40 protein-coding genes and 6 pseudogenes are annotated in these 57,671 nt (G+C 60.7%); 29 read left to right on the top strand and 17 right to left on the bottom strand.

Annotated features, from left to right (window positions below; genetic code table 11):
* Nucleotides 1–222 precede the first annotated feature (222 nt).
* The gene (locus tag ACIP9X_RS17135) at nt 223–2,391 is read left to right on the top strand and encodes a glycogen debranching N-terminal domain-containing protein (protein ID WP_400480957.1); all 2,169 of its coding nucleotides are present in this window, start codon (nt 223–225) and stop codon (nt 2,389–2,391) included.
* A gap of 179 nt (nt 2,392–2,570) precedes the next feature.
* On the opposite strand, the gene ACIP9X_RS17130 is transcribed toward ACIP9X_RS17135, so the two are convergent.
* From ACIP9X_RS17130 to ACIP9X_RS17110, 5 genes are all read right to left on the bottom strand, one after another.
* Entirely contained in the window at nt 2,571–3,782 is a 1,212-nt protein-coding gene (locus ACIP9X_RS17130; RefSeq protein WP_400480956.1) for an NAD(P)/FAD-dependent oxidoreductase, read from the bottom strand.
* Nucleotides 3,783–3,998: 216 nt separating this feature from the next.
* Nucleotides 3,999–4,892, bottom strand: coding sequence for a citryl-CoA lyase (locus ACIP9X_RS17125; protein WP_400480955.1), 894 nt, complete (start codon nt 4,890–4,892; stop codon nt 3,999–4,001).
* Nucleotides 4,893–5,273: 381 nt separating this feature from the next.
* On the bottom strand, nt 5,274–5,981 hold the full coding sequence (locus ACIP9X_RS17120) for an NUDIX hydrolase (protein ID WP_400480954.1): 708 nt from the start codon (nt 5,979–5,981) through the stop codon (nt 5,274–5,276).
* A 97-nt stretch (nt 5,982–6,078) separates the two neighbouring features.
* Entirely contained in the window at nt 6,079–6,570 is a 492-nt protein-coding gene (locus ACIP9X_RS17115; RefSeq protein ID WP_400480953.1) for a MaoC/PaaZ C-terminal domain-containing protein, read from the bottom strand.
* A gap of 324 nt (nt 6,571–6,894) precedes the next feature.
* On the bottom strand, nt 6,895–9,819 hold the full coding sequence (locus ACIP9X_RS17110; protein ID WP_400480952.1) for an FAD-binding and (Fe-S)-binding domain-containing protein: 2,925 nt from the start codon (nt 9,817–9,819) through the stop codon (nt 6,895–6,897).
* A 395-nt stretch (nt 9,820–10,214) separates the two neighbouring features.
* Here ACIP9X_RS17110 and ACIP9X_RS17105 point away from each other — a divergent pair, with 395 nt between their 5' ends.
* The 7 genes from ACIP9X_RS17105 to ACIP9X_RS17075 all read left to right on the top strand — a co-directional run bounded on the left by ACIP9X_RS17105 (nt 10,215) and on the right by ACIP9X_RS17075 (nt 17,174).
* On the top strand, nt 10,215–10,994 hold the full coding sequence (locus ACIP9X_RS17105) for an SDR family NAD(P)-dependent oxidoreductase (protein WP_400480951.1): 780 nt from the start codon (nt 10,215–10,217) through the stop codon (nt 10,992–10,994).
* Between the two features lie 107 nt (nt 10,995–11,101).
* Nucleotides 11,102–12,154 carry an NAD(P)H-dependent flavin oxidoreductase gene (locus tag ACIP9X_RS17100; RefSeq protein ID WP_400480950.1) on the top strand — a complete coding sequence of 351 codons (1,053 nt, stop codon included), beginning with the start codon at nt 11,102–11,104 and terminating at the stop codon, nt 12,152–12,154.
* 104 nt (nt 12,155–12,258) lie between these two features.
* Nucleotides 12,259–13,797: a class I adenylate-forming enzyme family protein gene (locus tag ACIP9X_RS17095; RefSeq protein WP_400480949.1), complete on the top strand. Its 1,539-nt coding sequence runs from the start codon at nt 12,259–12,261 to the stop codon at nt 13,795–13,797.
* Between the two features lie 37 nt (nt 13,798–13,834).
* Nucleotides 13,835–15,061 carry an NAD(P)/FAD-dependent oxidoreductase gene (locus ACIP9X_RS17090; RefSeq protein ID WP_400480948.1) on the top strand — a complete coding sequence of 409 codons (1,227 nt, stop codon included), beginning with the start codon at nt 13,835–13,837 and terminating at the stop codon, nt 15,059–15,061.
* Nucleotides 15,062–15,124: 63 nt separating this feature from the next.
* Nucleotides 15,125–15,610 (top strand): MaoC/PaaZ C-terminal domain-containing protein, encoded by a 486-nt coding sequence (locus ACIP9X_RS17085; RefSeq protein ID WP_400480947.1) that lies wholly within the window; start codon nt 15,125–15,127, stop codon nt 15,608–15,610.
* Nucleotides 15,611–15,672: 62 nt separating this feature from the next.
* A complete protein-coding gene (locus ACIP9X_RS17080; protein ID WP_400480946.1) occupies nt 15,673–16,581 on the top strand; it encodes a polysaccharide deacetylase in 909 nt (302 codons plus the stop codon).
* Nucleotides 16,578–17,174: an adenylate kinase gene (locus ACIP9X_RS17075; RefSeq protein ID WP_400480945.1), complete on the top strand. Its 597-nt coding sequence runs from the start codon at nt 16,578–16,580 to the stop codon at nt 17,172–17,174. The genes ACIP9X_RS17080 and ACIP9X_RS17075 overlap by 4 nt, the downstream gene beginning before the upstream one ends.
* 79 nt (nt 17,175–17,253) lie before the next feature.
* On the opposite strand, the gene ACIP9X_RS17070 is transcribed toward ACIP9X_RS17075, so the two are convergent.
* Nucleotides 17,254–18,927: a PucR family transcriptional regulator gene (locus tag ACIP9X_RS17070; protein WP_400480944.1), complete on the bottom strand. Its 1,674-nt coding sequence runs from the start codon at nt 18,925–18,927 to the stop codon at nt 17,254–17,256.
* A 362-nt stretch (nt 18,928–19,289) separates the two neighbouring features.
* On the opposite strand from ACIP9X_RS17070, the gene ACIP9X_RS17065 reads away from it, so the two are divergent.
* From ACIP9X_RS17065 to ACIP9X_RS17040, 6 genes and pseudogenes are all read left to right on the top strand, one after another.
* Nucleotides 19,290–20,534, top strand: a complete 1,245-nt coding sequence (locus ACIP9X_RS17065) for an NAD(P)/FAD-dependent oxidoreductase (RefSeq protein WP_400480943.1) — start codon at nt 19,290–19,292, stop codon at nt 20,532–20,534.
* Nucleotides 20,535–20,952: 418 nt separating this feature from the next.
* Nucleotides 20,953–21,858: a nitrilase-related carbon-nitrogen hydrolase gene (locus ACIP9X_RS17060; RefSeq protein WP_400480942.1), complete on the top strand. Its 906-nt coding sequence runs from the start codon at nt 20,953–20,955 to the stop codon at nt 21,856–21,858.
* Nucleotides 21,858–22,259, top strand: a complete 402-nt coding sequence (locus tag ACIP9X_RS17055) for an acyl-CoA thioesterase (protein WP_400480941.1) — start codon at nt 21,858–21,860, stop codon at nt 22,257–22,259. Before ACIP9X_RS17060 ends, ACIP9X_RS17055 begins: the two co-directional genes overlap by 1 nt.
* A gap of 101 nt (nt 22,260–22,360) precedes the next feature.
* Entirely contained in the window at nt 22,361–22,723 is a 363-nt protein-coding gene (locus tag ACIP9X_RS17050; RefSeq protein WP_400480940.1) for a hypothetical protein, read from the top strand.
* 150 nt (nt 22,724–22,873) lie between these two features.
* A pseudogene (istA, locus tag ACIP9X_RS17045) lies at nt 22,874–24,054 on the top strand (IS21 family transposase).
* Nucleotides 24,035–24,535, top strand: coding sequence for an ATP-binding protein (locus tag ACIP9X_RS17040; protein ID WP_400480939.1), 501 nt, complete (start codon nt 24,035–24,037; stop codon nt 24,533–24,535). Before istA ends, ACIP9X_RS17040 begins: the two are co-directional and overlap by 20 nt.
* A gap of 36 nt (nt 24,536–24,571) precedes the next feature.
* On the opposite strand, the pseudogene ACIP9X_RS17035 reads toward ACIP9X_RS17040, so the two are convergent.
* Together ACIP9X_RS17035 and ACIP9X_RS17030 are read right to left on the bottom strand one after the other, a co-directional pair.
* Nucleotides 24,572–26,767 (bottom strand): annotated as a pseudogene (locus ACIP9X_RS17035) (molybdopterin guanine dinucleotide-containing S/N-oxide reductase); the annotation flags it as partial.
* Between the two features lie 302 nt (nt 26,768–27,069).
* A pseudogene (locus ACIP9X_RS17030) lies at nt 27,070–27,411 on the bottom strand (integrase core domain-containing protein).
* A 5-nt stretch (nt 27,412–27,416) separates the two neighbouring features.
* On the opposite strand from ACIP9X_RS17030, the pseudogene ACIP9X_RS17025 reads away from it, so the two are divergent.
* The 10 genes and pseudogenes from ACIP9X_RS17025 to ACIP9X_RS16980 form a co-directional block, all read left to right on the top strand.
* A pseudogene (locus ACIP9X_RS17025) lies at nt 27,417–27,551 on the top strand (L-serine ammonia-lyase, iron-sulfur-dependent, subunit alpha); the annotation flags it as partial.
* 878 nt (nt 27,552–28,429) lie between these two features.
* Nucleotides 28,430–29,410, top strand: coding sequence for a LacI family DNA-binding transcriptional regulator (locus ACIP9X_RS17020; RefSeq protein WP_400480938.1), 981 nt, complete (start codon nt 28,430–28,432; stop codon nt 29,408–29,410).
* Between the two features lie 11 nt (nt 29,411–29,421).
* Entirely contained in the window at nt 29,422–30,402 is a 981-nt protein-coding gene (locus tag ACIP9X_RS17015) for a 2-hydroxyacid dehydrogenase (RefSeq protein WP_400480937.1), read from the top strand.
* The gene (gene manD, locus ACIP9X_RS17010; protein WP_400480936.1) at nt 30,399–31,616 is read left to right on the top strand and encodes a D-mannonate dehydratase ManD; all 1,218 of its coding nucleotides are present in this window, start codon (nt 30,399–30,401) and stop codon (nt 31,614–31,616) included. The genes ACIP9X_RS17015 and manD overlap by 4 nt, the downstream gene beginning before the upstream one ends.
* A gap of 4 nt (nt 31,617–31,620) precedes the next feature.
* Entirely contained in the window at nt 31,621–33,141 is a 1,521-nt protein-coding gene (locus tag ACIP9X_RS17005) for a mannitol dehydrogenase family protein (protein ID WP_400480935.1), read from the top strand.
* Nucleotides 33,138–34,190: an NAD(P)-dependent alcohol dehydrogenase gene (locus ACIP9X_RS17000; protein ID WP_400480934.1), complete on the top strand. Its 1,053-nt coding sequence runs from the start codon at nt 33,138–33,140 to the stop codon at nt 34,188–34,190. The genes ACIP9X_RS17005 and ACIP9X_RS17000 overlap by 4 nt, the downstream gene beginning before the upstream one ends.
* Nucleotides 34,191–34,264: 74 nt before the next feature.
* A complete protein-coding gene (locus tag ACIP9X_RS16995) occupies nt 34,265–35,656 on the top strand; it encodes an MFS transporter (RefSeq protein WP_400480933.1) in 1,392 nt (463 codons plus the stop codon).
* An 81-nt stretch (nt 35,657–35,737) separates the two neighbouring features.
* Nucleotides 35,738–36,424 carry a bifunctional 4-hydroxy-2-oxoglutarate aldolase/2-dehydro-3-deoxy-phosphogluconate aldolase gene (locus tag ACIP9X_RS16990; RefSeq protein ID WP_400480932.1) on the top strand — a complete coding sequence of 229 codons (687 nt, stop codon included), beginning with the start codon at nt 35,738–35,740 and terminating at the stop codon, nt 36,422–36,424.
* On the top strand, nt 36,421–37,371 hold the full coding sequence (locus ACIP9X_RS16985; RefSeq protein WP_400480931.1) for a sugar kinase: 951 nt from the start codon (nt 36,421–36,423) through the stop codon (nt 37,369–37,371). Before ACIP9X_RS16990 ends, ACIP9X_RS16985 begins: the two co-directional genes overlap by 4 nt.
* 84 nt (nt 37,372–37,455) lie before the next feature.
* Nucleotides 37,456–38,514, top strand: a complete 1,059-nt coding sequence (locus ACIP9X_RS16980; protein ID WP_400480930.1) for a DUF4862 family protein — start codon at nt 37,456–37,458, stop codon at nt 38,512–38,514.
* 589 nt (nt 38,515–39,103) lie between these two features.
* On the opposite strand, the gene ACIP9X_RS16975 is transcribed toward ACIP9X_RS16980, so the two are convergent.
* From ACIP9X_RS16975 to ACIP9X_RS16945, 7 genes are all read right to left on the bottom strand, one after another.
* Nucleotides 39,104–40,186, bottom strand: coding sequence for an isocitrate/isopropylmalate dehydrogenase family protein (locus ACIP9X_RS16975; protein WP_400480929.1), 1,083 nt, complete (start codon nt 40,184–40,186; stop codon nt 39,104–39,106).
* Between the two features lie 15 nt (nt 40,187–40,201).
* Entirely contained in the window at nt 40,202–41,521 is a 1,320-nt protein-coding gene (locus ACIP9X_RS16970) for an NADP-dependent isocitrate dehydrogenase (protein ID WP_400480928.1), read from the bottom strand.
* A gap of 33 nt (nt 41,522–41,554) precedes the next feature.
* Entirely contained in the window at nt 41,555–41,878 is a 324-nt protein-coding gene (locus ACIP9X_RS16965; RefSeq protein ID WP_400480927.1) for a hypothetical protein, read from the bottom strand.
* Nucleotides 41,878–44,514: an aconitate hydratase AcnA gene (gene acnA, locus ACIP9X_RS16960; protein ID WP_400480926.1), complete on the bottom strand. Its 2,637-nt coding sequence runs from the start codon at nt 44,512–44,514 to the stop codon at nt 41,878–41,880. The genes ACIP9X_RS16965 and acnA overlap by 1 nt, the downstream gene beginning before the upstream one ends.
* Before the next feature lie 128 nt (nt 44,515–44,642).
* Nucleotides 44,643–45,773 (bottom strand): ABC transporter ATP-binding protein, encoded by a 1,131-nt coding sequence (locus tag ACIP9X_RS16955; protein ID WP_400480925.1) that lies wholly within the window; start codon nt 45,771–45,773, stop codon nt 44,643–44,645.
* Complete coding sequence (locus tag ACIP9X_RS16950; protein WP_400480924.1) at nt 45,766–47,538, bottom strand: ABC transporter permease; 1,773 nt, start codon at nt 47,536–47,538, stop codon at nt 45,766–45,768. Before ACIP9X_RS16950 ends, ACIP9X_RS16955 begins: the two co-directional genes overlap by 8 nt.
* 54 nt (nt 47,539–47,592) lie before the next feature.
* Entirely contained in the window at nt 47,593–48,765 is a 1,173-nt protein-coding gene (locus ACIP9X_RS16945) for an ABC transporter substrate-binding protein (RefSeq protein ID WP_400480923.1), read from the bottom strand.
* A gap of 240 nt (nt 48,766–49,005) precedes the next feature.
* On the opposite strand from ACIP9X_RS16945, the gene ACIP9X_RS16940 reads away from it, so the two are divergent.
* Nucleotides 49,006–49,683, top strand: a complete 678-nt coding sequence (locus ACIP9X_RS16940; RefSeq protein WP_400480922.1) for a GntR family transcriptional regulator — start codon at nt 49,006–49,008, stop codon at nt 49,681–49,683.
* 1,673 nt (nt 49,684–51,356) lie between these two features.
* Here the strand turns inward: ACIP9X_RS16940 and ACIP9X_RS16935 are convergent.
* Entirely contained in the window at nt 51,357–52,070 is a 714-nt protein-coding gene (locus tag ACIP9X_RS16935) for a hypothetical protein (protein WP_400480921.1), read from the bottom strand.
* Between the two features lie 51 nt (nt 52,071–52,121).
* Nucleotides 52,122–54,101 (bottom strand): hypothetical protein, encoded by a 1,980-nt coding sequence (locus tag ACIP9X_RS16930; protein ID WP_400480920.1) that lies wholly within the window; start codon nt 54,099–54,101, stop codon nt 52,122–52,124.
* Between the two features lie 1,043 nt (nt 54,102–55,144).
* Between ACIP9X_RS16930 and ACIP9X_RS16925 the strand changes: the two genes are divergently transcribed.
* The 4 genes and pseudogenes from ACIP9X_RS16925 to ACIP9X_RS16910 all read left to right on the top strand — a co-directional run.
* On the top strand, nt 55,145–56,662 hold the full coding sequence (locus ACIP9X_RS16925) for a TolB family protein (protein WP_400480919.1): 1,518 nt from the start codon (nt 55,145–55,147) through the stop codon (nt 56,660–56,662).
* Nucleotides 56,557–56,814, top strand: a pseudogene (locus tag ACIP9X_RS16920) (HYR domain-containing protein); the annotation flags it as partial. The gene ACIP9X_RS16925 and the pseudogene ACIP9X_RS16920, both read left to right, overlap by 106 nt.
* A 57-nt stretch (nt 56,815–56,871) precedes the next feature.
* Nucleotides 56,872–57,138, top strand: coding sequence for an FIMAH domain-containing protein (locus ACIP9X_RS16915; RefSeq protein WP_400480918.1), 267 nt, complete (start codon nt 56,872–56,874; stop codon nt 57,136–57,138).
* A 94-nt stretch (nt 57,139–57,232) separates the two neighbouring features.
* A pseudogene (locus ACIP9X_RS16910) lies at nt 57,233–57,671 on the top strand (helix-hairpin-helix domain-containing protein); the annotation flags it as partial.

The following is a 57,671-nucleotide window of genomic DNA, read 5'->3' as shown; positions in this document are numbered from 1 at the left end:
TCCTTCCCCGTCAAGCATGGATGACGGCTCCGTTGGTATGTCCAAGACCACAAGGCAGTAGGTGGCTCTCCGGATTCCGCACGACCGGAAGGCATTCCACCCAATGATGCCCTCTGGCCTCCCGAAACAAGCAGGAGTAGCGTCGATTTAATCGTCAGCGGTCGGCCGCAGAGCGTTCTCGTGCCTCCGTCTGGTCGGCGTTGGTTTCTAAAGGGGGCATGGATGGCTGGGTGGAATGTCGACACCGCGGCCGGTGCACTGGGTGCCGGGACGGTCACACTGGTGGAGGGATCGTCCTTCTGTATCTCAGCGCCGAACGGAGACATGCACGCCGAGCTTCCGCACGGCGTCTTCGTTCACGACACCCGCGTCCTGTCCGGGTGGACCCTGAGGATTAACGGCCAGCTGCTGGAGTCACTGGCTGCTGAGACCAGGGAGCCGTACCGCGCACTGTTTGTCGGCCGGGTTCCGCGATCGGACGGGCATGCGGACACGCCGCTGATCGTGCAGCGGCTACGCGAAGTGGGGGTCGGCATCCAGGAGCAGGTTACTGTCCGCAATCACTCCCTGAAGCCCGCCCGCTGCGTAATCGCATTGAGCATTGAATCGGATTTCGCGGACCTCTTCGAGGTGAAAGAAGCACGCATCAAGCGGCGCTGGGACCAAACACACCAAGCCACGCGTGCCACGCTTAGCATCCGGGCATCCTGGCAAGACGTCCGGAAGGGGGTCGTGATTCAGGCCCCCGGAGCCGTCGTCTCGCCCGAAGCCCTGACGTACGAGGTGTTGGTTCCGCCGCACGGGCAGTGGACTACGATCCTCACCGTCGTACCGGACACGGAGAACGCCGGCGCCGAAGGGGCCAGTGTCGGGGCGTTCGCCCATGCTGAGGGGGACGGAATGTCCCCGAGGGACCGGCGCAGGCATGAATGGGTGGCGAAGATTCCGGTGCTGCAGATGGGAAACCGTTCCATCGAACGGACCCTGCGGCGCAGTTATGACGATCTGGGCGCCCTCCGGATCGAGGACCCGAACCATCCAGAACGCGTGGTGGTGGCCGCAGGGGCCCCGTGGTTCATGACCCTCTTCGGCCGCGACTCGCTATGGGCCTCAGAAATGGCATTGCCCGTGGACCCGTCCCTGGCCCTGGGGACGCTGCAGACGCTGGCAGACCGGCAAGGAACCGTAGTGGACCCAATAAGCGAGGAGGAGCCGGGCAAGATCCTGCACGAGGTCAGGCTCGATGTATCCAGCGGCTTGTCTCTCGGAGGCAAGTCCAACTACTACGGCAGCGTGGACGCCACTCCCCTGTTCGTCATGATCCTGGGATCGGTCAGCCGCTGGGGATTCGCCAAAGATACCATCGACGCCCTGTTGCCCCATGCGGACAGAGCTTTGGACTGGATCCGGGACTACGGGGACAAAGACGGCGACGGGTTCGTCGAATATCAACGCCTCAACCCAGAGGGCTTGATCAACCAGGGCTGGAAGGACTCGTGGGACGGCATCAACTTCGCCGACGGCACCTTGGCCGAACCGCCGATCGCGCTCTGTGAGGTGCAGGCTTACGTCTACGCAGCTTACTCAGCCCGCGCATGGATGGCCTACGACGCCGGCGATGCCACTCTCGGTGACGAGCTCGCCGGGCAGGCGAAGCAACTGAAAAAACAGTTCAATGAGCAGTTCTGGATTCCGGAACGCGGGTTCTACGCCGTCGCCCTCGACGGGCGGAAGCGGCAGGTTGACTCATGCGCGTCCAATATGGGCCACTGCTTGTGGCTCGGCATCGTGGATGAGGACAAGGCCCCACAGGTGGTCGAACGCCTGATGTCCCCGGAAATGTTCAGCGGCTGGGGGGTAAGGACTTTGGCCAGCGATATGGGCGCCTACAACCCCGTGAGCTACCACAACGGCTCCGTCTGGCCCCACGACAACGCGCTCATTGTAGCCGGCCTACTTCGCTACGGTTTCATAGCGGAAGCACAGCGGATCTCCACCGCGCTGCTCGAGGCGGCCGAGTACTCGGACGGCCGCCTGCCGGAGCTGTTCTGCGGTTTCAGCCGGGACGAGCTCGCTGCACCCGTGCCTTACCCCACAGCTTGCTCACCACAGGCCTGGGCCGCGACTACTCCAATCCTGTTGGTGACCAGCCTGATGCGGTATGACACTCACGTTTCCCGCGGAGGGTTCTGGCTGGATCCCGTGCTTCCGAAGTCATACGGCGACCTGCACATCACCAACGCGCCCCTGGCCGACGGCCGAATCACCATCGACATTGCCAATTCCGTCCCGTCCGTCCAGGGACTGCCCGACGGCGTGGTGTTCCACCGGGGGCACCGGCCATGGATGACAGAACTCGTAGACCAAGCAAACTTGCGGCGAAAGGCATAGGAAGGCCAACCGAACAGCCGGTTCATCTCGCCGCATGTGTTTCCTGATCGCTTGCCACTGTCGTTGACCTGCGGTGTACGGAATCAACACCTGGTGCCCATTGTGTCTCCGGATGCAGGGAAATACACCGACCGGAGTGGCGGCATATAGGGTGCCGCCACTCCGGCCGGGCGTTCAGGTTACCAGTGGACGGTTGCCCCAGGAATTACGGGATCAAGCTCGCGGTTCCAGCGAACCTCCGTCAGGTCTATTTCAGGTTCAGTTTCCGTGAGGAGTTGGCTGATAAGTTTTCCGGTCATTGGCCCTGAGGAATTGCCAAACACATGCCCGGCAGCCATGATGAGGCCGGGGGTGATTTCATCAATCACCGGGACCAGATCTGATGTAAACGGCAGGACGCCTGCCCATACTCGGTCTATACCCACCTTCCTTAGACCTGGGAAATCTCCGATAATGTCATCGGCGATTGCTTTCAGCCCGTCAAGTGTCGGGAATAGATCTACTTCCGAAGGGTAGTCCATGGGACAACCAATCAGGATTTCCCCATTCGCCCGTTGTGCGGCGAGGGTGAGCATTTCATAGCCAGACTCTTCTTCGATCTTGCTGCGGAAAAGCTCATCGTCCCAGCTCGGTAGGTTGCGGAAGAGCCCGTATGCTTTTGCTGCGGTGGGACCGTAGACGACCGGCTTGATCTGCATGGGCAGGGGTTTGGTAGCCATAACCTGGAGGCGTTCGCGCCCGATCGGGACTTCCAGGTTGCTCGCCCGCATCAGCTTTTCGGTCCATGCTCCGGATGCAACAACTACCTTGTCTGCGAAAAAGTTTCCTTCATTCGTTTCCACGCCGATGACGCGTCCTCCGGAGAAGATGAGTTTGGAAACGGTTACGCCTTCGCGGAGGTCTGCCCCTTCGGCCCGTGCTCCCGCGGCCAGGGCCGCCACCACTGTGGCTGTATTGATCTGGGCGTCCTCGGCGCAATAGCTGGCGCCGACAACGTCTTCACGGATCGGTCCGACCAGGTCCCGAACTTCTTTGTTCTCCAGCAGCGACATATCGAGGCCGTCGGCCTGTCGTGCAGCAACGAACTCCTTGAAAATGGGCGCCTGGCGTTCGTCGTGGAAGTAGATCAGACCGCCTTCAGCCCGGAATTCGAAGGGGATGGGCAGGTCGTGACGGAGTTCATCGTAGAGTGCACGGCCCTTTTTCGAGATGTCGAGTGCCCAACCAGGGTTGCGGCAATGGAGCCAAACGAATCCTGCGTTGCGGCTCGAGGCGCCAAAACCGATTGTTTTCTGTTCGAGCAAGGTGACGTTCAAGCCTCGGCGGGCAGAAAAGTATGCGCTGGATGTGCCGATGAGGCCACCGCCGATGATAAGAACTGAGCTGGTCAAGATTAAATCCTTTCGGAGCAAGGGAGTGGAGGTAGGAGGGGAGTCAGTTGCTTCGACATAGTCAGGCCCCAAGGCTCTGGTATCGGGCAGACCGCGCCATCAGATCCCTTGGCGGTCCCGCTTGGTTCAAGGCCAGGAACGTCTCTACTGGCCTGATGATGAAGCGCTTGGACTGAGAAACGGAAAAGCCAGCCAGGCCAGCTCACATACGGGCTGCTACTCTCTTATCCACCCAGCCTTACTCCAATCGCTGTTGAAGTCCTTCGCTGTTAGGTCATATTCGGCCGTGCCCTCAGGTACGGTGCGGATGGCCTGCCGTTGGCCCAATTCTTCAGAGACATGGGCGATAACGCCTGGAAGCGTAGACAGGATCGCGAGACCAGTAGTTTCTTCCGGCGAAAACCCCATCTCGACAAGCACCAGTGCCATCATTCCAATGTCGTTAAGTACAATCGACTCCTTGCCTGGAAGGCCGGTGAATGCGCGGAAAATCTCCTCGAAGAACTCGGCCCTGGGTCCCCAGATGCCTGCGTCAACGGCGCGCTGGCGCAGCTTCTGCGCCCGAGGGTCAACGTACCGGAAAACGGGATGGCCCAGACCTGGAATCCGCTGCTTCCTTGCCCGTAGTTCCTCGACAATCTCAACAGCCAGAACGTCGGAGGTCTTGTTGCTGGTCTGAAGGCGCGAATACATATCAATGCAGAACTGCGCCGTGTCTGCCGGGTCCATGGTGTTCTTCCCAACGCCAAGGATTCCGGTGGCCAGTGCAGCTGCCATGTTGGGATTGGCGGAGGCGACGTAGCGGGCCGCAACAGTTCCTGACTTTTGCAGTGAGTAGTCCATGATGGCCGATAAAACCGCGTCAAGCAGATCCGCTTCAGCTGGTGTGGGAAGTCGGCCCTGCAGCAACAAGAACGTCGAGGCCGCGAACGGGACATTGCCGATCATCTCTTCAAGATCATACCCACGGATGTAGACCTTTGAATCCGTTACCCGGCTCACCGAAGTGGACCAATATTTGGGGCCATCCGCCACCTGCTGTGAACGGTCGGCGGAAGGAGTGCGGGGTGCATTGGCGTCTGAGATAGCCGCTAAGTTTGACTGGTGCATATCGGAAGAATAGGACGCCCCCGTACCCAGCGAAATTGGGGGAAATCCACCTTACGCCGACGTTTTCGTATTACCCACAAACCCTGGAGACAACTCGTCCCATCCTATGCAGTCGGACGAGCTGACATCCGTCGTGCGAAGCGTGACGAGGTGAGGGCTGACGTCCATGTGACGGCCTCGTGATGGGCCGTTCGCTACCGCAAAGTGAGTGAGTCATGCCCCATGGCTGTCGGCCCACTCCCCATAATGAGAAGGCAAAGGACTCTGTCAAGCTGTTTCAATCTTTGCAGCCGTCAAAGCCGAGCCCCGCAAAGCCTTCCTCATCCGCCACGCCCCGGACGGTTGTGCGACGACGGCCGCGCGGCAGATATCTGCTCTGAATTACACCTTAGGATCCGGCAATGATCGAAAAGCCCTGCGCAAGCGGTAGAACTCTTCAATATTCTCAGGAAGAAGCTGCACAGCTTCAATGGTTCGACGCTTTTGGTGCGTGTGCTCTGCTCCACCAGCCTCAAGGAGCTCATCCAGGATCGTGAGCGTTGGGGGCAGGAGCCTATGCAAGCCGGCGGCTTCCTCTTCCAGGAGTTGGCGGACGTGCACCCAATGAGATTGGGAGGCCTCCGTCGTTACATGCCGGGGTTCAACGCCTGGCGCTAGCGCGCACACAAAGAAGTATGTATCAAAACGTTTCGGTAAGCCCTCTGGCGTTATCCAGTTTGCCCAAGGCGTCAGTGAATGGGGTTCCAAGGAGATGTCGCATTCTTCTGCCACCTCGCGCACCGCTGCAGCAATGAGGCGGCTGGCGCTATGGCAGGCCTCGGACCCTTCAGCGGACACGTGGGTATGTTTCCAAGCCGCAGCATGTTTTTCCAACAAGTCGAGGCTAAATTGCCCATGTAAGGAGTCGACGTCGTCGACCCGCCCTCCGGGAAAAGCGACCACACCAGCGGCAAAATCCATTGTCGAAGCCCGATGCTGAACAAACACCTCAAGCCCGTTTAGCGAGTCCCGGATCAGAACGACGCTGACAGCTAGCCGCGGCGCGGGACTATTGATCGCACCCTCCTTTGGCACGCCTACCTGCGCCATTGATGTCTCCTTATGTAGCGTGGGTGGCGCGGTGCAGCGGTTCAGTTCGGACCGGTAGTCCTGGCCCTGCCACTCCGAGCCGGTTTTGGCTGGTTCTTCAGGGGGTATGCACCGCGGACCGGTACAAAAGAACCACCCAGTGGCCCGCCTGACAGACTTCGCCGTGTTGGTTGAGTATCTCAACTTTGGTTTTCACGATTCCACGGTCGGTCTTGGTTGCGGACGGCCTGAGCTCCGTTACCTCTTCCCGTACTGAAATTGTGTCCCCTATCCTCACGGGCGCCATGAGTTTCCAGTCCTGAATGCCAAGGAATGCTATGGCGGAATGTTCTTTCCAGCCGATCCCCATTTCCAGCCCGAAGGCGATCGCTAGTGCGCCGGGGCCGTGGAAGATACGCCCGCCGAATTGGGTACGCCGTGCATATTCCTGATTGGAATGCAGTGGGTGCATGTCACCCGACCAGGTCCCGAACGTCACCACATCGGTCTCGGTTATGGTGCGCCCTTGCGATAGCCACGAAACACCGACGTCGAGGTCCTCAAGGAATCGGTTTGCCGACGTCAGGCGACTGTCCGTTGGGGGGGTCATCTTTTGCTCCTTTTTGGATTGAGGACCTGTCTGGCGGGATGTGCCAGCCAGCTTTGACTCGAGCAGCACCGAAGTGAGGGCAACCTGTGCGGGCAATGCAGCTCCGGAGACACATACGTCATGACATGGAACTGTACGATCGATTTTGACGTGCCGACATTGGAGAATTACCGAAATTTCAGCCCTAACGGGGATAGATTCCAAGCGGCGCTGGAGTAACTCCTACATCTGGCTATTCCACGATTGGAGCCGGGTCCTCCAACGCAGGGAGCAGCTGGAGGACCCGGAGTCTTAGAGCACCACGGATGGGTGCGCTGCGAGGTATCAGTGGGTAGTTTTGGTTTTGGTCAGGCCTGTCTGGTGCTTCTCGGTAGCGTTGCGAGGATCGATTATTTCAGCAAGGTGCTTCGACGCCTGATCGGAATGACTATCCAAAATCTGTCGAACTTGCATATGGCAACTGAATCCATCAGTGAGGACCGGCGTGCCTTCCGGCGCTTCACGAAGTGCAGGGGCAAGCGACTGCTCCGCAACCGCCATGCTGACGTCAAAATGTTGGTGTTCAAACCCGAAATTTCCAGCAACCCCGCAGCATCCGTTGGCCTGCACAATGGTGGCTACTCCCAAGGCGGTGAGCGCTGACGTTTGCGACGCGGATCCGAAGGTAGCGTATTCGTGGCAGTGGGTTTGGACAGTTACTGCAGCGGGGACAGACCGTGGACGCCAACCGGCAGCGGTCTGTTCCAGGACGGCGCCGGCGAAATTTTGGATCCGGTTGGACACGCGGCGGGCGGCTTCTGTTGGCACGAGTTCCGGGAGGTCTTTGCGCAGTGCCGCGGCGCAGCTTGGCTCGATGACAATGATGGGTCGGTCCGTGCCGTCATCCAGGGCTGTGGCAGTTCGGTTGAGGAGCTTGCGCGCGGTGTCCAGTTGCCCGGTTGAGATCCACGTCAATCCGCAGCACTGGTCGGTGCTGCACTCAACGGTTTTTTGGGCGTCCTCGAGAACACGCTTTGCGGCACCCGCGACGGCTGGCCGGAACCCGCGCGTGAAACTGTCAACGAACAGCACTGTGTCCGCATTACCTGACGTACTGGCCCCGATTTCCGTCTCAAGCTGCCTACGGGAGGCAAAAGCAGGCATCTTACGCTTTGTTGTGATTCCTGCAGTGCGGGCGATCCCGCCAGCAAGAGGGCTACGAAGGATCAGGTTGACCAAAGGTGCAATTCGGCTGGTGATCTTGAGCCATGTCGGCAACCAGCCAAGGCTGTAGTGCGATAGGGGCCGCAAACGGCCTTGGTAAAAGTGGTGAAAGAACTCCGACTTGTATGAGGCCATGTCGACACCTGCGGGACAATCCGTTGAACATGCCTTGCACGACAAGCACAGGTCCAGGGAATCGCGGACGTCTTGCGATTTCCACCCCTCCTCCGCGCTTGTGGATCCCATGATCATTTCCTGCAGGACACGGGCACGGGCCCGGGTCGAATCCTTTTCGTCCCGCGTAGCTCGATAGCTTGGACACATAACTCCGGCTCCTGCCGTAGTGCGGCAGCGTCCTACACCGATGCAGGACTGGACCGCATCCGGAAAGCCTTCCTGACCTTTAGTTGTCGGCTCCAAGGCAAAGGAGGTCCGGAAACCGCGGGCAGGGACACCGGCAAGAGCGAGCTCTGACATCATCGGCGCGGGTTTGGTGATGATGCCGGGGTTGAGGATTTCCTGAGGGTCCCAGATGGCCTTGTAGTTAGAAAAAGCGCTCAGGGCCCCAGGACTATACATCACGGATAGGAGCTCAGAGCGTGCCCTGCCATCCCCATGTTCACCGGAAAGGGAACCACCATGCCGGCTGACTAATGCAGCAGCCTCTCGAAGGAACCGTTCCATGACCTCCCGGCCGGATGCGCTTCGGGGGTCAAAAGTTACGCGGACATGAGTGCAGCCCGCGCCGAAGTGGCCATACATAACGCCCTGCAGCTCATAATTCTCCAGCAGGGCCGTGAAATCGGAAAGATAGGCCGCGAGATTTTCCGGGGCAACTGCTGCATCCTCCCACCCTGCCCAAGATTGCTCTCCATTAGCGAGCCGGGACGACAAACCCGCCCCATCTTCCCTTACGCGCCAAAGGTTTGCCCGCTCTCTTGGATCCGGTACGGCCAACCCTTCGAGGAGATTTCCGCGCTTGCCGAGATTTTGCAGAAGATTGTCGGCTTGCCGCCGAACGTCTTCTGGATTCTCACCGTCTAGATCGACATAAAGGTAGGCCTTGCCCTTGGGCAGCGCTCCTACCGCCGCGTCTCCGCGGCGATGGCGAACAGTTTGAACAATAGCCTCATCGATACCTTCTACAGCCGCAGGATTGAAGCTGAGAATTTCCGGAACATCGGATGCTGCAGCAACGACGTCGGGATAGCCTAGACAAACCAGAAGCGCGGCGGGCGGTACCTTCGCCAACTTGACAGTAGCGGAGACAATGACGGCACAGGTACCCTCGCTACCGGCTAGAGCCTTAGCGGTGTTGAAGCCGTGTTCAGGCAGGAGGTTCGCCAACTGATATCCGGAAACTTGCCGGGCAAGGCGGCCAAACTCAGTCCGGAAAAGCGCCAGATTGGCGTCGGCAAGGTGTTTGAGACCGTTCTGAATGCGTGCTGCCTCCGCGGTTGATTCTGCATCCAAGGGATCGACCGCCTTGACGCCGCCCGGTCCTGCTGTGACCAGATGCCCCGATGCCGTGACCAGGTCCACTGAGACGATATGATCAACCGTTCTGCCATCCCTGACCGAATGGTTGCCGCAGGCATCGTTACCGATGGCCCCTGCCACTGTAACGCGACCCATACTTGAGGGGTCAGGGGCAAAGGTGTACTTCCCACTCGAAGCAGCCTGGACTTCTTTTTGCAGGGTAGTCAGGATGATGCCTGGCTCAACCGTGACGGTCTTCGAATCCAGGTCCAGGTTCAGCAAGCGGTTCATGTGTCGGGAAAAGTCCAGAACCAGACCGTTCCCGATTGCATTGCCGGCCATGCTGGTTCCACCGCCACGGCTTGTGACCGGACATCCATGACGCTGACAAATCCCGATAATTGACCTGACTTCGCGACTGTTACGGGGAAAGGCGACGGCCAAGGGCCGGACGCGGTAGTTGGAGGCATCGAACGAGTATTCGGTCAGTCGCCGGCTACTGCTGTCTACCTCCACACCAGCGGCTTCAAGATCACGAACAAGCGCTTCGCTGGGGGCTGGGCTCATGGTGCTGGAACTTTCCGTAAGTTGTGGTGGCGGGATCCTTGGCCCTTAAGTCAGTGGCCGCAGTTTGCCCGGATGGCCGCCGCATTTCTCGATGGAACGGCGTGCTGTGATCTTAGAGCGGACCCTCAGGAAGCAGTCCCCATAATTTCTTCAAAGGAAAGTACGCGGCTTTGGTCAATCTCCGACCAGAGCACCTGCGCCGGTGACAGCTCGCCTTCCTGATTAGTCTGGGTCAGAAGTCGCATGACCCGTACTCTTGGCAGGCGGCCTTGCTGGATACCCCTTTGATCCTGATAGATGGCAGGGTCAACTCCTGTAGCTTCCACGAGGCAAACGATAAAACACCGTGAAGTTGCCAGTTTCGCGCCCATGATTCCAGCCGTAACTTGTAGGGCATGGGAATCAAAAGCGTAATTATCACAGGATCCGGGTCGGGCATCGGCCGAGCTATTGCTCTGGCATTTGTCGAAGCAGGCTATGAAGTCTATGCCAGTGATATCTCAGAGGAACGTCTCGCAGAGACCCGCCGTGAGCTCGGCTCTCCGGAGTCGCTGCACACGCGGGTCGTGGATGTCAGTGACTACCACTCAGTGTCCGCTCTGGTGGACGAGGTCGTGGATAAGACGGGCAAGCTTGACGTCTTGGTCAACAGCGCCGGGGTCTTCGACGGATACGCCGACGTGCTTGAGACGACTCCCGAGTTGTGGGCCAAGATCATCGGAGTCAATCTGACAGGCACCTTCTACGGTTGCCGTGCGGCGGCACAAGTAATGACGAAGCAGAACTCCGGCCGAATCATTACCATCGGTTCCGTCGCAGGCCAAAGGGGCGCAGCGGACGGAATCTCCTATGTCACTTCCAAAGCCGGGATTGAGGGGCTTACCCGACGGCTCGCCATCGACGTTGCGCCTCACGGGGTAACTGCAAACGTCGTCGCTCCTGGCGTCATCAAGACAAACCTTCGAGCGACGTCCGAGGAAATCCTGGGCGATCTCGTCTCAACCCAGCAGCGAGGCATTGGCGTCTCGCCCGAGATCATGGACTTCCTTATTCCTGCAAAACGTTCGGGCGAACCTTCAGAAGTCGCGAGTGTGGTCCTGTTCCTCGCTTCCGATGCTGCGGGCTATGTCAACGGACAGACCATTCAGGTCGATGGCGGCTGGAACGCCACGTAATCTGCCCGACCCTCAGTAGTCAGCCCACTACCAAAGGCCCCGGACGTGGGGCCACCATGAACTGGAGCGAGGCTTTCGCTGGGCTCCGAGAAGTGAAAGGTGTCTTAGTGATCAGGACAGCATTGACCGAAGCCCTCGGTCTTCAATACCCCATTTGTTCGGCAGGTATGGCTCGTGTTGCCCAAGCTGAACTCGTTACGGCGGTCAGCAATGCAGGCGGCTTGGGTTGTCTAGGCGGAGTGAGCTTCATGCCGGATAACCTTCGCGCCGAAATCAAGAAGATCGAAGCTGGCACCGACAAACCCTATGCCGTTAACCTCCTGCTCCCCGACTCGCTCACTACTGAGGATGAAGCACAGTGGGCACCGGTACGCGAGTTGTGGCAGTCACTTTCGGGGGCCGATCAGGAAAAGCTGGCGGGTGTGGAAGCACTCCTGACGCCTGGTGCAGTAGCAGACCAGGTCCAGATCGTTTTAGACGCAGCACCTGCTGCCGTTGTCCTGACCTTCGCTACGCCCGATTGGTTCATCAAAGAATGCAAGGATCGCGGAATCACTGTTTTCTCGCTTGTCGGCTCCGTGGGCAAGGCTAAGGAAGCCAGCGCGGCAGGCGTTGACTTCATTGTCGCGCAAGGAACTGAAGCCGGAGGTCATACAGGATACGCGTCAACTATGACCCTCGTCCCTGCTGTCATAGACGTCGTAGATCAACCGGTTCTGGCTGCCGGAGGCATCGCTGACGGTCGCGGGCTGGCAGCTTCCCTGGCCTTGGGGGCAGCAGGTGTATGGGTTGGAACGCGATTCATTGCCAGCCCCGAAGCCTACGGTCACAACAACTTCAAAAACCGTGTGGTCGAGGGATCGTTCAAAGACAGCACCATCACCTACTCATACAGCGGCAAGCGCATGCGTGCATTCCAAAACAAGTGGACCTCGGAATGGGAATCTGCTGAAAAGAAGCCCGCCGGCTTCCCCGGCCAGTACGCCGTGGCGGGTACCCGCGTCGAGACCGGCTACCAGGACGGCGACATGGAATTTGGAATGATGCCGGTCGGCCAGACGATGCAGCTGGTGCATGAGATTCTTCCGGCCGGCCAGATCGTCGAGAATATGGCAACAGATGCAGAGAACATCCTGAAAGGGCTTGGGGCTGGAAAATAGCGGGCCTGCGGCCCGAAGGCCCATAGCGCCCGCTGAGTCTGCGCCTAGGCTGACTCAGCGGGCCTAACCAGCGTGTTCCAACTCTCAATTCAAAGTGAGCGGATATGAAAAACTCGTCAACCGAGCAGAAAAGTTGCGTCTCAGCCCTCGAAGAAGTCGCGGGTCGCTTCCCCAACCACGCGGCAATCATCGATGGCGACGCAACCATCAGCTATGGGGACCTTCAAGCGTCAATCGAACACCGCGCGGAAATTCTGACTAAAGCCGGCCTAAAGCCTGGTCATCGCGTGGCCCTCATAGCAGAAAGCTCGGCCGACTATCTTGCAACCGCTTTGGCAGTATGGCGCAGCGGCGGCGTCTTGGTAACTGTCTACCCTTCATCGGGGCCAGGGGATTTGGAATACGCCATTGATATAAGCGACCCTGCCCTGATCGTTACCTCCCCAAGCGTTGATCGTACGCTGATCACTCCTGCATCAAGGAACGCGCCCATTGTCGACATAACAAAATTCCAGGTCACCGAGGTTCGGCATGACGCTTCACCCAACCCAGAGGGTCTTCGCGAGCCACTCTCCATGATTTGTTTCTCGTCCGGCACTACGAGCCGCCCGAAAGCGATCATGCTCTCAGCGGCAGCCATTTACAACTGCGCGGATACATATGGCGAAGTCTGGCACCTCTCTCCCGAAGATACAGCAATCATTTGTCTGCCTATGGCTTGGCTCTATGGGCTAGCCAGCACATCCTTGGCTGTTTTGCTACGCGGCGGGACAGTGGTGATTGTCCGCAGGGCACGTCCGGAAATGATAGCTCCTGCCATCGAGAAGCACTCCGCCACTTTCCTGGCGGGAGTCACTGCGACCTTCGGAAAGCTGGCGCAGTACGCTGAACAGCACGGCAAGGGACATCCTGCATTTCCGTCCCTTCGGCTTTGCATCTCAGGCGGAGAACCAAGAAATGAGGCCGCGTTCAGCCGCTGGCAGGAGCAAACCGGCCTGCCTGTCCTCGACGCTTACTGCGCTTCCGAATGCCTGCCCCTGGTGACGTATGACCCTGTCGCCAATCCGACACCCAAACCAGGGTCCGCTGGCAAGCTGGTGCCTCGCTCGAAACTGAAGGTTCTTGACGCCAACGGAAGCGAAGTCCCGACGGGACAAATCGGTGAAGCGTACTCCAGTGGGCCCGGGCTAATGCTTGGATACTGGCGAGACGACGAACAAACGCGAAGCGTCATCACCGATGACGGCTGGTACCGGACCAAAGACCTGGTCCGGGTGGATGAGGATGGCTTCGTTTATGTGGTGGGCCGACTGTCGGACGTCATCATCCGTGGTGGGACGAACATATCTCCGGCTGAAGTTGAGCGCGTGCTGCAGCAACACCAATCCGTCGGTGAGGTTGCAGTCGTAGGCATCCCCGACGACATCTATGGCCAGCGTGTCGTGGCGGCAGTCGTTCCCCAACCAGGTGCTTCACTGGACGCCGACGATCTGAAGGCATTCACTGCCGCAAGGCTCTCGTCCTACAAGGTACCCAGCCAATTCATCACCGTCGATGCACTCCCAGTGAATTTGACAACCGGAAAAGTCAGCAGGCGGGACGTGGTATCGCTTCTGACCACAGAAGCGAAGCAGACCAGTTAATAGTGGCGAACTTCAGAGACGAGTTAGGACAGACGAAATGAACCTCGACAAAGCCGGAGTGGTGGTCGTAGGCGGCGGAATCGTAGGTGTAACAACCGCGTATTTCCTGGCGACAAAGGGGCACGACGTGGTGCTCCTCGAACAGCGTGAACTTGGGCACGGGGCCTCCGGGCGGAACTTGGGATTCCTCCACATGCAGAATCGCCACGGCGATTATGCAGTAAAACTGACGCGCGCCGGCAGGGCCCTCTACGACGACTTCGCTGAAATTCTCGGGCCAGCCTTCGAGTATAGAAGCAATGGCGCGATGACGTTTTTCTACACGGACGACCAGCGCCGCGTCTACAAGGAATTTGTCGAAGCGCGCATTGCCGACGGATTCAAAGCAGAACTTCTCGATGACCAAGCCGCTCACGAAGCCGCCCCTATCTTGCCTCCCGATGTTATCGGCGCCACCTTCAGCCCGGAGGACGGCCAGATCCGCACGCCGAAGTTCGTCCGCGCCCTGGCTCAGGAATGCCGGCGACTGGGCGTTCGCATACGTGAAAACACGCCTGTCCTGGGCCTGCTGCGCAACGGCTCAAAGGTAGTAGGTGTAAGAACAATCGGCGGCGACGTCTCGGCGGATAAGGTTGTTTGGGCAACCGGCGTCTGGTCAACGATGCTGGAAACAGAAGGCGTCACGGTACCCATCAAGCCGCACAGGCTTGGGGCTGTACTGCTCGCGCCTGTGGAGGAAAAACTCGACAAGATCCTGAATGGGCCGCTGGCGGCCAAGCAATATGCCCACATCCGCAACCTCCCCAGTTACAAGGATGAGTACTTCACATCGCCTTCCGAGGATCACTCACACGGCCTCGAGCATATGGAGTGTGTCGCCAAAACCGAGAACGGAAATCTTTTCATCGGCTGCCCCATGGACTACCCGGACCAGCTCGATGACCGGATGCCGGCGGCAGGCCTGAAGCTGGCCATCGATTCATTGCTCAGAACCTTTCCCAACTACAGGAGTCTGGGTATTGAAAGCGCATGGGCTGGACTTGTTCCGGCAACAGCAGATTCCCTACCCATCGTTGACGAGGTGGAAGAGCTTCCTGGGCTAATCCTTGCTACAGGCCACGTCTATGGCAACCTGGCCGGGCCGATTACAGGGCGCCTGGTCGCCGAGCTGATATCAGGCGAGAAGCTCAGTCTCTCCCTGGATGAACTGTCCCTCTACCGGCCATCCCTCGCTACGCCGGTTGACGGAGTCATCAGGTATTAACGCTGCCCGGCGTCCGGACCTCAAAGCATCCTAAGAAAGCTACAAAGAAGTGGAGCACACACCTTGACTACAAATCTCCTCGGCACGACCAACGCCTCGGCCGTGCGGTACCTTGACGAGCTGGAACTCGGGCAGGGTTGGACTTCGGCAGGCCGCACCGTTACCGAATTCGACGTCGTAACCTTTGCCACGTGGTCCGGCGACATGCATCCCCTACACACAAATGAGGAATACGCCAAGACAACCGAATTCGGAACCAGGCTCTTCCACGGCCCCGGAGCGCTCTCCCTGGCCTTCGGGCTCGAAATGGCTTTGGGGTGGAAGAACGGCTCCGCCATCGCATTTCTGGGCATCGACAACTGGAACCTGCGCGCTCCCATTCGAATCGGTGACACCATCACTGTCCGTGAAGAGGTGATTGGCATCAAGCCATCGACCAGCAAACCGGACCGCGGTGTTGTGACTACCCGGGTCCAGATTCTGAACCAGAACGGGATTGTTTGCCAGGAAGGCGACTGGATCGTTCTCCTGTCCCGACGGCCAGTCTAGGCCTGCACGTCCCACACGGGACGGTTCACCATGTCTAAATTCGCCAAAGAAAGTTGACTGCAGTGCCACTTCATCTGCCCGAGGGCAAACGCCTGGCCGTTTCCCTTAGCCCTGACTTTGATGCCCAAAGCGTCTGGCTGGGCACCTTCCGCTCCACATCCCAGTCCCTGATGTCACGGGGTGAATTCGGTGCCTTAGTCGGCGCCCCACGGCTCCTTGAAGTGTTTCGCCGCTACGGAATAACGACAACCTGGTGCGTCCCGACACATACGATCCAAACCTTCCGCAGTTCCGTGGACGCGATCGTAGAGTCCGGCCACGAAATTGGCGCCCACGGCGTGTATCACGAGTATGTTCCTGCACTTGAACGGGACGAAGAACGGCGGCTTCTGGAACTGCAGATACGGCAGCACGAACAGCTCCTTGGTCGACGTCCCAGGGGCTACCGCTCCCCCGCACTTGACGTTACTGACAACACACTTGATCTGCTGGAAGAGTTCGGGTTCGACTGGGATTCGTCACTGATGGGCAGGGATTTTGAACCTTACCGACCTCGCATGGTCGTGGAAGTAAGCCAGGAAGAGGGAAACACGTTTGGCCCTGAGAGCAGGGTCCTGGAGTTTCCCGTGTCTTGGTTCCTTGATGACTTCCCTGAACTTGAATCCTTTAAGGGCAGCCCCCTTATGCAAAGCAACGAGACTGTGCTGGCACGCTGGATTGACAGCTTCAACTTCGCTTATGAAAGATGCCCAGGCGGCGCGATGACTTGGACCCTGCACCCGCAGACCATCGGACGGGCGCATAACCTCCTCATGCTTGAAAGGTTCCTCGACCACGTCACCTCCTTCGAGGGTGTGTGGTTTCCGACTCTCTCCGAGCTGTTCGACTGCTGGCACGATGAAGGCTCTCCCGCCCCTACCGGCATCAGCACCACGTCCAAGCCCGCCAAACTTGAAAGGACAGCACCATGACCCGGCTGCTTCTCATAGGACCTCCCGGAGCAGGCAAAGGGACACAGGCCCGCTGGATTGCAGAAAAACTGGGCATCGTCGCGGTCTCGACGGGTGACATCTTCCGTCAGAACGTCCAAAGCCAGTCCCCGCTGGGCCTGGCCGCAGCGTCCTACATAAATGCAGGCGAATTCGTACCCGATTCCATAACTAATGCAATGGTTCGCGACCGTTTAGCGCAGCAGGATGTACGCCATGGATTCCTGCTGGACGGATACCCTCGCACTCCCGGCCAGGTGAATTTTCTCGACGAGACTCTTGCGGAGAGAGGGCTGGAACTGGACGTAGTACTGCAACTCACCGCTGACACGGAGGAATTGGTTGAACGCCTGCTCAAGCGGGCAAACCGTGAAAATCGCGCTGACGACACAGCAGAGATCATACGTCACAGAATGGCGCTCTACTTCGAGCAGACAACCGCCGTAACCGATCTTTACCTGGAGCGCGGCATCCTCACCAAGGTCGAGGGGGCCGGCGCTATATCCGACGTATCAGACAGAATCTCGGTGGCTTTGGACGTGGCACTGGGACTGCTGGCGGAGACGCCCTGCTAGTCGGTCTGGAACGCAAACTAGGGCTGGGCTCTTAGGAGACCAGCCCTGGTTTTTTCTGCCGCCGCCGAGCAGCAGGACCTCAGCGTGCAGGGGCCCGGACCACACCCGCTCTTTCGACCGTGGGCCTGGCATAAGGCAATACCTCCGCTGCCTCGACGTCAGCCGGCTTTCGGCCTCGAACCACCTGGCCCGAAGACTTAGGCCTGGGCTGTTGAACCCGCCCGAGCTCAAGGGCTGTCAGCGCCAGAAAAACAGAGGAGACGGCCCCAGGTTCCCTCAGGTTGATACCCAAAATTTCCTCAGCTTTTGCCAGCCGGTAGCGAAGCGAATTGTGATGTATCTCAAGGTAATCCGCGGCGGCATTGATGTTCTGAGCATGCGCGAAGTATGTCTGCAGGCCCTCGACAAGCAACTCCCGCCCTTCCAGTGGCTTGAGGAACTCCTGGGCCCACATGATCATCTTGTCAAAGCCGACATCTGCGAACAGCCTCGTCGCATAATCAAAGTCTTCGTAGGCCATCATTTTAGGACCGCGGGAGCTCCGATGAAGCGTCCGTACGCCGAGCTGGGCGTCTTGGTAAGAGTCCAGGATGTCGCCCAGCCCGTGGATACTGCGTCCAACGCCAATGTGGGCACCGGGAAGTTTCGAGCCTTCGGCAACGACGATTCGTCGGAAGGTCTGGACACTGCATTGGGCGGTTATCGTTACGGACTTATCCTTAGCGGTCATGAGGTACGCGATGGACTGCGACTCCAAGGCCTTGCCTAGCAACTCGGACAGATCGTCCATATCCGGCAATGACCGCGAGGCCACCGAAGAACGTATCGGACGGAAAACAATGGTTCGCAGCTCTTCGGTGAAGGAAAGGCCGAAGGCTAGAATTCGACCGGCCAGTTCTGGGTTGTGCGGCTCCCGACGCAAGGCCAGCGCTTCCTCGAGCACCGCGGTCCGGATCGCCCGCTCTTGCTGTCGGGCAGCCACCGCCATCCGCTGACTCGCCTCAACCAGTGTGGCCGCTACGTGGGCCGCAGACGTTGAATAGGCATCAGGAAAATTTGGGCGCCGTGCAGTAACGACCAGCCAGCCGAAGTGTGATTCGGCCTCAACAGGCGCCGAAATCCTGGCCGCGACCCCGCGCCACCCGTCAGCGTCTACCTTCTGGGAATCAGCCTCGGTTCGGGCAATCTCATCGAACAGAATTGACATGGGTATGGGCCCTGTGGCATACACCGAGTGACCTGACTTGTCGATTAGAACAGCGGCGGCGTTGCAGATAGTAGCCAGCCGGTTCAGGAGTGCAGGGATGGGATCGGCTTCCGTCATGGCCTGGCTGAGCGACCGCTGCAACGAAGCCAACTTCCTGGAAACGGCCTCTTCCGGCACCTGCATTGAACGGTAGATGGACATGACGACATCGGCCACATTCAGGTTCGCATCGACCGCGACGACGATGTCGTTCCGGCCCAGGGCTTGGATGTCGTCTTTCGGCGCAGAGGCTGTTGAGGCTATAAAGATCACGCGCTCCGGGCCGCCAAGCTGCCCCAAAAACTCCTTAAGGTCATCAAAGCTTTCCACGCGAGGGCAGACAACCACAATGTCAGGGTCCAGGGGCAGGTCTTCAGGCTTCAGCAAAACAACCGCACCACTGACCTGCGTGGACAGGCGGGACTCATCCCCTGCGACGAGTCTCGCCGCGGGACCCAAGTCCGCCAGCACGGTTCCCAGCGGCACGGAGGTCGAATCAAGAATCATAAGGGAACTCTCTCGGAAAGAGACCGGGACGGACGGATGCACTCCGCCTGTCGGTTTCGCCCAGATTAGCCCACGATCGCCTCCGTTCTATTGTGACAATTCTAACTCTTTGGATGATTTATTGGACGGATAACAATTACGGTGGCAATGCCAGCCTCCTAACGTCTGTCGTAGGAGCCTCGAAACTTCGGCACCAGTCTGAGAACCTGAAATGACAGCTCAACTGACTGGCACGCTGGACGTACATGCAGCAAATGAGAAAGCTTGCATTGTGCAGTTCGCATCCGTGCTTTCGGACCCTGCGATCTGGAAGACTAACGAGAGAGGCCTAGGGCAGGCCCCCAGCAGGAAGGAAACGTGCGATGAGCGCTGACACCCTGGCGACCGGCGACATTGTGGTCGTAGGAGCAGGAATAGTAGGCCTCTGCACAGCTTGGGAGCTGCGCAAGAGGGGGTTCGACGTCGTCGTTGTTGAACAGCGGTTCCCTGCGTACGGCGCATCCGGTCGCAACCCCGGTTCCATCTGGCTGCAGACTCGGCGTGCCGGGACTGAACTTGCATTGGCTAAGGCAGGCAGGGACAAGTACCAGGAGTTCTTGCAGGAGTTTGGTGACGTCTTCGACCTTCGTAATCAGGGCGGACTTTTCTTCTTTGAAAACGAGGAGCAGGGCCGGGTGCTGGAGGATTACGTGTCCAACCGACGGGCGGCCGGCTTGGACATCACCATGGTCAACCGGGAGGAGGCGCTAAAGCATTCCTCTATTCTTCCCGACAGTGCTATCGGTGCTGTCTTCTGCGCGGACGACGCCCAAATCGACGGTGTGCAGTTCGTCAACGCGTTGGCCGCCGCTTGCATCCGGGCGGGCATTCGCACCTTTGAGAATACGTCCGTACTTTCTACATTGCGGCACGGGGAAACTGTCACTGGAGTACGTACTGTTCGAGGCGAAATCCATGCCTCGGGTGTCGTTTGGGCAACAGGGGCATGGTCCACAAACCTCCGGGCCGAGGGCATTGACGTGCCGATCGGCACCGCCCGGGTAGGTCAGATGTTGACTCAACCCGTTGACACCCACGTCAATGCCATAATGCATGGCCCGCGAGGCGTATATGGGTGCGGCGCGCTCACTGATCTTCCGACGTACGACCCAACGATTTTCGCTGCACCGAACGGCGCCTCGCCGGGCGTCCCGGACGCTGGAACAGGTTCTTTATCAGTCGGCTATGACGACTCAATCGCTCAAAACCGCGGCGGCTCAATATTTATTGGCAACAGTCTGGATGGGCGGGGCTCGCTCAACCCTCACATCAGCATCAACGCTACAAATGCCATGGTTTCGACGACGCTGGACAGATACAACAGCCTTGCCGATTACGGCGTCACCGGCCTCTGGGCCGGCCTGGGAAGCGAAACGTCTGACCACCTGCCGATTGTAGATCGTGCTGACGGCGCCTACATCAACGTTGGTCATGCGTGGGGCGTCGCCAGCGGACCCGTCTGCGGCCAGGTAATGGCTGAGATCATCGCCGCCGAAACGAGTAGCTTTGCCGGGGACCTGGGAATGAATAGACCTACGCTCACAATTGGCGACGAGCAGTCCTCCTAGACCCCACCTTTCAGTGCCGACATTAGATGCTTCAGCTACCGGCACGTCCCAAAAGCCCTGCTAACCGGTAGTTGGCTGGCCGTACCTGCGTGCGTTGAACTGGGCCCGTTTTGGTGCTCGCCTGCGGATCGTTTGCGTCCTCCCAGGATGATGGATCAGCAGGCATACCCACGCTTTGGCATTCGAACCAAACTCCTGCCCGTTCTTTGATAATCCTCCTAATGTTCAGGCCTTAAGCTCTCCGTTAATGTCAGAGGCATAACTTAGCCCGGGCAGCATCGCAACGGGTCTGAACCATGTCACCTCAACCTTGATGCTTTTCTACGACTTGACCGCCATTTCATCGGCTTCAACCAGCGGGACGTAAGTAGAAGAACCTCCGTCCAGAGGCGGCCGAATTCTCAGACAGGAGATTCCTATGACCAAGGCGTCACTAAAGGTAGCCACTACTCAGTTCGAGCTTCGACCCGAGAAGTCCCTCCAGGAGTATCTGGGCCATATGGAGGGACTCGTGAAACGTGCGGCGGAACAAAAGGCAGAGCTTGTGCTTTTCCCTGAACTGGCAAGCACAGGACTTCTGGGGGCAATTGATGACCATGAAGTCACAACCGCCACCATCACATCAGACTATTGGAAGTTCCTCCCGGAGTTTACGGAGGCCATCGTCCACGACCTCCGCAGGATGGCCAAAGAGCATAACATAGTCATCGCGGGCGGTAGCCACAATCGCGTCGCGGATGATGGATCACTAAGAAATACCGCCTTTATCGCCCACCCGGACGGACGGGTTGAATCTCAGGACAAAATTCACCTCACACCCCAAGAGCATTCACTTGGCGCCAAAGGCGGCGACGAACTACTCGTGACAAAGATCGGCCCATTCACGGTGGGACTTCTGATCTGCGCCGATATCCAGTTCCCAGAACTGTCACGCTACCTCGTCCATAAAGGAGTAGACCTGATACTCTGCCCGTCTTTGACTTGGAATCGTCGAGGGATACACCGGGTACGAACCGGGTGCCAGGCTCGGGCTATCGAGAACCAGCTGTATGTCGTTATGTCGCCGTTGATCAGCACCAGCGGTTTACCGACTGATTCACCGATGTATGCAGTGGGCAAGGCACTCGTGTCCGTGCCCGTGGATAAGACTGTGGGAATCAACGATGGAATTTTGGCGACGACGGAATCGAGCGAAGAAGAACTGCTTATCGCAGACCTGGATCATGACTTGCTGGTTGCCTCACGGGCGACACCAGAAGCCCCCGGCTTGGCCCTTCGGAGACTTGATCTCTACGCAAAGCTTCAGGCGGAAATGGGTGCCTGATGCCTCTTCACCATCACCGGGTCAGGAACCACGAGGTTGACTCGCAGGGATTCCTTTTCAACAGCCGTTACCTTGAAGTCGCCGATGTGGCGATGACCGAATTCTTTCGCAGCATTGGCTGGCCCTACTCCAAACTGGTGGCAGAAGGTACTGATCCGTCAGTAATCAGCGCAATAGTGTCTTTCAAGGCCCCCGCGTACTTTGATGACGATCTCGATGTTGACGTGAAGTGCACCAAGGTAGGGAACTCAAGCTTCCGTTTGGATGTCGTGATCAGTCGTGACGAGACCGAGCTGGCGAACGTTGAGCTCGTCTACGTCAACGTCGACGCAACAAAAGCCCGTTCACGTCCTCTTCCGGAGGCCGTAGCACTAGCACTTCGCGCTGCCTTAGACGAATGATCCACCTCCGACCTGACTAAGAGCACCGCCATCTCTCCACCCGCAGGAGACGCCTTTGCCCTGCGGTCGAAAAACCAACATACAACCTGAGGACAAACCCCGTGGCCGTAACTTTAAATCTCAAGCCAGCCTTTGATTCCAATAACGTCAACGACTTTGGTCCTGCCAAGATCGAACACAGAACTGCAGCTTCTGGCCTCGCCCAACTCGGTACCTACTTTATGACCTTCCAGGAGGCTGGTTTCAGCGAGCCATGGACCGTTCAGTACGAGGAGACGATATACGTCATTGAAGGCCAGGCGCGTCTCGTCATTATTGACGGTGAAACTGAGGACATCCTGATCGGAGATCCTGACGAGCTGCTCGTTCTTCCAAAGGGAACGACTGTCCAGTATGGAGCGCTTCCCGGCACGCGACTCCTTTTGTCCATCGCGCCGGTCAATTGGCGTGAGGCTGGCGCTTAAGTAGGGGCGCAATAGCGCACTCCTAACCGCTATATCGTAGGCATCCCGTTTCGTGAGAGAACGACACGTGTCAGTGACGGTCGAAAACTGAGCCATTGTGACGGTTGAAAACTCACCCACCCATTCCAAACGATTGGGTGGGTGATCACAGTGGAGGATTGGGCGCTTATTCGGCGGTTGCATCTTGCCGAGGGTGAATCGATGAGGTCGATAGCGGCGCGGCTGGGTATTTCCCGGAACACTGTCGCGAAAGCGGTCAGCGCTGATTATCCGCCAGCATACGTGCGTGCGCCGCAGGACTCCGGGATCAAGGCGGTGGAGCCGGCGATCAGGGCGCTCCTGAGGGGAACCCGGATGCCGGCGACGTGCTCGCGCAGCGGGTGGGCTGGTCCGGGTCCGCGGCATGGTTCCGGGAGAACGTCGCCAGGATCCGGCCGGAGCATGCCCCTGCGGATCCCGCGGACCGGATCAGTTCGAACCCGGTGACCAGGCGCAGTGCGACCTGTGGTTCCCGGAGGTGTGGATGCCCGTCGGGACCGGAAAACCCATGCTGGTGATGGTGTCCTCGCATTCACGATTCATCATGGCAAGGATGATCCCCTCCCGGATGACCGGGGACCTGCTGGCCGGCTGTGGGAGCTGATCGGGTCCCTGGGTGCGGTTCCGCGGAGACTGATCTGGGACAACGAAACCGGCATCGGGCGGCGGAACAGCTCTGCCGCCGGAGTCGCGGCCTTCGCCGGGGTCCTCGCGACCAGGATCGTGCAGGTCAAGCCCTACGACCCGGAGAGCAAGGCGTCGTGGAGCGGACGAACCAGTTCCTGGAGAGCTCGTTCCTGCCCGGCCGGACCTTCGTCTCGTCCGAGGACTTCAACGCCCAGCTCGCGTGGTGGCTGCCAAAGCCAGCGCCCGGCTGATCCGGCGGACCGGCGCCCGGCCTGAGGAGTTGATCGGCCAGGACAAGGCGGCGATGCTGGGACTGCCGACGGTTCCGCCCGTGACCGGATTCGCCGCCCGGGTCCGGCTTCCACGGGAGTACTACGTCCGGATGGGATCCAACGACTACTCCGTCCACCGGCAGGCCATCGGGAGGTTCGTCCATGTCACTGCAGACCTGAAACGGTCACGATCAGCCTGGACGTGCATCGGCAGCCACCCCCGGTCCTGGGGAACGGGCCTGACGATCACCGATCCGGACCACGTCGAGGCCGCCCGGACGCTGCGGAAAGCCTTCCAGAACCTGGCACCCGCCGGAGACACAGCAGCTTCGCGACCTGGCTGACTACGACCGGGCGTTCGGTGTCGTACTCGATGACGGGCAGGTCGCCTGATGCCCGACGCCAAGGAAACCGCCGGCCAGATCGAGTACTACTCCCGGGCCATGAAGGCACCCGTTATCCGGGAAGCAGCGGCCCGCGGCTCGCGGACCAGGCCCGCGACAACGGCTGGACCCACGAGGAGTACCTCGCCGCGGTCCTGTCCCGGGAAGTCGCCGCCAGGGAAGCATCCGGAGCCGAAGCCCGCGCCCGGGCAGCCGGATTTCCTGCCCGCAAATCACTCGAGGTCTTCAACTTCGACCACCGGTCCGGACTCAAAGGCGACACCATCTCGCACCTGGCCACGGGAGCGTTCCTCACCAAACCTTCCAACATCGTCCTGCTCTGGCCACCCGGGACCGGCAAAACACATCTCGCCACCGGGTTGGGGCTGCGCGTCACCCAGCTGGGCCATCGCGTCCTGTTCGCGACCGCCATCGACTTCTGTCATCAGGATGGGCGGCTTCGTCACAGTCAACTCAGGAACTTCGCCTGACCAGCCCGTGACTTCCACAAGTGCATGTTGTGCTGTCGTAGCCTGCGAAAGACTCGATGAGGGCCTGTCAGCTGTGAGGACATTAGGATTGCCGTGGCGACAGAATGATGGGTCATCAAGCGCCGGATCGTACCAGGCCCCGGCTGAAAGTTGAACGACGCCTCGTCGTAGGGCCGCCGAGACGACCAGGCCGGCCAAGCAACTGCCGCGGTCGTTTCGAACCAGGACAATCTGTCCGTCGGTGAGGCCGCGCGCTGCTGCATCTTCAGGGTTCATGCGAATCGGCTCTCGTCCCTGGATTTTTGCTTTCTGACTTGTGGCACCGATGTCCAGCTGGCTGTGTAGTTTCGTCTTCGGCTGGTTCGCGATGAGATGCAGCGGGTAGGCACCCGCCGAGCCAAGCCACTCGTCAGGCTCCAACCAAACAGGATGGCCGGGACAATCCACGTAACCAAAATTCTCGATGGTGGATGAAAAGATTTCAATCTTGCCACTGGGCGTGGCCAGGGGGTTCATCTCCGGATCCCGTCGGAACGCCGAAAACAGAACCTGGTCGGGTTCAATGACCGGTATTTCTATTTTCTCGGTCTCCCAAAAGGTGTCGAAATCAACGACTTCGATGCCGCGCTCAGCAAGCTTTTTCTGCCACCCGTCATACAGATGGCGGAGCCAGCCCATAGTGTCCCGATTCTGGGTGAAGACGTCACCTCGACCAAGCTTTCCCGCTATAGCGGCGAAGATGTCATAGTCATCCCGCGCCTGGCCAGCCGGTGCTGTGAGAGCATGCATCGGGAAGAATGAAGGATCGTTACGACCCGCACCATAATCGTTTCGCTCGAAGGACATGGTGGCTGGAAGCACTATGTCAGCATGCCTTGCCGTGCTGGTCCAGAATTGTTCGTTGACGATGACAGTGGCAGGCTTGGACCATGCCCTCCGGAAGCGCGCCAGGTCCTGGTGGTGATGGAACGGATTACCGCCAGCCCAGTAGATCAACTCGATTTCCGGCAGGGTGATCCGCTCACCGTTGAAATCGATCTGACTGCCTGGTTCGAGCAGCATGTCTGAAATTCTTGCGACAGGAATAAAGGACGTCTCGGGGTTACGCCCCTGCGGGAATGAGGGCGCGCTGGATACTCGCAGGGGTAGCCCGACGTCGGCGGAGGAACCATATCCGTGCTGGAACCCACCACCGGGCAGCCCTATCTGTCCAAGCATCGCTGCCAACGTCACCCCCAGCCAGATAGGCTGCTCGCCGTGCTGCTGCCGCTGCATGGACCAACTGAGGTTGATCATCGTTCGCGAGGCCGCCATGTCACGCGCCAAGCGCACAATCCGATCGGCGGGAATGGTTGTTAGCTTCTCAGCCCAGCGAGCGTCTTTGGGGATGCCATCAACCTCGCCACGTAGGTACGGCAGGAATTTGTCCATACCAACGCAATACCGGGAGAGGAAATCATGGTCGGCGAGGTTTTCAGAATCAAGCACGTACGCGAGTGCCAGCATTAAGGCAGCATCACTGCCGGGCAGTGGGGCGATCCATTCCGCGTTGGCTTCGCTGTACGTGTCATCCGCGATCGGAGCTACGTCAATGAATCGGCATCCTCGAGCTACTGCCTTCCGGATCGCGTCTCTGGCGACATGCCGGCCAATTCCGCCAGGACCAATGCCGCTATTCTTTTCCGACAGGCCACCAAAGGCGACGAACAGTTCCGTGTTTTCAGTGACCACGCTCCATGACGTTGCACGAGCCATGACCTGGTCCGGGGTGGCAGCGATGATGTGCGGCAACAGCACCCCGGACGCGCCATAGCTGTAGTCCGAAACGCCGGCAACATACCCTCCCAGAGAGTTAAGAAATCTATGGATCTGGCTTTGAGCATGATGGAACCGCCCCGCGCTGGCCCATCCATAGGAACAGCCGTATACAGCCGAGGGACCCTTCTCGGAGTAGACCCGTCCTAGTTCTGCACTGACCAATTCGATAGCCCGTTCCCAGGAAACCTCCACAAAGGGTTCATTCCCCCGGCCTGACCCAGCACCTGGTCCGTGTTCCAACCAACCCGAACGGACCGCTGGGCGGAGTACGCGTGTGGGGTGGTGCTGCGCTGAAGCCACGTTGTTCAAGATGTCACGGGGGTCCGGATCACCAGACCAAGGTTTGACGGACCTGAGTGACTTGCCATCACTTTCAGCTTCGAACGCTCCCCAGTGTGTCAAATGCGTGCGCATGCTTCCGTCCCTTTGGGTGCTTTCCTAGTCGACCGCGCTTGAATCTCCGTCGCCGTTATCTCAGAGATGGCCCTCTGGTCCGGCACTTCAGGCGCTTCAGTCCGCTTTTGAACCAATTTAGTTCGAGGTCGCCTGCACGAAAATTGGAGAAGAGCCGACAGCCCACTGAAGAGGTCGTGGGATCTCCAAGAACGGAATTTTCAGGAGCAGCCAGCGTGGCCCCAGCAGTTGGCCAAGCTGTCCGCCAAGATAGGCCTGCCTATGGGACCGACATGTGAGGCTTGATGTTGGCCCTAGGTGTACTAACCCGGTTGGTTGGTGACGCGGCTGGCGGGTGAGGCGCCTTTGAGTGCGGTGTGGGGCCTGGCCTGATTGTAGTGCTCGATGAAGTCCTGGTAGCAGGCTTGGCGTTCGATTTCTCAGAGGAAGGGCCGGGCGTAGGCCCACTCTTCCAGGAGGATGCGGTCGAAGCGTTCTACTTTTCCGTTCGTCTGGGGCCGGTAGGGTCTGGTGCGTTTGTGGCGGATCCCGGCATCGGCCAAGACCCGGGCGAAGGCTTTGGACCGGTAGCAGGAGCCGTTATCGGTTAGCACCCGCTGGATCTTCACCCCTTGGGCGGAGAATGCGGCGATCGCGTTTCGCATGAAGGCTGCCGCAGGTCCTAGGAGGAACACCGGAAATAATCGAGAATGCCGCTGAAATCGCGATGGAACACAACCTAGGCCTCACCTGTGACCCCATTGGCGGTCTGGTCCAGGTACCCTGCATCGAATCGTCAGAATTGGTACTAGTTCCCCTTTACTAACGATTTGAAGAAGCAGGTCTTAGACCCCAACGTAACGCTTCACGCCCCAGACTCCGCTGCCACGGGCAAGTTGCCGCTGCTGGTCGGATGGCGCGTGCAAGACGTGCGCGCTTAAGTGCTGGCGGTAATCGAGCAGAAGGGCTGCGTGGTCCGCAGAAAACCGAAACGCGCCACGGATAAGGGCCCTCTGGCCCGGGCAACGGGCCCTGCTACTACACCTTGCAGCCCCAATGCGTCAAGCTTTGTCAACACTCAGTGAAGAAAAAGCTTCTGACCTGCGGAAACACTGTGCCCGAGGTGGGACTCGAACTGCCTTCTGGCCCTTGCAAACCCCGGGAGCTCCCGAAAACATAAGCAATCCGAGTCAATCCGGCACCTGTACAACCCAGTCCGGAGCCCAAAGTGTGGACAATGTCCACACCTTCTTTTTGCCATTTTCCAGCTCCAAAAGGGGCGTTTGGAGGGGGCTTTCCCGTTGTGACGAAACGTGCGTTATCGGCGTTCAGCAAGCAGAGAGAAGTAGGGCCGTCCAATCCCCTGGCACCGGCCAAATTCGCGCGCCTGGCCACGACGCCCCTGCTTTTCAGCGGTCTGTAGGTGACATCCCCGAACCGCAGACGCAGGGTTTGTCCGGATTTGGGCACCCGCAGGCGTCCCGTGGGTCATGAACGCCGTTCCCTAGCGGCCAAAGCCGCATTCGCTCTCAAGCAGGCGCTCACTCATGCCGTCCCGCGCAGCCTCCCACGTTTATCCGAACATCCCTGTATGTGATGTGGCTCATGGAAAATACTTGACAAGTTTGTACAATCTTTTCCATACTGGAGGGGAAGGGTTTCAACGAAGCAACTGGAGGACCTATGCCGGCAAAACTGACGGACGTCGCTAAGCTCGCGGGCGTCTCGCTCGCCACGGCGTCACGGGCGTTCGGCGATCCCGGCCGGCTCGCTGCCGAAACGCGGCAGAAGGTCATGGACGCTGCTGCCCAGCTTGGCTACGACGTCCCGGGACTGAGCGGCAGCCGGACCTTTGGTGTCGTGGTCCCGGACATCTCCAACGCTGTGTTCGCGGCGCTCATCAAGGCGATCCAGGACCAGGCCTGGCACGGCCGTCACCGGATGGTCCTGGCCGACACCGGCGAGTCCTCCGCCCGAGAGCGCGACCACCTCGTGGCCCTTGCCACCGGGGTGGACGGCATCATCCTTTGCTCTCCGCGGCTCCCGTCGGACCAGATCCACAACCTGGCCGGCAACGCTCCGCTCGTGGTGATCAACGGCGAGGCTGACCAAGCGGCCCGTGTACTGATGGAGGCTGGCGAGGGGATCCGGCAGGCTGTTGAGCACCTGCACGCCCTTGGCCACCGCAAGCTGGCCTACATTCCCGGTCCGGCCTCTTCATGGGCCAACGGCCAGCGGCTTGCCGCCATCACGCGCCTTTGTGACGAGTGGGGCATGGAACTGATCACCGTGGGCAACCAGAACGCCACGGTCGACGGCGGCCTGGCCGCCGCCGCTTCGGTGGTTGCCAGTGGTGCCACCGCCGCCATCGCCTACAACGACCTCGTGGCCATCGGCATGCTCGCCGGCGCCCGGACGCTCGGCTACCACTGCCCGGAAGACATCAGCGTCGTGGGCATCGACGACCTCGACATCGCCGCCGCCGCCGAACCCGGACTCACATCCGTCCGGGTCCCCATCAGCCGCAGTGGCTCACTCGCCCTCGAACTCCTCCTCGAACAGATCGCTGGCAAGCACACCGCCACAGAAGCCGTCCACCTCAACTCACAGCTCATCGTGCGCGGCTCGACATTCGCCGCACGCACCGCCGACCACACCCTGTAGGGAAAGTAACCATGAGAATCGTCATCGCAGACTCCAACCTGATGCCCCAGCGGGCCATCTTCGAAGCGGCGCTGCCGGAAGGGACCGTCACGTCCTGGCATGACAGCTGGAACGAACACTCCGTCCTGACCGATCTAAAGGACGCCGACGTCTACGTGGGGCCGAAGTTCACCGCCGCCATGGGCGCCGATGCACGGAACCTCCGGCTGGTGCACGTTGCCGGCGCCGGCTACGACGGCATCGACGCCGACGCCCTGCCCGCCGGAGCCGTCTGCGCCAACACCTTCCACCACGAAGGCTCCATCGCCGAGCACATTGCCACCGTGCTCGTGGCCCTGCGCCGCAACCTACTGGGCCAGGACGCGGCCCTGCGCACCGGAGTCTGGTCCTCCTCGGTCTACTCGCCCGAGATCCGCCAGCCCGAAACACTGCGCGGCGCCGTGGTGACGTTCCTCGGCTTCGGCCACATCGGCAGCGCCGCCTGGAAACTGCTGCAGGCCTTCGGCGCGGAAGGCATTGCCATTACCCGCAGCGGATCCGTCAACGCACAAGAGAACTCGCTGCGCTGGACGGGCACCACGGACCGCCTGGGCGAGGCGCTCAGCGAATCCGACGTGCTGGTGGTCAGCATCCCGCTCGACGCCGGAACCACCTCCCTGATCGGCGCAGCCGAACTGGACGACCTAGGACCCGACGGCCAGCTGGTCAACGTCGCCCGCGGCCCCGTCGTCGACGAAACCGCACTCTACGAGGCACTGAAAGACCGGCGGATCGCCGGCGCCGCTATTGACGTCTGGTACCAGTACCCTGGCACCGACGGCCGCGGTGAGCCCTCCACGCTGCCGTTCGGCCGGCTCGACAACGTCATCATGACTCCCCACTCCTCCGGCGTGACCGCCGAAACCTTCCGCGGCCGCGCCCGCGAGATCGCCGAAAACATAACCCGACTGTCCACGAACCAGCCCCTGAAGAATGTAGTGATTTCCCGATGACCCGAAAAATCGTCGACGTCGACGTCCTCGTCACCAGCCCCAGCCGCAATTTCGTCACCCTGAAGATCACCACCGACGACGGCATCGTCGGCTGGGGAGACGCCACCCTGAACGGCCGCGAACTCTCCGTCGCCAGCTACCTCCGCGATCACCTCGCCCCCGCCCTGCTGGGCCGCGACGCGGACCGGATCGAAGACACCTGGCAGTACTTCTACCGCGGTGCCTACTGGCGGCGCGGGCCCGTGACCATGGCCGCGATCGGGGCGATCGACCTGGCGCTGTGGGATATCAAGGGCAAGGCCCTGGACGTCCCCGTCTACCAACTGCTGGGCGGCGCCGCACGCGAGAAGATCCTCACCTACACCCACGCCACAGGCTGGGACCTCCCCCAGTTGCTGGACTCCGTGGACCAGCGCCGCGAACAGGGCTTCCGGGCCGTCCGCGCCCAGTCCGGCGTCCCCGGCCTGGACAAGGTCTACGGTGTCACCAAGGGCGCCACGAGCTACGAACCGGCCGGCCGCGGGGCCGGACCCGTTGAAGAAGATTGGGACACCTCGGCCTACCTGCGCCACGCCCCCAAGGTCCTTGCAGCCGTGCGTGAGCACGTGGGCCCTGAACTGAAACTGCTCCACGACGTCCACCACCGGCTCAACCCCACCGAAGCCGCCCGTCTGGCCAGGTCCTTGGAAGACGTCGACCTGTTCTGGCTCGAAGACGTTACGCCGTCTGAAAACCAGCGGCTGCTGCGCACCCTGCGCCAGCAGACCACCATCCCCCTGGCCATCGGCGAAGTCTTCAACACCATCTGGGACTGTGAACTGCTCATCACCGAACGGCTCATTGATTTCATTCGCACAGCCGTCGTTCACGCCGGAGGCATCTCCCACGTCCGCAAAATCCTGGCGCTGGCTGAGGTCTACCAGATCAAGGGTGCCCCGCACGGGCCCTCGGACGTCTCCCCGATCAATCTCTCCGCATCCCTCCACCTCGGGCTGGCGACCACCAACTTCGCTATTCAGGAGTACATGGGCTACGACCCGCTGGTGTCCGAAGTCTTCCAATCGAGCTTCCGCTTCGAGGACGGCTACCTCCACCCCGGAGAAGAACCCGGCCTCGGAGTCCACGTGGACGAAGCAGCAGCAGCCCGGTTCCCCTACAAACAGGCGTATCTGCCCATCGCCCGCGAGCTCGACGGCTCCATGAAGGACTGGTAAAAACATGAACCCCTCCAGCATCCCGCAGCTCTCCGCTTCCCTCCCGGGAATCCTGCGACGAAACGCTGCCCCGGCCCCCGGTATCGTCCACCTCGGACTGGGCAACTTCCACCGCGCCCACCAGGCCGTCTACACCGACGCCGCCGTCACCGCGGCCGGCGGGGACTGGGGCATCATCGGTGTTTCGAGCCGCTCATCCGCGGTTCCGGACGCCATGCACACCCAGGACATGCTCTACACAGTGGTAGAGATTTCGCCGGAAGGTTCAAGGTTCTCGGTCCCGCGGGTCCACAGCGACGCGTTCACGGCAGCGAACAATCCGGACCGTGTGCTTCAGGTCATCGGCGACGCCGCGACGCGCATCGTCTCCCTGACGGTGACTGAAAACGGTTACCACTACACCCCGGCCACGGGCTCCTTGAACCTGCAGGACCCGGCCATCCGCCACGACCTCGAAAACGCAGGTACTCCCCGGACACCCATCGGACAAATCGTCCGCGGCCTGCAGCACAGGGCCAGCACCCATGCACAGCCGGTGACAATCCTCAGCTGCGACAACCTTGCCGATAACGGCCACCACACTGAGCGGCTGATCAGGGAGTTTGCCTCACAGCTCTCCCCCGCTGAGGCCACCGAAACACTGGCTTTCATTGACACCTGCACCAGTTTTCCGTCCTCCATGGTGGACCGTATCGTGCCGGCAACAACAGAGCACTACCGCAACCTTGTCTCAGATAAGGCCGGGTACACCGATCGCATCCCCGTGCCGGCCGAGCCCTTCACGATGTGGATCGTTGAAGACAACTTCATTGCCGGACGCCCGGCCTGGGAAGCCGGCGGTGCCGTGTTCTCCAATGACGTCGCCGGCTACGAACAGCTCAAAGTCCGGCTGCTCAACGGCACCCATTCCCTGATCGCCTACCTCGGTGCCCTCTCCGGTGCTGTCACCATTCCCGATTCCGTCGCCCACACCCACATCGAACTGGCGGCCCGCTCGGTGCTGAGGAACGAATACCTTCCCAGCGTCTCGGTACCGGCCGGCGTGGACATTGACGCCTACGAAGAACAGCTCTTTTCCCGCTGGCGGAACACCGCGCTGGGTCACCGGACCAGCCAGGTCGGCTCCGATGGATCGGTAAAACTTCGTCAGCGCGTCCCGCTTCCGGCGCTGCAGATGCTGGAAACAGGGCAGATGCCGCACCTGCTGGCACTGACCACAGCTGCCTACCTGACCTGCATCGCGCCGCTGAACGGGTTCGACCCCGGCCCGCAGGCCGCTGCCATGGAAGACCCGGCCCGGGCGCTGCTTTCCACACTGGCGGCCCAGTCCCATTCCGGCCCGGACCTGGCCGAGCGGGTGCTCGCCGAACATCACCTCCTCGGTGAGGAGCTGGCGGGCCAGACCGGCTTCATCAAGCGCACGGGCGAGCTCATCGACACCCTCCACACCCATGGACCCATCGCCGCGATCGCCGATGCCGGCACGCCCTCACACCCTTACGCAGCCACCCGGAGCACACCATGACCAGCCAAATCCTTGCCCCTGAAGCCCAGACTGAACTCCCCACGACCACCGACGCAGCCGTCCTCCGTGCAACCCTGGACATCCGGATCGAAAACAAACCCCTGCCGCCGCTTGGCCCCAGGGATGTTCTGGTGGAGATGCGCTCCGGCGGCATCTGCGGCTCAGACATGCACTACTACGCGGACGGTCGTAACGGCACCAACATCCTGACCCAACCCACAGTGCTGGGACATGAAGGCGCGGGAGTCATCATCGCCGCGGGGCCGCAGGCCAGCCTGGCCACGGGTACCGCCGTCGTTATCGAACCGGCCCTCCCCTGCCGTGACTGCCCCACCTGTCTCTCGGGCCGGTACAACCTCTGCCCGTCCGGTACCTGCTTCGGCTCACCCCCAACAGATGGGCTCTTCGCCCGCCACGTCGTGGTCCCCGAAGCTGCCCTCCATGTGTTGCCCGACGCGATCCCGGCCGAAATCGGAGCAGCCATCGAACCGCTCGCAGTTGCTGTCTGGGCTGTCGAACGGGCCCAGGTCCAGCCCGGACACCGGGTGCTCATCACCGGCGCCGGTCCCATCGGTCTGCTAGTGTCCCAGGTGGCAGCCGCCAAGGGGGCAGCGGAGATCGTGCTGACTGACGTGAACGATGACCGGCTCGCCGTTGCCGGCACGTTCGGGGCAACCCGCACCATCAACACCGCCACGGCTCCCCTGGACCTGGAAAACATGGACCGCCTGATCGAGTGCTCCGGCAACACGCTCGCCTTGGCCAGCGGCATCCGCACCCTGGCGCCGGCCGCCCGCGCCACGGTGGTGGGCCAGGCCAGGCCAACCGTGGACGGGATCCCGCTCGGATTCCTCCAGCGCTACGAAATCGACCTCGTCACCGCCTTCCGCTACGCCCATGCCTTTCCCACCGCGATCAGACTCGCTGCATCAGGAGCAGTAGACCTGGCAGCCGTCGTCACCAGCACTTACCCGCTCGAAGAGGCCGCGACCGCGCTCACGGCCCCTGTAACCGACCCCACCAACCTGAAAGTCCTCATCACCTACTGACTTCCATAGGGTCCCCGCGCTGAAGGCGTGCGCGGACCCTACATACAGAAGCATCCATTCAAAGGAGTATGGAAATGACCACAGCAGCACACGTTCCCCATCAGGAACCTGACCAAAGCAAGGTCCGCAAAGCAGCCCTTGCCGGCCTCATCGGCACCACGCTGGAACTATATGACTTCGTTATCTACGGGACAGCGGCTGCCCTTGTGTTCGGCCAGCTGTTCTTCCCCAACGAATCCCCGGCCGTCGCCATGATCGCCAGCTTCAGCACGTTTGCCGTGGGCTTCCTGGCCCGTCCCCTCGGCGGCATTTTCTTCTCACATTACGGGGACCGCCTCGGCCGCAAGTGGGTCCTGGTGACCACCTTGCTGATCATGGGCGGCGCGACACTGCTCATCGGCCTGTTGCCCACGTACGAACAGATCGGTGTTTGGGCTCCGATCCTCCTTGTCCTCTGCCGTGCAGGCCAGGGCTTCGGTGCCGGCGCCGAGCAATCAGGTGGCGCCACCTTGCTGACTGAATCCGCCCGTCTCGGGACCCGGGGCAAGATGGCATCGCTGATCATGGTCGGTGCCGCAGCAGGAACCGCCCTCGGCGCACTCGTCTGGATGGCTGCCCAGGCACTCGCCCCGGACGACATGATGAACTGGGGCTGGAGGCTCGTCTTCCTCTCCAGCATCTTCGTCACCATCGCGGCAATGATCATTCGGCGCAAGCTTGACGAGTCCCCGGTCTTCGAAGAAATTAAGCGGACCCGTGAAGAACCCCCCGCTCCACTCAGGGAGGTTGCGAAGTTCGGCAAGGCCAACGTCCTTCGCGTCACGATGATGACGTTCGGCGTCAGCGCACAGTCCTACACCATCCAGGTATTCATGGCGACCTACCTGATCTCAGTAGTCGGAACAGACCCCAAATTCATCCCTCAGGTACTCCTGATCGGTGCACTTTGCGGCGGCGTGGCAGCAGTTGCTTTCGGAATGCTGTCAGACAAGATCGGCCGCCGGCGCGTCGTCTCGATCATCACCGGAGCGCTAGTGCTCTTCCCCGCACCGGCCTTCATGCTTCTCACCACCGGGTCGCCCGTGGCCATCATCCTGGTGATGGTAGTCGGCTTCATGCTGGCCTGCCAGGGCGTCGTGGGCGTACACATGAGCTACTTCCCGGAAATCTTCGGCAGCCGCTACCGCTACGCCGGCGTCACCCTCGGCCGCGAATTCGCCTCAATCATCGGCGGTGGCGTTGCCCCGATGATCTGCGCCGGGCTCCTGGCACTCTTCAGCAACTCCTGGATCCCTGTTGCCATCTACATGTCCCTGGTCATGCTCGTCAGCTTCATCGCAACCAGGATGACGCCGGAAACCCTCAACCGCGACCTCACGGACCCCGAGGATGCCCAGTGGAACAACAAGGCCACCGCAGAGAACGCAGCCACGTCAGAAATGACGGCCGCGCAGCACGCCAAGTAAATCGTTCGCACAGCCCGACGGCGGCGGCATCCGCCGCCGTCGGGCACCGTTTTTCCCCGCCTGACCACTAAAGGAACCTCCATGCAGCGCCTCGATGACCAAGGCACCTTCTTCCGCCCGGCCCCGTCCGCGATCCTCGACACCACCCGGGTCGTGGCGGTCCTCCGCGCCGCTCATGCCTCCAACTATGCTCCCGTCATTGAGGCTCTGCAGCGCGGCGGCGTGCTGAGCATCGAACTGACCCTCAGCACGCCAGGAGTCTGGGATGAACTGCCCCTCCTCCAGGAAAGGTTCGGGGACGCACTCGAAATCGGCGTCGGGACCGTCACCGCAGCAGCTGAAGCGGAAATTGCCCTTGACCTTGGCGCAGCCTATCTCGTTACCCCTGTGACCGACCCGGACGTCATCACGGCCTGTGTCCGCCGCGATGTCCCCGTCTACCCCGGCGGCCTGACGCCCACCGAACTCCATACCGGATGGAAACTTGGCGCCACCGCCGTCAAGGTCTTCCCGGCCTCCACCGTTGGCCCCGGCTATGTTTCCCAGCTCCGCGGCCCGTTCCCTGACATCCAGGTCATCCCGTCCGGTGGAGTGAACATTGAAGACGTTCCGGGCTGGATCAGGGCAGGAGCCCTTGCAGTGAGCCTGGGCGGGCCCTTACTGGGGGACGCCTTCAAAGGCGGAGACCTGCACGAACTCACCTCCAGGGCCCGGCTCGTCCGCGAACTGGTGGACAAAACCGCAGACGAACTTGGTGCCAGCCAGTGAACGCAGCGCAGTATGTCCTTACCTTCGGTGAAACCATGGCGCTGATGCGCGCTGACCAAGTCGGTCCCCTCGCCCATGCCTCCACCCTCAGCCTTGGCATCGGGGGCTCGGAATCCAATGTCGCCATTGGCCTTCAGCGGCTCGGCGTGCAGGCCGTCTGGTGCGGACGTGTCGGCTCGGACTCACTGGGGAATCTGGTCGAACGCGAGATCCGCGCCGAAGGCGTCGATGTCCGCATCGCCGTCGACCCTGCCGCCCCCACCGGGCTCATGATCAAAGAACGCAGGACTCCGTCCACCCAACGAGTCAACTACTACCGGGCAGGCAGCGCCGGATCCGGCATCAAACCCGAAGACATCAACGAACAACTCATCACAAACGCCGCCCTGCTGCACGTCAGCGGCATCACCCCCGCACTCTCCCCTCAAGCGGAGGCGACCCTTAAATACGCGGTGGAAACAGCAAAAACCAACAACGTAATGGTTTCCTTCGACCTAAACTTCCGCGGAAACCTTTGGTCACCAGAGAAAGCGGGCAGCCTCTACCACGACATCATTCCGTTTGCAGACATCGTCTTTGCCGGCGATGACGAAGCCGCAATAGCAGTAGGCCCAGGTGAACCCGAAGAGCTGGCCCGGCGAATAGCTGCGCTCGGGCCAAGCCAGGCTGTCATCAAACTCGGCGCGGACGGCGCCCTGGCCCTGATCAATGGCACGACATTCCGACAGGAAGCCGTCCCGGTAGACGCTGTAGACACCGTAGGCGCCGGAGACGCCTTCGTCGCCGGCTACCTCGCCGAACTCATCACGGGCAGCGGACCACAACACAGGCTCAAGACAGCCACAGCAACAGGAGCGTTCGCATGCCTCGTCCCAGGCGACTGGGAAGGCTTCCCCCGCCGCCACGAACTCCAGATACTCCAAACCCGCGAGCCCGTAAGCCGCTAACGGCTACGCCGGCGCTCCCCGGGTGTCGTCCCGAGAACAGAAAATGACAACCAAGGCGCTGTACCCCGAACCATGGAGAACACGATGACCCCGACGAGCGCGAACCAAGATCACCTGTTTGTTGGCGCCTATGCTGCTGCGCCAAGTCTTTCCGGATGGAATCCCAACGACGAAGAGAGGTTCCTGGCTTCTGTCTTTGCCTTAGATGGCGTTGGCGGGTTGGAAGTGCCGTTCACCGACAAACTGCACAAGTACGACGAGGCATGGTTCCTGCGGCAGCTCCCCGAGCACGCCCAATTTGTAGTGACAACCATACCCGGGACAATGTCGCGGCTGGAGGCCGACAAGGGTTTTGGTCTAGCCTCCACTTCCGAATCCGGGCGAAGGGCAGCCCTTGATTTTGTCAAGGAAGCACTGGAAGCAGTCAAGCGGCTGAACCACCAGATGGGGAAACCCTCGGTTGTTGCACTGGAACTACACGCCGCCCCCGTGGCTTTTGGAAGCGCCGCTACCGCTGCTGCCCTGGAAGCCTCTCTAATAGAAATCTCCTCCTGGGACACACACGGCGCCCGCCTCGTCCTGGAACATTGCGACGCACTCATGCCCGGACAGAACCCAGCCAAAGGCTTCCTTACCCTGGAACTCGAAGCGCAGGCAGTCAAAGAGGCTAATGACGCCACAGGCAACCCGATGAGTATGGTCATCAACTGGGGCAGGTCCGTCATCGAACAGCGGCGACCAGAAGCAGCACAGGAGCAAATCGCCTTCCTTCGCAGTTGTGACCTCCTGGGCGGCGTTGTATTCTCCGGATGCGCCGACGTGGACACCAAATTCGGCATAGCCTGGGGCGATGTCCATGTCCCCCCAGCCCCCGTTACGGCCACTGATACCTGGGTCCCACAGGGCACCAACACGGACCAGACTCTCTTTGAGCCCGCCTCACTCCTGACCGCTGGCCACATCAAATCCTGCCTCCAAGCCGCCGGCCCACTGCCGGAGACAGGCTTCCGAGCCATCAAGGTCGCAGCACCCCCCAACGCCAGCGTGGACCAAAAGGTGACGGTCATATCCCAGAGCCTCACCGCCGTACGTCAAGCGGCAACGGACATATCAGAAACTGCGGTGGCCCCGACAACCCACTGATGCCGCACCTGCAGGATCTGACTCGGCATGAAAGGGAACAACCACCCGGTGCGTGATCGTCCCGTCCAATGGCTACGAAGTGAGGACTGACGATGAACTGTAAGGCTTCGGCAGAGAAGGGATCCACGGCATACTCCTCTGCCGGCACTTGATAGGGACTCTTCCCATCTGTCCTGATCAGGACCGAGACTGTCGAGGCGACCCCAATAGACAGAAGTTGGAACTAAGAGATGAAGAAGGCTATAAGCCTGCTGGACCAACGCGAATGGGATGCGGTTGAATTCGGCAAACAGGACAAACATACACAAGGTACTCACAGCAAGTACCTTTCGTGCATCTCCTGCGAAGCACGTGTTAGGTTCAACCCCGGCTCAGTGAAACGACGAGCCACCTTCGCAGCCCGTCACACAGCGAATTGCGTGCTGAAGCGCGCGTCGTGGAGTGCATTCCAATACCTCACCTAGCGGCAGTTGGCGACACGCATCGCAGCCAGCGGCTTGCGAGACTCCACCTGGACCAGTCTCAGGTTGAAGCACACCCCAACCTGACGCCAGGGCCATTCACAACCGCTTAAAAGACCAGTCTCGGGTCAAACGATGGTGATGCGGTTGGTGACGGCGTCTGCAAAATCGCTGGTGCCGGCGGTGCCGCCGAGGTCCTTGGTGGTGGTGCCGTCCAGGACTGTTGCTTCGATGGCTTTTTCGACAAGTTCGGCCGCTTGGAGGACTTTGGCGTCGTTGAATTGGGCACCGAGCCAGCGCAGCAGCATGGCGGAGGAGAGGATCATCGCGATGGGGTTTGCGATGTTCTTCCCGGCGATGTCCGGGGCGGAGCCGTGTGAGGCCTGGGCCATGGCGTGGGTGTTGGAGGAGTTGATTGACGGGGCGATGCCCAGGGAGCCAGCGATTTCCCCGGCGAGGTCCGAGAGGATGTCGCCGAACATGTTCTCTGTGACGATGACGTCGAACTTGTTCGCGCGGCGGACCAGGTGCACGGTCATCGCGTCGATGTGGAAGTCGTTCACGGCCACGTCCGGGTACCCGATGGCCGCCTCGCGGCAGACGTCTCGGAACAGGCCGGTGGTTAGTTTCAGGACGTTTGCTTTGTGAACGATGGTCAGCTGTTTGGTGCGGGACTGGGCGAGCTGGAATGCGGCGTGGGCGATGCGTTCGGTAGCCCCGCGGGTGATGATGCCGTGCATGATCGCAACGTCTGGGGTGGGCATGAATTCGCCGGTGCCGGCGTACGTGTTGCGGTCCGCGTAGAAGCCTTCGGTGTTTTCGCGCACGATGACCAGATCGGTGCCTTCGACGATGGCGTTGCCGCCGGGGAAGGCTTTGGCGGGGCGGATGTTGGCGAACAGGCCAAAGTGCTTGCGGATGGTCCCTGAGGGGTTCAACTCGGACCTGTGCGGCTCGGGGTAGGAGGCGCTGTCGTGCGGTCCCAGGAGCCAGCCGTCGACGTTGTTCAGCGCTGCGAGGGTTTCTTCCGGAACGGCGCTACCGTGGGCGTCGATCGCGGTTTTCCCCAGCGGGAGTTCGGTCCAGGCGATGGCGGGGGCGCCGGCGGCGGCCATCGCCGCGTCCAGGATTTTCACTGCGGCCGGCACGATCTCCGGGCCGATGCCGTCGCCGTTCAGGACGGCCAGCTGGTACTGCTTGGATTCAGGCACAGTGATTCCTTCTCTTCATATTCGTGTCTCTCTGACCGGCCGCGAATCTAAGCGGTGACCGGCAGGTGTGATGGCTTCGCGTATCGGCACCTTTGCCGATATGGCGCCCAGCGAAGCGGCCGCTGCAAGGCGGCCATCTATGGCTGCAAGGAACTCTTCCGTGGTGAGCCAAGGCTGTTCCGGTCCGATGAGCAGTGCCAGGTCTTTGGTCATCTTCCCGGATTCGACGATCTTGATGACTACGTTTTCCAGGGTTTCGGCGAAGCGGATCACATCCGGTGTCTGGTCCAGCTTGCCGCGGTGCCGCAGCGCGCCGGTCCACGCGAAGATGCAGGCGATGGGGTTGGTGGAGGTGGGCTTACCCTGCTGGTGCTGGCGGTAGTGGCGTGTAATTGTGCCGTGGGCGGCCTCCGCCACAACGGTTCTGCCGTCGGGCGTCATGAGCACGGACGTCATCAGGCCCAGGGAGCCAAATCCTTGGGCGACGATGTCTGACTGGACATCGCCGTCGTAGTTCTTGCAGGCCCAGACGTATCCGCCTTCCCACTTCATGGCCGAGGCGACCATGTCATCGATCAGCCGGTGTTCGTAACCCAGCCCGGCCGCGTGGAATTGGTCCTTGAACTCGGCGTCGAAGACCTCTTGGAACAGGTCCTTGAACTGCCCGTCGTAGGCCTTGAGGATGGTGTTCTTCGTGGACAGGTAGACGGGGTAGTTCCTCTGCAGCCCGTACGAGAAGGACGCGCGGGCGAAATCACGAATTGAGTCGTTGAAGTTGTACATGCCCATTGCCACGCCGCCTCCCTCCGGATAGGTGACTACCTCCTGCCGGATCTCCTCCCCGCCGTCAGTAGGGGTGAACGTCAGGGTCAGCGCCCCCGCCCCGGGAACCTTGAAGTTGCTGGCCCGGTACTGGTCCCCGAAGGCATGACGGCCGATGATGATGGGCTTGTTCCACCCCGGCACGAGCCGGGGGATGTTGGAGATGATGATCGGCTCCCGGAACAGGACTCCGCCCAGGACGTTGCGCACGGTGCCGTTGGGGGAAGGCCACATTTTCTTCAGGCCGAACTCCCGCACCCGGGCTTCATCGGGAGTGATGGTGGCACACTTGACGCCTACCTTGTGCTCCCGGATGGCATGCGCGGCATCCAGGGTCACCTGGTCATCGGTCGCGTCCCGGTTTTCCAGGGACAGGTCAAAACTCTCGAGCCTGATGTTCAAATAGGGTGTTATGAGGCGGTCCTTGATGAACTGCCAAAGAATGTGGGTCATTTCATCGCCGTCGAGCTCCACCACAGAACCCACGACATCAATTTTCTCGAACGCATTCATGATTCTCCTTGCTGTTGGTGGGACTTCCGGGAGTTAGGATTTTGGCCTGCTGCCTGCGCGCTTATGCCTGAAGACCATCACGTCGTCGTCCGCGAGAAACATTGCCCGGCCTTTGCCGTCGTCTTGGATCAGCCATAAAACGCTGCCGTCCAGAGCGCGCATGTCGACCCGGCCAGACGTTAGGGTCTTGCCGCTGCGGTGCACCAGTTCAAGTTCGTCCTCGCGGGCGAGCTTTGCCCAGTTCAGTACCGGTTCCAGCTGGGCATTCCGGGGCGTCCCCGACTGCAACCGGCCCGTGTGATGGTCAGGCCCAGCCGTGGCATGCTCGGTGTTCTTATGGGGCGTGGGGCGCAGCATTAGCTTTTCGCCTGATCCAGGGTCCTGCGGAGGATCATGGGGATGACGCCGCCCACGGTCAGGAGTTCGCACTCGAGCCCGGTTTCGACGGCGGCGGTGGCGGTGAAGGGCTCTTCCGCTCCGTCGCTGCGCACAACTGCCGCTACGATGTCGGCGCGGGGGTGGATGCGCTCTTGGGCGGCGTCGATCCTGATCCGGTCGCCGGGTTGGAGGTTGAGGAGTTTGTCCCTCATATGCGCTGGCATGACGAGCGGAAGGATGCCCATGCCGATGAGGTTGGAGCGGTGGATCCGTTCGAAGCTGGCCGCGATAACGGCCCGCACGCCGAGCAGGCGCTGGGCTTTGGCAGCCCAGTCACGTGAGGAGCCCATGCCGTAGCGCTCCCCTGCCACCATGACCACGGATTCGTCTTCGCGCCGGTACCGCTGTGCGGCGTCCCAGAGGGGCATGGTCTCACCCGAGGGCGCGTGGATGGTCTGGGCGATCGGGGCCTCGGGGTGGAGGAGGTTCCTGACCGATTTATTGTGGAAGGCGCCCCGGACCATGACTTCCCAGTTGCCGCGGCGGGAAGCGAAGACGTTCAGGTCCGCCCGGTCCTCTCCCCTGTCCACCAGGAAGTCCGCCACGTCGCTGTTGGGCGGGATGGCGCTGGCCGGGGAAATGTGATCGGTGGTGATGTCATCGCCCAGGACCAGCAACGGGTAGGCGGTGTACTGCCCCAAGAGGCTTCCTTCGGACATTGCCGCGAAAGGAGGCCTTCGCAGGATGGTCGACGCTTCGTCCCAAGGATACTGCGCGCCTTCAGGGGCTTCGACGCGGCGCCACTGCGGGTCCCGGCTGGCGATGGCGAAGTCCCGGCGGAAGTCGGCCGGGTCATTGGCCTTCAGCATCAGCGCGTCGATTTCTTCACGGGTGGGCCACAGGTCCTTGAGGTAGACAGGGGTGCCGTCCTCCAGATGCTGGAGGGGTTCCGCGCTGAGGTCGCGTTTGGCGTCACCGGCCAGGGCGAAGGCGACAACCAGAGGCGGGGACATGATGAAGCTGAGTTCGACGTCGGGGTGCACGCGCCCCGGAAAGTTCCTGTTGCCAGAGAGGATGGCGACAGGTTCGCTTCCCCCGTCGTCCTGAGCCCTGGCCACGACGGGTGTCAGCGGTCCGGGGTTGCCGATGCAGGTGGTGCAGCCGAACCCGACGATGTCGAAACCGACGGAGGCGAGGTCCTCGGTGAGGTCGGCGCGCTTAAGGTAGCTGGCGGCCGCGGGAGAACCTGGCGCCAAAGACGTTTTGACCCACTCGGGGACTTTTAGCCCCCGCCTGCGGGCATTCCGGGCCAGCAACCCGGCCGCGATCAGCAGGCGGGGGTCTGAGGTGTTGGTGCAACTGGTGATAGCGGCAAGGGCAACCGGGAAGTCCGGCAGGGCGCCAGTGCCGGGAAGACACGGTCCAGTCTCCTGCTCCAATGCCTTGCGGATGCCGCCGTAGGGCAGCAGGTCCTGGGGACGGCGGGGTCCCGCGGCATGCATTGCGACGGTAGACAGGTCCACATCGATGACTTTGGTATAGACGGGAGTAGCGTCGGGGTCGAACCAGATCCCCGCCTGCTTGGCGTAGGCCTCGACGAGGCTGGTCTGTTCGGCCGAGCGGCCGGTGCCGGCGAGATACTCGAGGCCCATCGCGTCGATCGGGAAGTAGCCGGTGGTGGCGCCGTATTCGGGGGCCATGTTCGCGACCACGGCCCGTTCCCCCACCGTGAGCGTGGAGACGCCGGGGCCGAAGAACTCGACGAACTCGCCCGTGACGCCGACTTCACGCAGGCGGTGGGTGACGGTGAGCGCCAGGTCGGTGGCGAGGGTGCCGGTCCTGAGTTCGCCGGTGAGGCGCACGCCCACGACGTCGGGAATGCGCAAGGTGGCGGGCATGCCGAACATGACGGTCTGGGCTTCCAGACCGCCCACGCCCCAGCCCAGGACGCCCAGACCGTTGATCATCGGGGTGTGGCTGTCGGTGCCGACCATCATGTCCGGGACCGCCCACCGGACGCCGTCTTTTTCGATGGTGGTGACAACTGTGGCGAGCTGTTCCAGGTTGATGGTGTGCATGATGCCCGTGCCAGGCGGGTTGATGTGCACATCGTTCATAGCCTTCGAAGCCCATTTAAGGAACTGGTAGCGTTCCCGGTTCCGGCGGATTTCGTGTTTGATGTTCCGCTTGGCTGCATCGGCGCGCCCGTATTCCTCCACCGCGAGGGAATGGTCTATTGAAACGTCCACCCGCAGCAGCGGGTTCAGCGCCATCGGGTCCTCCCCGCATTCGGCGAGGGTGTCACGCATCGCGGCGATGTCCACAAGGGCCGGGGTGCTGGTGGTGTCGTGCATCAGCACCCGGGTGGGCAGGAATTCGATTTCGGACGTGCTGGTTGCCGTGGCCAGCCAGCGGCGCAGGGCGTCCATGGCGTGCTCACGTTCGTGCCCTGTCATGTTCCGCTGGACGTTCTCTGCCAGGAGCCGCAGGACCACCGGTAACCGGGGGTAGTCCGGCCCGAAAGCTCCTTCAATATCCACCGCCTGCAGCACCTCACCGTTGACGCTGAGGTGGGACACGCAGGGGTTGGATCCGGCGGCGGTGGCGATGCTCATGATGCACACTTTCTCGAGGACAGTAAGGAGCTCGGGACTATAGGCTATAACCTCTGCTCGTGAGTGGTATGCCGTGAAGTTGTGTCCGGCGCGGAAGTTGCTCGGGGCCGTCTTCCGCGCCGGAGATTCTAGTGGGTGACGGCCATCAGTTCGGCGACATCGGCGGAGACGACGTTGGCCCTTGGGTAGAGGCGCACTGCTTCTGCCGGGACAACGAGGCGTACGGCTCCGGTGAGCCCGCCTGTGGTGCTGTCGACCAGGATGGTTTTGCTGCCGTATTTCAGGTCGTACTCGTAGCGGGACCCAACGTAGGAGGTGGTCATGATGTCGGCGCTGAGGACGATGGCGTCTGCCGGCACCTGTTCACCGCGGTTGGTCAGAAAGACCTTTTCAGGCCTGAAGGCCACGGTGACGAGGTCCCCGTCCGCCGCCTGCTCGCTGACGGCGACATTGACGGTCTCCCCGCTCTCTTCGAGGCGGACGGTTGCCGCGCCGCCACGGGCGGAAACGACCGTGCCGTCGATGAAGTTGGAGCGGCCGATGAAGGCGGCGACTTCGGCGGTGCCGGGGCGTTCGTAGATTTCATGGGGCGGTGCGACCTGGAGCATGTGGCCGTTGGACATGACGGCAATGCGGTCGCTCATGGCCAGGGCTTCTTCCTGGTCGTGTGTGACGTAGACGGTGGTGATGCCAAGCTCGGACTGCAGTCGCTTGAGCCAGACCCTTGCCTGTTCGCGGAGTTTGGCGTCCAGGTTGGACAGGGGCTCGTCCAGGAGCAGGACCTTGGGTGAGTAGACCAGGGCGCGGGCCAGGGCGACGCGCTGTTGCTGGCCGCCGGAGAGCTGGTGCGGGTAGCGGTGGGCGAGGTGGGCCAGGCCCACCTTGTCCAAGGCGTCGTGGATGAGGGTTTTCTGTTCGGCCTTGGGGACCTTGCGGATGTTCAAAGGCATGGCCAGGTTCCCGGCCAGGGTCATGTGGGGCCAGAGGGCGTAGGACTGGAAGACCATGCCGAGGTTGCGCTCTTCGGGCGGGACGAACTTGTTGGAAGAATCATCGACCAGGACGGTGTTTCCGACGGCGATGGATCCGGAGGTGGGCTGTTCCAGGCCGGCGAGGCAGGACAGGGTGGTGGACTTGCCGCAGCCGGAGGGGCCCAGGAGGGTGAAGAACTCCCCGTCCTTGATGGTGAAGCTGACCTCGTGGAGGACTGTGTTTCCGCCGAAGTCTTTGCGGAGGTTCTTGACGATGACGTCAGGCATCTTTCTTACCTTTCATGAGCAGGCCGGCGATGCCGACGAAGGCTGCGGTGATTGCGATCTGGATGGTGGCCAGGGCGGCCACGGATCCGGTGTTGCCCTGGACCCAGAGCTCGAGCATGGTGGTGCCGATGACGGCGGTATCGGCCGAGCCGAGGAAGATCGCCGGGGAGTATTCCTTCATCATGACCACGAAGGTCAGGACCATGGCGGCGACGAACGCCGGGGTGAGGAGTTTGGCCAGGATGCGCAGGAACATCCGTAGCCAGTCCGCGCCGTTGACGCGGGCGGCGTTGTCCAGTTCCTCGCCGATCTGCATCACTGCCGGGGAGATGGAGCCAAACGCGCTGGGAAGGGCGCGGATTCCGAAGCCGATGATGATGGCCCAGATGGTGCCCTGCAGCAGTGATCCGGTGTTGAACGGCATGAAGGCGAAGGCCCAGAACAGGCCGATGCCGATGATCAGCCCGGGCATGGCCTGCGGGGCCAGTGCCAGGTATTCGATGACCTTGCGGTAGCGGAAGGTAGAGCGCTTGGCCACGACGACGGCGACGACGGCGAGGATGCTGACCAGGACGGCGCCGACGCCGGCGACGATGAGGCTGTTGCGGATCGAGCCGACGTAGGCGGGAAATTCGAAGATGCGCTGGTAGTTGCCCATGGTCACGGAGGCCAGCGGGTTCTGCAGTGGGGTGAAGATCTTGGTGAAGGAACGCATCACCAGACCGGCGATGGGAACAAGGGCGCCGATGACGACGTAGACGGAGATGAAGGCCACGGAGAGCCATTTGATCCAGCCCAGGTCCAGCAGCCGGGGCCGGGTGGCCTTGCCCCGGACGGAGACGAACCGTTTGGCGTCTTTGAGGAGCTTGGCCTGGACGGCGACGAGCAGCACGGTCACCAGCAGGATGATGACCGATGCCGCACCCAGGATCCCGTAGTCCGGGTCCACGGACTGCAGCCCGTTCTTGTACAGGAAGGTCGCGAAGACAGTGATGTCCACGGGCTGGCCGTACAGCAGCGGGATGGACAGGGTCTCGATCGACATGCTGAACACCAGCACCGAGCTGTAGACCATCGGCGGGCGCAGCATCGGGATGACCACTGACCACAGGATCCGGAACGGCCCGGCGCCGACCGTCTGGGCGGCGCCTTCGAGGGAGGCATCGGAGTTGCGCAGGGCGTTGGCGCAGAACATGTAGGCGATCGGGGCCAGTGCCACTGCTTCGGTGAGTGCCATCCCCGGGATCGTGTACAGGTCCCAGGGCAGGAAGCCCAGGATCCGCCGGACTTCTACGCTGGCGAATCCCGCCGGGCCGTACATGGTGATCCAGCCAAAGCCCAGGATCAGGGAGGAGATGAAGAACGGCCACTGCATCGCCGCGCCGAAGAACTTCCGGCCGGGGATGTTGGTGCGGATCACCACGATGGCCATCGGGACCGCGATCAGCAGGGTCATGACCGTCGTCAGGACGGCGAACATGAGGGTGTTCAGCGCCACGGTGCCGAAGCCAGCTTCGGTGAAGAGCCTGGTGTAGTTCTCGGCGGTGAACAGACCGCCCTCCTCGTACAGAGGGCGGTCCATCACCGACTGGTAGAGCGTGGGGACCACGGGTGCAAGGACCAGGAGCGCCAGGATGACGATCGTTGCCCAGTAGAGCACCTGGCTGCGGTCAGCGCCGAGGATTCTGCGGTACTTCGGCGCCGGATATTCCGGCCGCGCGGCGGCCACCTTGGCCGGCGGCCTGGTATCAGGAATTGTTGTCATGGGATTCGTTCCGGTCCTTGCTTCCAGAGGCTCAGCTCTGAGGGTCGTGGGTGCTTACTTTTTGAGGCTGTTCCAGCGCTCAGTGAAGGCTGCCGTTTCAGCTGCTGAGACCTTCTCGTAGGGGACGGAGACGATGTTTTCCTCGCCGACCTCTTTGACGATGTCGGCGTACGTGTAGGTGAACTCCACCGGCTTCACACCTTCACGGAAGGAGGACAGGCCGCCTTCCTGGATGGCCTGCTGGCCTTCTGCCGACAGGGTAAAGTCCATGAAGAGCTTTGCCGTGGCCGGGTGGGGCGCCTTGGCTGAGATCCCCAGGCCTCGGGGCAGAACAACGGTGCCGTCATCGGGCAGGGCGATCTTGAACAATCCGGCGGAATCCTTCACGACCGGGAACGCCGGGGCCGCGCTGACCAGGGCACTGGCAACATACTCGCCGGCCAGGACCTTCTCGGTCGCGGAGGAGCTCTCTGGGCGTGAGAGGGGAAGGATCGTGGCGAGCGAATCCCAGGTTTCGGGCTTGTTCTTGGTCAGGCTGTGGAAGACCGTGAAGCCGAAGGCGCTCTTGATATCGCGGATGCCGATCTTGTCCTTGAACTGCTCCGGGTTCTCCTTGGCCTGCTGCGCCAGCGAGGACAGGCCCGTCGGTGCGTCCGTCATCAGCGACGTGTTGTACGCGATGGTCATGGCGTCAGCAGACATTGCTGTCACGCCCGGAAGCAGGTTGGCGAACTCCGGAACCTTCGCCAGCTCCGGGGAGGTGTACTTGGCCAGGACATCGCCGCGGGCCGCGAAATCCGCCCAAGCCCCGGCAGCATTGGTCACCAGGACGTCGGCGGGCGAGCTGCCGGTCGCGTTTTCACTCAGGACACGCTGGAACACCTCGTCCGAGCCGAGGTTGTTCGCCGAGATTTCCTTTACGAACGGGTACTTCTTCTTGAAGTCCCGGAACACCGGCGCCCAGTTTTCCTGATCCGTGTTCGAGTAAACGGTAAGCTGGCCACCCTCCTTTTCGGCTGCCGCGACCAGATCCTTGTACTCCGCCGGATAGTAATCCGGGTACTGACCAACGGCGATGGGATTCTCCGGGGCGGGAGCAGCTGCCGGCGCCGAGCCTCCACACGCCGTCAAGGCCAGAACAAGGGCCGAGGCGATGCCGGCTGCGGCGAATCGGGATACCACACGGGGAACGGAACGGACGGAAGCACCTGGTTTTGACGCCATCATGGCTGTCTCTCCTTTGAGCAAAGCGATGGGGGAATTCGCTGTCGGCCACTCGTGTGACCCGACTCACGCTACTATAGCTTATAACCTATAGCGAAAAGCAAGCCGAGGACGTGGATACCTTCTTCAAAGGCTTCGCAGCCCACTGCAAAGTCGGGTAGATCCCAAAGGCGGAAAGGATGCAGGTACTATAGGACATAGCCTATCCCGGCCTTTTTGCCGGCATACGAACAAGGAGAACAGGTGGCAAACCCGGCCGTAGCACTGTCTAAAAACGCTTACGCCTACGAGGAAATGCGCCGCCGCATCCTGACCGGGGACATTGCCCAGGGCTCTGTCCTCAACCAAGCCCAGCTGGCCCATGAAATCGGAGTTAGCACTACCCCACTGCGTGAAGCGCTCCGACGCCTTGCCGCCGAAGGACTCGTCCAACTCGAATCACACCGCGACGCCCGCGTTGCCTCGCTCACCGCCGAAGAGGCACGAGACCTCTATGTCATCCGCGAAAATTTGGATCCTCTGGCAGCAGGGCTCGCGGCCGAGAGCAGAACACCAGCAGATATCGCCGACATCGAAGCAGCATTAAAACAGTTGACGCCCCTGCGCGACGCCGCCGACCTAGGGGCCTTGACCGTCCACCGGGAGTTCCACCGCGCCGTCTACACGGCATCACATAACCCTCTCCTGATCGGCATTATGGAGGGCCTATGGGACAAGGCAGACCGCTACCGCCAGATCGGACTTCAGAGTCAGAAAGACTCAGAGAAGGACCGGATCCGCGTTCAGGAAGAACATATCCAAATCGCCGACGCGGTCGTTACGGGCGACGCCATCCGCGCGCGGGAAATCATGCATCGTCACGTCGTCGGCAGCCTTGGGCGGAGGGCTATTTCGGTGCTCTCGACGAGGTCAGCGGAGTGACCTAAAAGCTGGCCTCGCGTAGGCTTACCTGCAACTCACCCACGAAAAGCCAACATCAATCGGGTAGCAAGACAACCGTTGCATTTATCTCCACCACGGCCGCCGTCTCGCTTCAACTTCCACTGACGTGCACTTCCCATATTCAGATGTCAGGCTGAAGGGCACCCCAACCTGACGTCAGGAGCCCATCCGATAGCTCTCAGGGACTATGAGTTGCGGTACAGGGGTACGAGACTTTTGAGATCCTGTCAGCCCGGCCGGCGCCTTTGTCACACGACCCCGTCTTGTAATCCTCGGCTTTTGGGATGGCAGTGGGGGAACCGACTGCCCCTGACACGGCCAAAATTATCGGACGTAGATCTCCGGCTTGCTTTGAGCTGGCGTCTGCGTTCGCGCCAGCTTGTAATCCAATCGCCGCGATGACGCTTTTCCTTGGTTAGGAAGCAAGTGTGGCCCGCCCGCCGGGAAATTCTGTAGGGGTGGTAACAGGGTCGCCGTAACCGAATTTTCCGAAAGCCATCGCAACCCCTCGCCGCACCTGAGACTGCGCGCTGCCGCTGCAGCTTCACGCCACTCCACCCACGTCATGCTGCCCCGGCACCGGCAAGCCCATGAATGACCAGAAGCATCATCGCTGTTTGTCATTCTGATAGCCCCATCATCGCTGGGCGGGCCCTCCGCGCAACCAGGGCGCCATGCGCCGACCGCAATCAAAAAGTTTCGTTCGGCGCTCCTCCGTCGCTAATCTCCTCACCAAACTTTTTGATTGTGGCCGGTCCCCCAAGTTGCACTCCAGGCCCTCCTACCCAGCGGTGAATCCTCTATCAGAACGGCACCCACATCCCAACAACCACAGTCAAGCCAAGAAGGTCAAGAAGCCAGGACCATGGAAAGTGCTTGGGCAGGAACTCGGCCCCAAAGGTGTTCACGTCGCCACGGTGACGGTGTCCGGAGGTCCTGTGGCCGCAGGCGGTCCATGGGATCCGGACGAGATAGCAGAGCACTATTGGCGGTTGCACCTGCAAAAACCGGCTGATTGGCAGTACGAGATAGTTCACTAGGAGCTATCTCCCGCTGGTGGCGGGGTCGATCGTCTTGATGATGGCTGCAGCACTGGCGGCTTCGTGATACGCAGACCCAGTTCCTCGGCGGCCCTGTTTGCACCTCACCACATGCCACAGCACTGTCATTCGGTGCACCTGCGGGTAGCGGCGCGTGCATCTCCGCGGCACAGTCCCGCGGAGGCTCCGCCAACAGAAGGCGGAACCGCAATCAAAACTGCGATTTAACCGCCATTTACCGCCAACAGTCACATCAAACGTCTATCCGCTCGATGATGAGACATCTCATTTCCCAAGGGTTTCGAGACGCGTCTTTCCGAGACATAAGAGCAGGACCCTAGCTAGTGCGTGAAAAGGCTTTGTTCGGCCAACATCACCCATCACCCCCCGGTCAAAAGCTTGCGCTCCGCGACCACGACCTGTGAGCCAGGTCAGGGGCTACCAAAACCTGGAACGTGATCCTGTCCAGGTTCTGGCCGCCGACAAGTTCGTAGATCTGCCACGCGGCGATCTACGGCGCTAAGTTTCGGGTGCTCGGAAGTTCCCCTGTAGGGAACCACTTGTAGGAGTGTTGGAAACGAAAGAGCATTGCGCTGCGACAACCCCCTCGTCTCAGACGTCTGCTGCTAAAACAACGTTGGTAAGCCACCCGATCACCGGGTCTTTCGGCGCCCCGCCGGCGGTGACGAATATGTCTTGGCAATCACTGATTGAGCTCATATTCCTGCGCGCTTCCGCAATAACAGCATGTGGTCCTACGATCCCTATAGCTTCGATTCGCTTCTTAAATAAAACGGAGTCATCTGCCAGATCTTGGATTGTCTTACTTAACGAGTCAGGCTTGGTGTTTTGGATAGCAGCGTATGCGTCAATGGTCGACTTATGCACGATATAGGCGACCGCGCCTGTATTCTCAAGGATCGGGATGCGGGAGACACCAGCTGAAACCATGCTCTTGTAAAGGTCAGAAAGAACCACCGACGCCGCCGACGTTCCCGGCTGCAACCTAAACGAGATTATCTTCCCTGCGGGAATCATTACGTCAGTGACGGGCGTTGTAGGCTTCAGTCCCAAGATACGTTCAGTGCTCGCGGTAGCGGCATCAAGGTTATCACGTACGTAATAAAAGGCCAAAACCGTTCCCACCCATGTGCCAAATAGGGGGAGGATTGAAGTAAACACGAGGCGTGCCATTTCTGGTCGACCATCATCAGTCGCCCAAAGTATTGCGGCAAGTGACACAGCAACAATCCCACTGGCCCCCAAGCCCAGAATCCACTTTGCCAAATTGTCTCGGGCTTGGCCTAAATCAGAGTGGCTGGCCATGTTATGTACCTTTTGTATGCCAGGTTTGAGCTAACATGCCTAAATCTCCGTTCAAGCCCTTCTGACCTCAGCCTTGAGAATGTCTACGTCTGCACGTACAGCCTTCACTTCCCAGAAGAACCGTTGTATGTGCTTTGACCCATCTGCCGTACGTACAATAAAGTGACCCGCGCTAACATTGGATACGGCAAGAGGGACGGCAGATTCGCCATCTACGGACAGTGGTGTCACCAAGGCAGTTCGGCCAGCAGCTCGAGCAAGTGACTCGAAGTACTTCGGGAGCTCTACCGAGGCCGTGCCGTCCGAATTAGTGGTCCCTTCCCCGCGGTAATACACTCCGATTTCCGGCCCTTCGATGGCTCCATGCACCAACGACATGGACGGATCATTCGGATGATCGATGACAAACTGCTTGGTTTTTCCTCGAATAGCACCGTCTGACCACATTGAAGCCTTGAATTCCCCTGGGGGTCCCACACCGATGACACCCTCCGCCACCAGGTCAAAGGTGTGTACACCGCCGTGGATGCCGCGGGGCATGCCTTGGACTGGGTGCCTCCCTGCAGTGCCAATACGGCCCTCAACTGTTAGCCCTGAACTACTAGTAAATAGGATGTGGTCATCGGCGTGCACGTGGAGTGTACCGGGCGAACTGATGGTTTTGTCACGGTCAAGGTGAATATCACCGTGAACGCCGAGGTTAGCAGGATGGTGCCCGCCAATGTGCACAGGCTGGCCATTGCCATGGTTAAGGTGAAGGCCACCAGGGCCGTCCGAGTTATCAGCCTTCCCATCGACATGACGTGCCAGAATGCGGCCATTCCCGCCAGCCCCGGCCGTGAGGTCACCACGTACGGCGCAGCTCCCATCAAAGGTTGCTAGCCCCCCACCCAGCATGCCGTGCTCATGGAGAAATTTCTCAATGCCGCGGAGTTTCTCTTCCATCTGCTTTAGGTTCAACAGTTCTCCCTGAATAGTTGGTGACTCAAGTACAGAAATTGTCGAGACATAGCTGGAGCACTGCGTGTAGTCATCGGCGCACGTCGTTCCCAATCGAATGACCTTGTCAATCTCCTGTCCTACGAGTTGGAGCGTCTGGATAAGAGACTGGCGCTTGGAAATGATCTCTGCATCATCGAGTGTCCTGTACTCATCAAAGTCGGTTAGAGGCCGACTCAGAACGTATTCGAGATTGGTTTTGTAGTCCCTCAATCGAAGATATGTCAGCCCCAAATCGTTCAGCGTGTCTCTTTGGTGTTGGCGCGGGAGGGAATTGGGCGGTGGTACGTCAGGGAGGGGCACCGTCCTCGCATAGTCGGCTGTCAGTGCAAGAATAGGAACAGGATTGGCCAGAACTGTCTGAGCAAAGTTCCGAGCCTCACTCAGCATTCCGTCTAGATCACTGGGAACCACCGCTCCTGACCCGCCAGTGCGCGTCACTGAGACATTTACGGTTGTATGCTTTTGAATATCCTTTAGATCTTTTTCAAACTCGGCTGATGCTTTAAATGGCCCCCAATAGCCACCGAGCTTTGCCTTTACGTTCTGTTGCTCAGCACGATTGGTCGTCTGGATCTCAATTAATCCGTAGTATGCCCCACCCTGTACGAATCCCTCTACGTATTCCCAACCATAACTTCTCGAGAAGGTATCCCAATCGTGTTGCCGAAGGAGTTCCTCCGCTTCTGGCTTTAAAGTCACATTCCGTATGGTTCGTGGCGCATTTACGACGTGGCAGCGCATCAAAGCATAGGTGTAATAGCTGTTTACTTCTTTGGAATTAGTTAGGCCAAATTCGGCTGAGACGCCCCCCGCACCCACACTAAAAGAGGCAGAGGCGGCGATGCGCAACTTATCTGAAAGTTCCCTGCTGCTTGAGATCGATTCAAGCCTGAAATTGACACTCTGCCCAATGTTCGGATCGAGAGGTTGGGGCTTGTCAAAATTGATCGCCGTGCCGAAGACCGCGCCTGTCTCGCTGTTGATTCCGCGACCTTCGTACATCTGACTTCTAATCGGAGTTTCAGCCATGACAACCTCCTCTAAAAGCCCTTATGTGGTCCAGACCCGCGACCGGAAGGAGCATGGCGGTCCTCCATTCGTTGGTGACATTGGAGAATAATCGAGCCGCCGTTACTGCTGCGTTACAGGCTATGGCGCTCAACCAAATTTCAGGGCTTACATCCGCTTTCACACCCCTAGAAAATAGAGGGCGGTAGAAAATAGCCGGCCAATCCTGATGCACGGCCTTCTCCTGGCCCCCGCAGTACCAACGACTGCAGATGGATGAGACGTCTCGTATCCCTAGCCATACGAGACAGCTGGTCGTCGCCGTGTGGATGTAGATGCAGAAGGCCCACCAGCGGCCTGAGGTGGGCCACTTTTTCGGCGCCTTGCACTGGTGAAGGCCCAGCGAGGCGAGCAGGATTACCGAAGTTGTGGGGGCAGCGGGGAGTCCGACCAAGGTCTCCCCAAGGTTTCGACGATAACCATTTAGTCCTTTCGGATGACGATTCTCGTCCGACCACAGACCTACGGTGACGGCCGGGGGCCCTTCCGTCAGCGCGCCGCGCATCCTTCAAGTCGAAAGGCCCTGTTACCGCCTCTTCCCTCCAGATGACAAAGAGGTCATCATGCCCTACAAGAATCAGCACCCTCTGCGTTCTCCTGCTGGTGACGCTCTTTCCCGCCGACGTAGCAACCCGCCGGCGCGACGTGGTAGTCCCGACACGCCGTCCGCATCAGCTACCGCTTCAGCCGCCACCCCCAGCACCCGACCGCCACGACGGAACCCTCCCCTCAATACGGCCCCTGAGACTGGAAACGATCATCGGCGAGCATCTCCGAGTTGCCGCCCGCGAGTTGCATCTGAAGGCATGCCCGATAAAGGGCTTCATGCCCGAGGGGCACTGCGCACGATCTACAAAAAGTCGGTCGCTTGCCGCGACGACGGACAAAACGAAGGGAAAAGAATCATGAAGAACCTATCGCCCCGAGAAACAGAAATAAGCCGAGTCAAATCAGGAGCACGTCCGGGCGCTGCTCGTGGAACTGCGATTCCCGCAGGTACGGGCGTGCTAATTGGCTTCGAGGGCCGGGGAACCCGGATTGTGCGGGCACCAGTCCTGCCTAATGCAGTCTTACTGCCAACCGAGGCACCCCGCGCTCGACGGTCCGGAGGCGGTATCCGACGGGGCCGTTCGGCAACGCAACTGTTCGGAGTTTCACTGATTCTCCTCACCGCCGTCCTCGGGGTCCCCGCGCCGGCGTCGGCCGCAGACTCAGCCACGACCACCCGGGCAAGCGTCGCCAGCGACGGCACCCAGGCCAGCAGCGCCAGCTTCGATCCCGCCATCAGCAGTGACGGCCGCTACGTCGCCTTCAAGTCCACGGCGGACAACCTGGTGCCAGGCGACACCAACGGTGTTGGTGACGTGTTCGTCCATGACCGGGACACCGGCGGTATGGAACGGGTCAGCGTCGCGAGCGATGGTGTCCAAGGAGACGGCAGCAGCAGTTTCGAGCAGCTGCAGCCTGCGATCAGCGTTGATGGCCGCTACGTGGCGTTCGAATCGGAAGCGACCAACCTGGTGCCCGGCGACACCAACGAGGCGCCGGATGTGTTCGTTCATGACCGCGCGACGGGGAGTACCGAACGGGTCAGCGTCGCCAGCGACGGCAGCCAGGCCAGCTTCCGTAGCCTTGCCGCCGGATTCGGTAGCTTCAACCCCGCAATCAGTGCCGACGGGCGCCATGTCGCCTTCTTTTCGCGTGCAGTCAACCTGGTGCCGGGCGACACGAACGACGGCGACGTGTTCGTGCATGACCGCGTAGCGGGGAGCACCGAACGGGTCAGCGTCGCCAGCGACGGCACCCAGACCGACATTTTCAACGAAAGCTACATCCCCGAGATCAGCAGCGACGGCCGCTACGTCTCCTTCGAATCCCGGGCGAACAACCTGGTGCCGGGCGACACCAACGGCACGTTCGATGCGTTCGTCCGCGACCGTGTGACGGGGAGCACCGAACGGGTCAGCGTCGCCAGCGACGGCACCCAGGCGAACGGCAGCAGCCAAAGGGCGGCGATCAGTGCCGACGGCCGCTACGTCGCCTTCGTATCGGATGCAAGCAACATGGTGCCGGGCGACACCAACGGCACGTTCGATGCGTTCGTCCGCGACCGCGTGACGGGCAGCACCGAACGGATCAGCGTCACCGACGACGGCACCCAGGCCAACGGCATCGGCAGCTTCAATCCCGCGATCAGTGCCGACGGCCGCTACGTCGCCTTCGGGTCATTTGCGGACAACCTGGTGCCGGGCGACACCTCCTTCTACGACATCTTCGTGCGTGACCGCGTGACAGGAAGCACCGAACGAGTCAGCGTCGCCAGCGACGGCACCCAGGCCAACGAGAACAGCCTTGGGCTCGACGAGAGCCTTCGGGCGCCAGCGATCAGCGGCGACGGCCGCTACGTCGCCTTCACATCGCGTGCCAGCAACTTGGTTCCAGGCGACACCAACGGCGTACCGGATGTGTTCGTCCGCGACCGGCAGGACGTTGCCCCAGCGACACCACGCCGCCGACCCTGACCCTGCCCAGCCCGATCAACGCCGAGGCCACCGCCCCGTCCGGCGCAACCGTCACCTACAACGCGACCGCCACCGACGCCACCGACCCCAACCCGACACTGTCCTGCGCACCCGCATCCGGGGCCACCTTCCCGATCGGCACCACCACCGTCGACTGCACCGTCACCGACGCCACCGGCAACCAGGCCACCGGCAGCTTCACCGTCACCGTGGTCGGCGCCGCCGGGCAGCTTCAAGACCTCGAGACGTTGATCATCGCCTACCCGCTCAAGGCCAACGTGGAGAACAGCCTGATAAACAAAATCACCGGCGCCCAGGACGCGATCGCCGCCGGCAAAACCGATTCGGCCTGCAGCAAGCTGGCCGACTTCCTCACCCAGGTCGCCGACTTCCGGACGGCCGGCAAGCTCACCGACGCACAGGCCACCGAACTCACCACGGAAGGCACCCGGATACGAGCAGCCATCGGCTGCTGAAAATACGGCAAGCCATCCCCCTGCAGCCTGCCTGGGGATGGCTTAACCAAGAGAAGCGACTGCGTAGGACCCAGCACGAGACGGACAGCTAAGAATGACTCCTGAAGAAAAACTTTGTTCCCGCTCATGGCGGCTTCGTAACAGCGCCGGAATCCTGTGGAGCATCCTCTCCTTCGGCATGCTCACCGGAGTCAACTTTCTGATCCGTGGGTCCAAAACCAAGAACAAGCTGTGGATCGCCATGGGCGTCGGCTTCCTGGTTGTCGGTATCGGCGTCTTTGCGACCTCGGGTCTGGCCAACCCCGGAACGAAGGAAGCTCCGATCCGCACCGCGTACACCGACATCTGGGGATGGCTCTGGTTTACGACCTTCATCTCCGGGGTCGTGATTTCCTTCATTACCAATAAGAAGTGGCTGATCTGGAAGGCACACGCCAACGAGGTCAAGTGGTACGCCGCCGCCGGCGCTTCACAGGCCCCTGGCGCCTCCCCGGTACGAGGCTATGACCCGAACGCCACCGCCTCAGCAGCCT

The sequence above is a fragment of the Arthrobacter sp. NPDC093125 genome (assembly GCF_044754225.1).
Taxonomy (GTDB): Bacteria; Actinomycetota; Actinomycetes; order Actinomycetales; family Micrococcaceae; genus Arthrobacter.
This window is presented reverse-complemented; position numbering and strand designations above follow the sequence as displayed.

What these genes read in the sequence shown, in the direction of transcription:
- ACIP9X_RS17135 (WP_400480957.1), top strand. Translation starts at nt 223, where the DNA reads ATGGCTGGGTGGAATGTCGACACCGCGGCCGGTGCACTGGGTGCCGGG.
- ACIP9X_RS17125 (WP_400480955.1), bottom strand. Translation starts at nt 4,892, where the DNA reads ATGCACCAGTCAAACTTAGCGGCTATCTCAGACGCCAATGCACCCCGC.
- ACIP9X_RS17120 (WP_400480954.1), bottom strand. Translation starts at nt 5,981, where the DNA reads ATGGCGCAGGTAGGCGTGCCAAAGGAGGGTGCGATCAATAGTCCCGCG.
- ACIP9X_RS17115 (WP_400480953.1), bottom strand. Translation starts at nt 6,570, where the DNA reads ATGACCCCCCCAACGGACAGTCGCCTGACGTCGGCAAACCGATTCCTT.
- ACIP9X_RS17110 (WP_400480952.1), bottom strand. Translation starts at nt 9,819, where the DNA reads ATGAGCCCAGCCCCCAGCGAAGCGCTTGTTCGTGATCTTGAAGCCGCT.
- ACIP9X_RS17105 (WP_400480951.1), top strand. Translation starts at nt 10,215, where the DNA reads ATGGGAATCAAAAGCGTAATTATCACAGGATCCGGGTCGGGCATCGGC.
- ACIP9X_RS17095 (WP_400480949.1), top strand. Translation starts at nt 12,259, where the DNA reads ATGAAAAACTCGTCAACCGAGCAGAAAAGTTGCGTCTCAGCCCTCGAA.
- ACIP9X_RS17090 (WP_400480948.1), top strand. Translation starts at nt 13,835, where the DNA reads ATGAACCTCGACAAAGCCGGAGTGGTGGTCGTAGGCGGCGGAATCGTA.
- ACIP9X_RS17075 (WP_400480945.1), top strand. Translation starts at nt 16,578, where the DNA reads ATGACCCGGCTGCTTCTCATAGGACCTCCCGGAGCAGGCAAAGGGACA.
- ACIP9X_RS17070 (WP_400480944.1), bottom strand. Translation starts at nt 18,927, where the DNA reads ATGATTCTTGATTCGACCTCCGTGCCGCTGGGAACCGTGCTGGCGGAC.
- ACIP9X_RS17065 (WP_400480943.1), top strand. Translation starts at nt 19,290, where the DNA reads ATGAGCGCTGACACCCTGGCGACCGGCGACATTGTGGTCGTAGGAGCA.
- ACIP9X_RS17060 (WP_400480942.1), top strand. Translation starts at nt 20,953, where the DNA reads ATGACCAAGGCGTCACTAAAGGTAGCCACTACTCAGTTCGAGCTTCGA.
- ACIP9X_RS17055 (WP_400480941.1), top strand. Translation starts at nt 21,858, where the DNA reads ATGCCTCTTCACCATCACCGGGTCAGGAACCACGAGGTTGACTCGCAG.
- ACIP9X_RS17040 (WP_400480939.1), top strand. Translation starts at nt 24,035, where the DNA reads ATGACGGGCAGGTCGCCTGATGCCCGACGCCAAGGAAACCGCCGGCCA.
- ACIP9X_RS17020 (WP_400480938.1), top strand. Translation starts at nt 28,430, where the DNA reads ATGCCGGCAAAACTGACGGACGTCGCTAAGCTCGCGGGCGTCTCGCTC.
- ACIP9X_RS17015 (WP_400480937.1), top strand. Translation starts at nt 29,422, where the DNA reads ATGAGAATCGTCATCGCAGACTCCAACCTGATGCCCCAGCGGGCCATC.
- manD (WP_400480936.1), top strand. Translation starts at nt 30,399, where the DNA reads ATGACCCGAAAAATCGTCGACGTCGACGTCCTCGTCACCAGCCCCAGC.
- ACIP9X_RS17005 (WP_400480935.1), top strand. Translation starts at nt 31,621, where the DNA reads ATGAACCCCTCCAGCATCCCGCAGCTCTCCGCTTCCCTCCCGGGAATC.
- ACIP9X_RS17000 (WP_400480934.1), top strand. Translation starts at nt 33,138, where the DNA reads ATGACCAGCCAAATCCTTGCCCCTGAAGCCCAGACTGAACTCCCCACG.
- ACIP9X_RS16995 (WP_400480933.1), top strand. Translation starts at nt 34,265, where the DNA reads ATGACCACAGCAGCACACGTTCCCCATCAGGAACCTGACCAAAGCAAG.
- ACIP9X_RS16990 (WP_400480932.1), top strand. Translation starts at nt 35,738, where the DNA reads ATGCAGCGCCTCGATGACCAAGGCACCTTCTTCCGCCCGGCCCCGTCC.
- ACIP9X_RS16980 (WP_400480930.1), top strand. Translation starts at nt 37,456, where the DNA reads ATGACCCCGACGAGCGCGAACCAAGATCACCTGTTTGTTGGCGCCTAT.
- ACIP9X_RS16970 (WP_400480928.1), bottom strand. Translation starts at nt 41,521, where the DNA reads ATGAATGCGTTCGAGAAAATTGATGTCGTGGGTTCTGTGGTGGAGCTC.
- ACIP9X_RS16965 (WP_400480927.1), bottom strand. Translation starts at nt 41,878, where the DNA reads ATGCTGCGCCCCACGCCCCATAAGAACACCGAGCATGCCACGGCTGGG.
- acnA (WP_400480926.1), bottom strand. Translation starts at nt 44,514, where the DNA reads ATGAGCATCGCCACCGCCGCCGGATCCAACCCCTGCGTGTCCCACCTC.
- ACIP9X_RS16955 (WP_400480925.1), bottom strand. Translation starts at nt 45,773, where the DNA reads ATGCCTGACGTCATCGTCAAGAACCTCCGCAAAGACTTCGGCGGAAAC.
- ACIP9X_RS16950 (WP_400480924.1), bottom strand. Translation starts at nt 47,538, where the DNA reads ATGACAACAATTCCTGATACCAGGCCGCCGGCCAAGGTGGCCGCCGCG.
- ACIP9X_RS16945 (WP_400480923.1), bottom strand. Translation starts at nt 48,765, where the DNA reads ATGATGGCGTCAAAACCAGGTGCTTCCGTCCGTTCCGTTCCCCGTGTG.
- ACIP9X_RS16935 (WP_400480921.1), bottom strand. Translation starts at nt 52,070, where the DNA reads ATGGCCAGCCACTCTGATTTAGGCCAAGCCCGAGACAATTTGGCAAAG.
- ACIP9X_RS16930 (WP_400480920.1), bottom strand. Translation starts at nt 54,101, where the DNA reads ATGGCTGAAACTCCGATTAGAAGTCAGATGTACGAAGGTCGCGGAATC.